We start from the raw sequence: 57,053 nt of genomic DNA, 5'->3' as shown, positions 1-57,053 counted from the left end.
GAGCATCCGGCTGATGCGCGCGCGCAGGTGTTCGAGCACGACCGGGTTGCGCTTCTGCGGCATGATCGAGCTGATCTGGATGAAACTGTCGTCGATGCGTATAGCGGCGCTTTCCTGCGTTGCCCGGAACAGCATGTCGTGGGTGAACCGCGACAGATTGACGCCGAGGCTCGTCAGCGCCGCCGCCACGTCGGTCAGGTTATCCGACGCGGCGATGCTGTCCCACGTGCTCGCCATCACCGAGTCGAAGCCGAGCAGACGGGCGCTCAACTCGCGGTCAACCGGAAAGCCGGTGCCGGTCAGCGCTGCCGCGCCGAGCGGACTCTGGTTGTTGGTGCGGTACGCGTGCTGCAAGCGCGCGGTGTCGCGCTCCATGGCTGCGGATACCCCGGCGATGTAATGGGCCATCGTCGTCGGCTGGGCGGGCTGCGTGTGCGTATAGCCGGGCATTAGCGTGTGCAGATGCGCTCCGGCGAAGTCGAGCAAGGCTTGGCGAAGCGCGTGCAGGTGACGGATCGCCGCGAGGGTCAGCGGGCGCAAGGCCAACCGCGTGAGCGCATATCCGAGGTCGTTGCGGCTGCGCGCCAACTGGAGGTTGCCGCCATGCTCGGCCCCGGCAATCTCGATCAGCCGCCGTTCCATCGCAAAGAACAGGTCCTCGACGCCGGACTGATAAACCAGTGCGGACAGCCCCGCTGCCTCGACCTGCGCCAGCGCGGCGAGCAGCGCGCGCGCGTTGTCGCGGGTGATGATGCCGCACTGCGCCAGCATGACCGCGTGCGCCCGGTTGGCCTTGAGCATCGGCTCGTAGTAGTACGTTTGCGCGTCTCGAAAGAACGGCTTCAGCACGTGTTCTTCATACAGCGGGTGCGGGAACTTGCCAGCGTGTTCTGCCACGATCAGCCCTTGATACCGGTCAGCGCGATGCCGTCGATAATGTAGCGTTGGAAGAAGATGACGATCAGCAGCAGCGGCACTACCGAGAGCGTCGCCCCAGTCATGATCAGATGCCAATCCGCCCCCGCTTCTGTCGAGAAGAATTGGATCCCGACCGGTAAGGTCATCATGTCCCGCGCCGACGTGATGATCAGGGGCCAGATGAACGCGTTCCAGTTGCCGAGGAAGTTGAAGATGCACAGCGCGCCAACCGCCGGCAAGGCGAGCGGTATCGCGATTCGCCAGAACAACCCGAACTCGCTCACCCCGTCCATGCGCGCCGCGTCCAGCAGTTCGTTGGGAACGCCCTGCATGAATTGGCGCATCAGAAATACGCCCGCCGCCGTGATTAAGCCCGGAAACGCTATGCCCCAGTACGTATCGACCCAACTTGAGCCGACGATCGGATGCACCGACATGATGTACCACGGGATAATCAGCATCTCCGTCGGCACCATCAACGAGCTGAGGAACAGGATGAAAATGATCCGCTTGCCGGGGAACTGATACTTGGCGAACACGTACCCGGCCAGCGAGTCGAAAAACGCGACGCTGACGGTGCTCATCACCGCGACCACGATCGAGTTCCAGTACCAGCGCGGCAGCGCCGTATCAAACAGCACGGTCTCGTAATTGGCGATCGTGGGCGCGACCGGGAAGAAGTTTGGACGCAGGATTTCGGTCGCGGGCTTGAACGAAGTCGCAATCATCCATGCGAACGGGACGATCATCGTCAGGCCGATCAGCGTCAGCATGAGGTACGAGAAAGTCTTATAGGGCCAAGCTGCAGCACGAGACATCGCGTTCAATCCGTAGCTCGGGTGGTCAGGCGCATCTGGACGATGGTCACCACCAAGATGATCGCAAACAAAAACACAGTCTGTGCCGCGGCGAAACCCATATCGAATCGCTGGAACGCTTCTCGATATATTCGCAGCACGACCGTCGTCGTTGAATTCAGCGGGCCGCCGTCACCCTGCGTCGTCATCGCCAACACCGGCGCAAACGTCCGCAAAAAGGAGATGGATTGCAGCACGATCAGGTAGACGATGCTCGGGTTGAGCAGCGGCAGGGTAATGCGCCGGAAGGACTGCCAGCGGTTCGCCCCGTCGACTGTCGCGGCCTCGTAGTAATCACGCGGAATCTGCTTGACGCCGGCCAAAAAGATGATGACCGCGAACCCCAACCCCTGCCAGATGATCATCGCCAGAATCGAGGGCAGCGCCTGCGTCGGGCTTTTCAGGAACGGCTGCTGGGGCAGTGAAAACAACGTCAGCAAGACGTTCAAGAACCCGAATTGTGGTTGATACAGCGCCCTGAACACCCACGCGATGGAAATGGTCGACGTGACAAACGGCAGAAAGAACAACAGCCGGTACAGCATGGTCAAGCGGCCGATTTCGTTCAGCATCAGCGCGACCAGCAGCGCAATCGAGAGCTGGATGGGCACCCCCAGCACCACGTACACGATCGTGTTGCTGAACGCGGCGCGCGTCACCGACCGGGGATTGTTCAGTTCGGTCGCCAGCCGTTCGTAGTTCTCCGTCCCGATGTACTCCTGCTCCTCCGCAAGCGGATTCCAGTCGTACAGGCTCATCTCGAAGGCGAACAGCGTCGGGTAAATACGGATGTATAGAAAGAAGATCAGCGGTATCGCTAGAAACAGATACGCCCAAAGAATCTTTTTCCTAGCAAGAGTCAGCTGAAACATGCTTCACCATCTGTTATATGCTGGCGATTGGGGAGCGATGCGAGGAAGACCATCGGGCTGCAGGAGAACCAGCCCACAGCCCGACGGTCTGGCTGCACGTTTATTGATCGGCCCAGAACTGATCGAGGATTTCCTGCTCGACCAGCGCAGCGTCGTTCAGCGCCTGACACGGGTCGACACCGGCAAGCCGGATGTTGTCGAAGGCATCGATCAGCACCTGGCGCTGGGCGGTCTCGTCGACGAAGAATGTCGCGTGCGAGTACGCAAGGCTGGCGGCAAACGGCCCAAGGATCGGATCTGCCAACAGCTCTTCATCGGCTGCCGCTTCCAACTGCGCGGGCAGCTCACCAGTGTATTCCACCCACGTCAACCCGGCTTCGGCCGTGGTGATGAACTTGAGGAAGCGCACCGCGGCGTCCATCCGGCGCTCATCGCCAGCCGCCCGGCGGGTGATGCCGTGCGTCCAGTACGACCCGAAGTTGTGCCGTTCACCATTGGGTCCAACCGGCAGTTCGGCCACGCCGTAGTTCAAGTCCGGATTGTTGTTTCTGATCGTCCCCAAACGGAAGGAACCGTCGATGTGGATGGCCGCCAGCCCGGTCACGAACGCGTTGGTCGCGTCTGTGAACAGGTCGTTGCTGCCGGTCTTGTACACCGTCTCGAAGTCCGACATGTACGTGAACGCTTCGCAGCCTTCCGGCGAATTCCACATTACCGACCGCAGGTCGTCGCTGTAGGGCACGCCGCCGTACTGGCGCAGCAGCACTTCGCGGAACCAGTGATGCCACTGGCCGGACAACTGCGGCGGGAAGCCTTCCTGCGCGATGTTCAGGATTTCGGTGCCGTTGCCGTCATAGATCGTCAGCGCCTGCGCCATCTCGACCAGCTCTTCGAGGGTCGTCGGCGGCTTTTCCGGGTCGAGGCCGGCGGCTTCGAACATGTCCTTATTCCAGAACAGCGCGAGGGTGCGAACCGCCGTCGGGATCGACCAGTACTGATCGAGGAACTTGGACTCGGCGACCATCGGCGAGAAGTAGCTCTCGATCCACTCTGCCGGGAAGTCTTCTTCAGGCAGCGGGACGAGATAGCCGGCATCGACAAACGCCGGGATCCAGCCATAGAACAGGGTCACCACGTCAGGGCCGACGCCGGCAGGCGCGGACGCCGCGATTTCGTCGCGGAAGTTGTCGTAGGCGATATCGCTGTTATGGATGACGCGCACATCCGGGTTGGCCGCCTCGAACTGCGCGATCAGGTCATCCATGGCCTCGATACGGCCGCCGAAGTTGTACTGCCAGTACTCGATTTCAATGACATCGTCCTGTAGGAACGCCTGCGAACTCATCAGCAGGACAAGGAGACAGGACAAGAGAAACACCGTGAATTTTGAACGTGACATCTCCAGACTCCTCACTACGAAAAAGAATCAGACAGACATTGACAGGCGGTCCTCGCAGACTGCCTGTTAAGCCCCAGCGTGAAGGTCGATCTTGAACAACCGCGCGGCATTCCCCCCGAAGATGAGCTGCTGCTGTTCGTGCGTCAGGTTCAGCTCCCGGCAGTCCCGGATCTGATCGTCAAGGTAGCGCACGGCGAACCCGCGCGGGAAGTAGCTGGAATCGCTGCCGAAGATGATGCGCTCTGCGCCGATCGTCTCCATGTACTTGCGGAACAGCTTCTTGGTCGTCCAGTCGCCGTCCACCCACGCGACCCACTGGTTCGACCCGGACGTGTCGATGCACACGTTGCGGCACGCCCAGCATAACTGCAGCGTTTCGCGGATCCACGCACAGCCGAAGTGCGGGACAACGAACGTCACATCGGGGAAGTCTTTGGCGACGTTGTGCAGCTTGAGCGGGTTGATGTTCTCGTGCCACGCGATGCCGCCACCGCCGCCCTGTATACCGAAGTGAACCAGTACCGGGATGTTGTACTCGGCGCAAACCTCCCAGACCGGATAGGCTGCCTCGTCCTCGATCGGCCGGTCCAGATTCGGGGCGAGCAGTTTGTAGCCCTTCATCCCTAGTTCGGTGATTGCCCGGCGCAGTTCGTCGGCCGCGTTCTCCGCGAACGGGTAATTGTGGGCAAAACCGATGAATTGGTCGGGGTTACGCTTGATGACCTGCCCGAGCGCATCGTTGCCGCCCCCCGTGACAAAACCGACTGCCCGCAGCCCGTAGCGATCGATCTCGGCCTGCCAGCGGTCGGCCTGTACGTCGTCATCGGGGAGGTCTCTTTCAGGCGGCTGGTAGCCCCACGCCGCACGCCAGTTGGCGCTGTAGGCGGCGGCCTGCTCTGCGATCAGTTTGGCGCGCCGTTCGCCGCGCCGCGCGATGTACTCGCTGCGCATGTCCGGCGCCATCCCCTCGAACCACGGTCTCCGTGTTGGAAAGTGGGTGTGAAAATCGATGACCTCAAGGCCGGAATACATAGGTCTATCCTTACTGTGAAAAACGATTAAGTTGAAAACCCTGCTGCCGATGTTCGGCCTGCATCGACTATAGTAGCGAAGGTTCGCCGTCGCCGCCATGAACCTAACCGAACCAAACACGGCGGAAGGCTGCCGTGCGAGGCTTATCAACCACATCAACCCTCTGCAGTGCGTATTGCCGCTGCGAGGTCATTCCAGAGATCGTCAGCATCCTCGATACCAACGCTGAGCCTTAACAGCGACGGAGGCAGATGTCCCTGTCCCGGAATCGCGGCTCGACGCTCCATAGTCGACTCAACCGCTCCGAGACTTGTCGCATGGTGGATGAGGCTAGTGCTTCGGCAGACCCTGTCGGCAAAGTCCGCCCCGCCACGTAGATCGAACGAAATGATCGTCCCGTAGCCCTTGAGCACACGTTTCGCAACAGCGTGGGTCGGGTGAGAGGGCAAGCCGGGATACCGAACACGAACCACTTGTGGGTGTGCCTCAAGGCGCTGAGCCAGCACCATCGCTGTTTGCTGTGCCCGATGCAAACGCAAGGCGAGCGTTCTGGCGCCCCGCACCGCAAGATACGACTCAAGAGTTCCGGGGGTTGCACCAGTCAGTTCTCGGGTCTTTTTGAGTGCGTGCCAAAGCGAATCATCTCTCGTGGTGGCGACGCCTGACAACAAGTCCGAATGACCACCGATGAACTTGGTTACAGATTGCAGCGACACCGAAGCGCCTAAGTTCAGCGGTTGCTGATTCAGGGGCGTTGCGAACGTGTTGTCCACAGCCATGATTGTTCCAGCCTTGCGTGGCGCCGCGCAAACTGCGGAAAGATCGGCGACCGTGAGCATCGGATTCGACGGCGACTCAAGCCAGACCAGATCCGCAGTTCCACACGCGCGAATCCAGCCATCTGTATCGTCCACGGCCACCCGCTGCACCGTCCAACGACCTCGTTCAGCGCCCGCTGCAGCAAGACCAGCAACGCCTTGGTAGCAGTCGTCCGGCAGAACGACAACGGCCCCCGCTGCAAGCTGATCGAAGATCGCAGCAATGGCGGCCATGCCTGAGGCGAACGCGATCGCTCTACCCCCTTCAAGACCGCCGACGATTTCTTCCAGAGCCTCCCATGTCGGTGTCCCATCATCTCGCGAGTACTCGCGCCCGCTGCCGATGATGAAACTAGATGCTGGAATCAGCGGTATGTTGAGTGGTTCGCCGGCCCCGAGAGAGCGACCTGCCGAGACAATCCACGAATCGGGCTTGATCCTAGGCGGAGTCTTATCCATTGCTTCTCCTGACTTTGGGTGCAATGTTGAGCGCGTGTCATCCCAAACATTCAGGTAGACTCTATCAGGTTCGCCTTCGCCTATCCAACCGATTCTATGGCCACCGCATAGCCAGCGTCGTTTGCGCGTTATGGAAAACCCATATACTGTGCTGCAATCGACAGTGCTGCTGACGGTGCTCCGCGCCTGCCGCCGCCGCGATAATGCGTCCTGTGTCTATAGTCGCCTCTGAAGGCAAAAGAGATTTTATGCATAATCGCGCCCGTCTTCGCATCCTGACCGTGCTGATCCCGCTGTTCGTCTTCGTATCGATCCTGCTTGTCTCGCCATCATCCGTCCAAGCGCAGGCGTTTGTCAGTCCGCTGCCCAGTATCATCGTTCCCGAACATCCAGCGGGCATCATCCCAATGCAGCGGTCGGACTTCTCGCTCAGCGGGTTTCAGACCGCTCCGCTGACCTTCGAGGTGCGGATCATCGATGCTACCAACGCACTCGTACCCGATGACTACTACGGCCCGAATACCTACTTCATGGTCGATATCACACTCCGGAATCCACGCGGTGAGGTGGTGCCCGGCGCAATCGACTCCATTCCGACACAGAACGGGATTGCCCGCTTCGAGGGCATCGTACTGCAAGTAGAGCCCGACGTTTACGAGGCAACGATTACGGTGCGCATCGTGTTTGCTGTCGACGGGCTAGGCTCGACGTTTCTCACGTTGGGCAGCACGTTCGGCGGCCAGTACATGATCGGCGTCCAACCCACGCCGACGCCGACGGCGACTGCGACGATCAATCCGAACGCGGGCACACCGAATTGGTTCCTGACTTATCAGGCAGGTCTGAACAACATCGCGACAGGGCTTGCCACAACCCCACAGCCAACCCAGTTCTGCCCGCCTAGCGACCCGTTCAACTGCAATTTCCCAACGCAAACCGCGACGTCCACACCCAACGCAACCGCGACGTCCGCGGCTACGTTGACGCCGGTGCCTACAGCCTTAGCGATACCTTCGGCCACATCGACGCCGGATGTCTCACCACCGGATACCATCTTCACCATCACATTCGATGAACGCGGCGGTACTGTTCAGAACGAGGTTTCAGGCCCGAGTGGCGACACTACGGACATCATCGACTTCGGGTTCGTGATCGGCGCGATCACCCAATCGACAACTTATACCGTAACCCTGACGTGCCCGGTCAACAACCTTGCCGCGGCAACTGTTGTCGCGACGGGTGCAACCATCGCGTGCGGGCGCAGCGGCACTGTTGCGGTCGATCCGGTCAACAGCGTGTTTCGTGTTGTCGTAACATCGCTCGCGGTGCGTGATCAAGTCCGGACACCATACGTGATGACCATCGCCCCGTCTCGTTAAGCAGCGCAAGAACAACCGGGGGCGCGAGGTAACGCCCCCGGTTTGCACCCTTATGGAATCACCGTCAGCAGCGCGTCGATGTCGGTGACCGTGAACGACGTGAAGATCGAATCCAGCAGCGCGAGGTCGGGCGTGAAGGCGCTCGCAGGCTGCGCCGCGAGATTGGCTTCCAACTGGCGCAGGTAGCGCGGATACAGCTCATCCGCCCTGCTGCCGTTGGTCGGGATTGTGCCGGCGGGCGGATTTGCCCAAAAGTCCTGCGCGGTGACGAAGAAGTTGCGGTCGGTCGTGAACCCGCGGTACAGATACTCGAACGAGTCGTCCTGATCGAACAGCACCCAGTCCTGCGCGAAATACGTCAGGAAGCGCATCCCGATGCCGTCTGCACCGGTCAGGTACGCGCCCGCCCCGCCAAACAGCGCCGCCGCGCCCGCAAGCGGAAGTTGGGGCATGCGGTTGCGCGCCGCATAATCCAGCAGATTCGGCTGTTCAGTCAGCAGCGTCTCCAGCTCAGAATAGCGGTACAGCTCATACACCGCGTCGATGATTTCATACGGGTAGATTTCGATGCTGCCGCGCACCCGGTCGATGTCCGGTTGGTAAAACTCGAACACCAGCGAGCTGGGCTGCGCGCTCATCACGTCGCCAAACAACCCGATCTCGGGTGTCATCGTGATGCGTTCAATGCCCAGCCCCGCCGGCACGGTAAACGCGACGCCGCCGGCCTCGACACGAATCGTCCCGTCCTCGGCGCGCTCACCCACCTCGACGGGCTCAGGCGCAAACGCCATCAGGAATGGCTCCCCGCCGTCCAGCGAACGCTCGACCGTCCAGCCGCGCAGGGTCATCGTCTGGATTTCGATCCACAAGTAACCGTCTGCACACGTCGCGCTCTGGTACATCACGCGGAACGGATCGCTCGGGCTGATCTTGCCGACTAGCGCGCCAGAGGTCGTGGGTTCGGCGCGCACGTTGTTCGAGTCGCCGGGCGTGACGACTCCGGCCGCACCCCACCCAACGAACATCGATGGCGGGCAGACCTCCGGGGTTGCGGCTTATGCCGATGTTCCGCCCACAATGCTCAGGATTACCATCAGTACGAGTACACAGCGGACCAACAACCTCATAACTCACACCCTCTCAGTTGCAAGGGCCGTCACAACGGCCAACCCGCAGGATTCTATGACGATCCAGATTTGGGCGCGAATCAATCAGGGCGGACCGCTGTCGATCCGCCCTGATTCGAGTGCTATTGTGTGCAGGTCTACCGCGCTAGTCGCCGCCGGCAGAGGCCGGGGCCGCCGCCTCGATTGGGTGTGGTTGAGGAGCGTCGAGCCGCGTACGCCGCGCGCCGGTCAGGTCGAACCGGATCGCCAGCGCGCCGCCGAACCGCAGCGCCGCACCCAGCACCAGCACCAGCCCGATGTCCACGCCGCCGTTGACCAGCACGCTCCCGGTCAGCGGACCGATGAACGAACCGATCGCCACGACCTGTTGATACACCGCCGACGCCTTCGGCATCGCGTAGGTCGGTACCTTTTCCATCAGCATCCGCAGCAAGCTCAGCGACGTGCCTGTCCAGCCCAGCCCCGTCAGAAAGCCGGCGATCAGCGCGAGCGGCAGGCTCCCGCCGAACACGATGATGATCGGAGCCAACGCCGTCAGGCCGAGCGTTATCGAGGCCGTACGGCGCGCACCGAACTTGTGCACCAACCGGTCGCCCATCATGCCCATCAGCGCACCGCCGGCCAGTTCGACAAGGCCGAAGAAGGCGATGAACGTCTCGTCGCCGCCCAGACGGTTGACGAGGAACAGCGGTACCATCGCGTTGATGCTGAGGAATGTCAGGAACGCGATCAGCATCGTGATGATCACGCTGCGGAAACCCGGCAGGTCGATCACACGCAGTGCTTTACCATTGGCCGCAGGCACCGCCGCGGGCGTCACATAGATCGGCCGCGTGTGCATCACGTACCATTGGCTGACGATACTCAGCAGGAATGCCGTGCCGAACATGACCTGATAGTTGATCGGGAACGGCAGCTTGCTGAGCAATGCGCCAAATGCCACCGCGCCGATGGCCACGCCGACGTTGAACCACGTCATGCGGCGGCTATTCAGGCGATCCCAGCGGTCGTCGCCAATCGACTCGCGCATGAAGGTCAGGAAGATCGCGCCGGCGATTCCTTGCGCGACCGCAGGCAGCGTGACGGCGACCAGCAAGTACGGCACTTGCCATTCGGCCGGGAAAAACGGCGTGAACAACGGCAGCAGGAAGATCAGGCGGAACCCCATGCCCGGCAGCGCCATTGCGTTCACGCTCGACGGGTACCGATTTCGCCACCACTGCGCCAACATGGTCGACAGGCCGAGCACCAGCCCGGGCAGCGCGACCATCAACCCCTGCGCCAACGGCGATGCTTCAAGGCGAATGGCGTACATCGACAGGAAGCGCGAGGTAGCGGCAACGGCCAACCCGAACCAGAAGATCTCGACCGTGAGGTGATGAGCGTTCTGTTCGACGAGAGAACGGGGGTGTGCAGAAGTGCGACGCAGCACGATAAGTTCCTTGCCCACAGGCAAAACACACGCCAGCATGACGCGCTGGCGCTCGATCTGCGCATACAATACACCCGTTTTCCCCCGCCACAATAGACCACTTTTGAGTGGACTCATCACGCCAAGCTGACGCCTGCCCGCCGCTGCGTTACACTGCTGTTATACGCTCCCCTGACGACGCCGGAGTACGCCTGATTCATGACGCTCGCCACCGTAGGCCTCGGCTCGAACCTCGACCCGGAACGCCGCCTCGCATTCGCGATCGAGCGCCTGCGCGCGCTGGGCACGCTGGTCGCCGTGTCTTCGACGATTCAAACCGCGCCGGTCGGCTATCTCGATCAGCCGGATTATCTCAACGCCGTCGCCCGTCTCGAAATCGACATGACGCCGGAGGACTTCAAGCAGTCGCTGTACGCCATAGAGCGCGAGGCGGGACGCGATCGGGTCCATCAGCTTACGCCGTACGGCCCGGTCGAACTCGACCTCGATCTCCTGCTGTGGGGCGATTCGGTGCTGACGTTCGGCAGCAAGCCGTGGCGCGTTCCGGCGCGCGGCATCCTCGAACACGCCTTCGTCGCGGTCCCACTGGCCGAGATCGCGCCCGACGAGCGCCACCCCGAAACCGGCGAGACCTACGCGCAAATCGCCGCACGCCTCGCGGCGTGCTAGATATCAGTGATCAGTGGTCAGTAGTCAGAGTGATCGTCGGTAGTACCGGTTGTGGGCATTCTGCACCTAACCACTGAATACTGACACCTGACTCCTGACCACTATCTGAGGACATCTCCCGTGCCGGCGTCGATCACCCGCTTGACGTCGGCGACCGACAGGCGGGCAATGTCACCGGGCTGACTGCGCTTGAGCGCAGCGCACGCATTACCCCAGCGCAGCGCCTCGGGAAGCGGCGCATTGTTGAGAAATGCGGTGAGAAAGCCGGCATCGAAGGCGTCGCCACTGCCGATACGCGAGACGGTGTGCGCGGGATAGGCAGGCTGCCGCCACATCGTGCCGTCGCGGTCGCGCGCCATCGCGCCGTCCGCGCCCAGCGTCATCACCCACACCGTTTGCGGGTAATACGCGCCGAGCGTGTCGAGCACGCGTTCCAGCGGCACCGAGTCCGACAAGTTGTAGATCAGGCGGGCGTCGCGCAGTGGGATGAAGGCGATATCGGCCACGCGCAGGAACGGTTCGATCCCGGTCTGGGCGTCGGCCGCGCTCCACAGCCGCGACCGGTAGTTGACGTCAAAACTCAGCCGCCAGTTCGATTCCTCGGCCTGCTTGAGCGCGTGAAGGGCGGTACCGTTGGCTGCATAGCTGAGCGCCGCCGTGATTCCAGTGAGGTGCAGCACGCGCGCTTGCTCGAACCCGAACAGCGCCTCGGGCAGGTCGGACGGGCGCATCTTGCTCGCCGCGCTGCCGGCGCGGTCGTATACGACGCGTGTCTGGCGCGGCGGGGCAGCGTCCTCGTAGTAGTACGTGCCGACCCGGTCGCGCGGCGTCCATGTGATGTGGCTCGTATCCACACCGAACCCGTTCAGGGTATCGGCGATCAGCTTGCCGAGCGGGTTGTCGGTCAGCCGCGTCAGGTAGGCAACGCTCAAGCCTAAGCCGGCCAGTCCGGCAGCCGTGTTGGCTTCGCTGCCGCCCACCTCGACCTCGAAGATATCGGCTTTGTCCAACGGCTTGTAACGCGGCGGGGTCAACCGCAGCAGGGGCTCACCCAACGTCACAACGTCATAGTGCATGGGCGTATCCTCGCAGAACGGCACGCCTACAGTGTAACGCACTGCCGCGATGGTCACACAGCCGGTCGCGGCGGCCCTTGCGGGAGCGACTGCGCACGCCGATAATGCGCGCCATGCACGCCGACACGATCCGCACCCTCAACCAAATCAATGCCGAATTCTACGCGACAGTCGCCGCCGATTTCGACGAAACGCGCGGCACGCCGTGGCCCGGCTGGAAGTCGCTGCTGCCCTACTGCGCTGCCGTCAAGAGCGTGCTGGATGCCGGCTGTGGCAACGGGCGCTTCGGGCTGTTCCTCGCCGAGTCACTCGACCGGCCGATCCGCTACCACGGCGTCGACTTCAGCGAGTCGCTGCTCGATGTCGCGCGGTCGGCACTGGAAGCCGAACCACGCTTGACCGTTCGCCTCACCGCGCGCGACATGATCGAACACGGCATGGTCCCCGGCCTGTACGATCTAGTCGGCGCGTTCGGCTTGATGCACCACATCCCCGGTCGCGAATACCGGCGTATGTTCATCCGCCAGTTGGCGGGGCTGGTCGCGCCCGGCGGCGTCTTGACCGTCGCGTTCTGGCGCTTCCTTGACAGCGACCGCCTGCGCAAGCGCGTTCAACCGTGGCCGCAAGAGCTGGCGGCACAGGTCGAACAGAACGACTATCTGCTCGATTGGCGGCGTGGCACGCAAGCCGTGCGTTACTGCCACTATCATACCGACGCCGAGATCGACCATCTGGTGACAGCCAGCGACTTGCGCGAGTGCACGCGGTACCGCGCCGACGGTCAAGACGGCAGCCTAAACACCTATGTGGTGCTGACGCGCGACTAAGCTGATTGCGCCGTCACGAGGCCCGGCAGGATTGGCCTGACGCGTGTTCCCACCTAAAGCACGCTGATTCAGGCCATCCACAGGCTGCCGGTTGCGCGCCACGACGTGATGCGTTTGCGCTGTGTCTGCGCACGACCGGGCTTATCATCGACACGGCGATTGGCCGGCTGACGGTACACGCCGGTTATAATCCGGTCAGCGATGGGCAACGCGCACGCAGCTTATGACGCGTTCCCCGCGCACCGTTGAGCGTATGGAATAGCCGGTCTTATGGGAATTGCAGCCGATATCGTCATTGTCGTCATCGTCGCGATGCTGGGCGCGCTGATCGCGCAGCGCCTGAAGCAGCCCCTCATCCTCGGCTACATTCTCGGTGGTCTGCTGGTCAGTCCGTACACCGGCATCTTCACGATCAGCAGCGTCCATGACATCGAATTGTTGGCCGAGCTAGGGGTGGGCCTGCTGCTGTTCGCGCTCGGGCTGGAGTTCTCGCTGCGGGATTTGCAGCCCGTCCGCCGAGTTGCCCTGATCGGCACGCCGATTCAGATGCTGCTGACGATCGCGTTCGGCACGCTGATCGGCCGGGGTATCGGCTTGGATTGGATCGAGTCGATCTGGTTGGGCGGGTTGATCTCGGTCTCCAGCACGATGGTGATTCTCAAAACGCTGATGGCGCGCGGACTTCTCGGCACGCTGTCGAGCCGTGTGATGATCGGCATCCTGATCGTGCAGGATCTGGCGATCATCCCGCTGATATTTATCCTGCCGGAACTCAGCGATCTGTCGGCGGGGCTGCCGGCGCTGTTGGGCGCTATCTTCAAGGCTGCCGTGTTCATGCTGGGTATGGTTGTTGTCGGAACGCGAGCCATGCCGCTGCTGATGCGTATGATCGCGCAGTGGAACTCGCGCGAGCTGTTCCTGTTAGCTGTCACGACGCTCGGGTTGGGCATCGGCTACGTGTCGTATGTGTTTGGCCTGTCGTTCGCGTTCGGCGCCTTCGTCGCAGGCATCGTACTGAGCGAATCGGACTACAGCCAGCAGGCGCTGGGGGATATCACGCCGCTGCGTGATCTGTTCGGCCTTGTGTTCTTCGTATCCGTCGGTATGCTGCTCGACCCTGCCTACCTGTTCGATAACTTGTCGACCGTGCTTCTGCTCGTCGGCCTCGTTACGGTGGGCAAGATGCTGATCTTCAGCTTGCTCGTCCGCGTATTCGGGTATGGCAAAATCATCCCGATTGCCGTTGGACTGACGATGTTTCAGATCGGAGAGTTCTCCTTCGTTCTGGCACGCGTCGGGCTAACCACGCAGTCGATCTCTCAGGATCTGTACTCGCTGGTCTTGACGGCCACGATCATCACGATGGTGCTTACGCCTCTGCTGCCCCGCCTCGCGGAGCCGATTTACCGCATCTGGCGCCGCCGGTTCCATTCGGAAGCGCTCGTGACGGTCAATCTGCCAAGCGGCGGTCTACATGATCACATCGTCATCGCCGGTGGCGGGCGAACCGGATACTACGTCGCAAAAGTTCTGCAGCGTATGCAGCTTCCGTTTGTCGTCATCGAATTGGATCAGCGCCGCGTGGACCAGTGCAAGCTGGATGGCATGCCGGTGATCTACGGCGATGCCAGTCAGGAAACCGTGCTGCATACGGCCAGCGTCCATAGCGCCAAGCTGCTGCTGATCACACTCCCCGCGCTGGTGACCACGACATCTGTTGTCGTTCGCGTCCGCCAAATCCAGCCCCAACTCGACATTGTGGCACGGGTCGAAAATGTCGAACTGCTGCACGTCCTCCATAGGCACGGTGTGTTTGAGGTCGTTCAGCCGGAATTTGAGGCTGGTCTCGAAATCGTCCGGCAGGCGCTCCTGCACTTTGATGTCCCTAACGAGCGAATCAGCCACTTCACGGATGAAATCCGGCACGAGCTGTACGCGCCGCTGCGCGACAGCACCTGACCTTGAGTCCGACCTGCTCCGCTGCGCTGTTCGGTCGAACTGCCGGACACCTTCAGTTCGCACAACAGGTTCTATGGTAAAATGCACAATAATCCGACCGAGGTGAGTGCGAACCGGAAAGCCTGCCGAAATGAGCGAATCCCGTCGTCCATTCAAACGATTCACGCCTGAAGACGACCGTATCTGGTCGATGCTTTGGGACCATCAAATCGCCAACTGCCACCGCTACGCCTGCCGTTTGTGGCTCGAAGGCTTGGAGACGCTCGGGTTGCAGCGCGAGCGCATCCCCGATTTCGACGCGCTCAGCCATCGCCTGCAAGACCTCGTGGGCTGGGAACTGGTCAGCACCGATGTGGTGTACAGCGACGGCCAGTCGTGGTTCGAACACCTCGCCCGCCGGCAGTTTCTCGTCACCGAGTACATCCGCAGCGAAGAAGAGCTGCTCTATACCCCGCTGCCGGACATCTGGCACGATACCTTCGGCCACCTGCCGCTGATGGCCGACAGGCAGTATGCCGACTACATCGAGCAGTTTGCGCATATCGCCCTGCGCTACACGCCCGAGCAGCGCAAATCGCTCGGCTCGTTGTGGTGGTACACGATTGAGTTCGGCTTCCTGATCGAAGACGGCGCGATGAAAGCCCTCGGTGCCGGCCTGATGTCCTCGCCCGGCGAGCTTGAGCACGCCCTCAGCGACGCCGTCGAAAAGGTACCGTTCAGCATCGAGGCGTTTGAAGGCGTCAGCCCCAGCCCGCACCAGATGCACAAGACGTTGTTCATCCTCGACTCGATCGAACAACTCGAGACGTCCGCGCCGCTGTGGGTCGAGTATCACGACACCCTGCCAGCTCAACACCGTTAAGGGACTTGGGGCGCTGCCCCAACCCCCGCCAGAAGGCTTTCGCCCTCTGGACTCCCATACCCGCGAAAACGGCACGCATGCGTGCCGTTTTCGCCGTATAAGGGGTCAAGGGGTGCAAACCCCTTGTGAAGGTGCGGAGGCGAAGCCTCTGCACGTCTTGCCGGCGTTAAAGCGCGACCGGTGGCGGGGACCAGTTCCAGGCATAGACGATCGTCACGACGTTGAAGACCAGCCCGACGACGATCAGGAAGCGGTCATAAAGGCCCGGGTAGCCCATCACGCTGACGACGTTGAGCAGGAACAGCCCTGCCGCGGCGATGATCGTCAGCCAGCGGATAACGTCGTAGGGTACGACCAGCGACAGTACGAGCATAAAAATCGGGATCAGCATCAGCAGCGCGGCCCCCATCCACATCGCCTGCGTCGCCTTCCCGCCAGACATCTCGCCGGCCTTGAAATCGCCGGCGAAAATGCGCAGCACGTCACCGAGCAGATACGTCAACATCAGCGCGATCCACATCGCCGATAAGATGATGCGTTCTTGTTCCATGGTCCGTTCTCCTAGTCATGCGCAATCGTGATGACAAGCTTGCCGCGTGCGCGGCCGGTCGCGTAGTGTGCAAGTGCGGCTTGTGCCTCGGCCAGTGGGTAGCACTGCTCGATCACCGGTCTGACGGCGCCCGAAGCGATCATCGCGCCAAGCTCCGCCAGATCCTTGTTTGGCTTGAGAATAAGGGATTGCAGCGTCTTTCCCGAGCGGGATAGCAGCGGCCCAAGCAGCATCGCCGTGAAGATCTGGCGCAGCGTGCCGCCGGTCGACACGTAGCGACCACCCGGCGCCAAAGCGCGCCGAAAATCGAAGATCGAACGGTAGCCCACGGTCGCCACAATCAGGTCGTACGTCTGACCACTCTTTGCGAAGTCGTCGCGCGTGTAGTCGATCACGTCATCGGCCCCGATCGAGCGTACCAGCGCCGCGTTGCGCGCGCTGCATACGGCGGTCACGTGAGCGCCGAGATGCTTGGCGATCTGCACCGCAAACGTGCCGATACCGCCCGACGCCCCGACGATCAGGACGCGCTGGCCGGCTTCGATATGTCCCACGTCCCGCAATCCTTGCAGCGCGACCAGCCCCGCCTCAGGCGCGGATGCAGCATCCTCGAACGAGACCCCGGCAGGGATCAACGCAAGCGCCGTCTCCGGCACGGCGACGAACTCCGCAAGCGTGCCGTACCCGGCATCGGCCGTGTCGCCGAAGACCGCATCGCCCGGCTTGAAGCGCGTGACGTTCGCGCCAACGGCCTCGACACGCCCGGCCACGTCGTTGCCGGGAATGTGATACTTCGGCTTTGTCACGCCACCCGTCATTGCGCGCACGATGAACGGCTTTCCGGTGACCAGCGCGACGGTGTTGTAGTTCACCGACGTGGCGTGGACTTTGACAAGCACTTGATCGGCGTTGGGCGTAGGCGTTTCGACCTCGCGCACACGCACCGCATCGGGTGCGCTGAAGCGCTCCACGTAAATCGCTTTCATGACATTTCTCCTTAGACTGACGAATCTGATGTCGGTGAGATGGCGGGCGCTGCCTCAACGGCAGCGGCTGCTTAAGGCGTCCGTGGACTTCGCCACAGCGCGACGAGCTTGCTGCCACGGGAGATCAGCGTGCCGACGGCGCCGACGATGACGAAGAGTTCGGGCAGGGCGTTGAGCACGGGCGTCGTCGCGATGCCCGGTTCGCCGCGACCAACCGGTCGAACAGCGGTGTGGTGAGCACGAAGTACAAGCATATCGAGCCGAACACTTCCAGCGCTGTTTCGAGCGCCCATAGGCGATAGTCCCACCGATTGCGCCGCAGTACGACGAGGTGCAGCGCGATCATCGCGATGCCGTTCAGGAGCAGCAGCACGCCCCATACCGTCGGAAACGGGATGACATCGCCTGGATCGCTCAGGTTGAACTGAAGCGTCAGGCCCCCGACCGCGAGGAAGTAGACCAGCATCAGTGTGACGATGACACCGAGCGCGATCCCGAACGCGAATTCGAATCGGGAGACCGCGGCGGGGTCGTCGATGCGTGGCAGCGCCACCGGATCGAAAGGCGCGGGCGGCAGTCGCGGCGCATGCGCCGCGCGCTCGATCATGGCGAAGACCTGCACGACCGCCGCGCTCAGGAACACCCCGGCCTGCACGGCGGAGAGCCCCGCGTCGAGGAGCGCGCGAGGCACGTCAACGGGTGCTGCCGCGGTCAGTGCGCCGAAGATCGACAGGAAGAACACGACCGGCGGCAAGACGACCCATCCATACTGCAGCACCGTGATCATAGTCGGGTAGAATGCCGGCCCCACCAAATAGCGATCCTCGGCGTAGCGCGCGGCGAGCACGCGCGGATCGCCCAGCTCGCGCAGCACCGCGGCAACCTCGTCGTCTGACGGCATCCCGCAGTAGCGGTCTTCGAGCTGGTCGCGGATCTGCGAGCGAAGTTCGGCCTCGATGTCCGCGCGCTGCTTTGGAGACAGGTAACGCCCGACCTGATGAACGTAACGGTCGACCAGATCAGTCATTGTGAGTTTCTCCCAAGATTCGGCGCATCACGGCGGCTGTCGCAAACCATTCGGCGGTGAGCGTTTCCAGAACGGCCCGCCCCGACTCGCTGATGCGGTAGTACTTGCGGGGTCGCGCCTCGCTGGTATCCCAGTCGCTTGCGAGCAAGCCCTGCTGTTCAAGCCGACGCAGCAAGGGGTACAGTGTCCCTTCCTCGATATCCAGCCCGCGCTCGGCGAGGCGCTGGATCAAGCTGTAGCCGTAACTGGCCGTCTCAAGCTGGGCGAGCACCGCGAGCACGAGCACCCCGCGTCGCAGCTCAAGCCTGAGCTTGTCGATCTGATCGTCCATTTCCGGCATACACTGTGCGTCCTACAATACTGTGCATCACACAGCATAAGGATACTGTGCGATACACAGCATGTCAAGGAGGTAGTTTTCAGGAGAGATAGGTTTCAGGAGTCAGGAATCAGATTTCGGATGACGCGTGCGGGTCCGGCACTACGCTGGCATGCATGTACGTGAGGAGCGGGCGTGACGCGGATTTCACCCGATCCAGGCCAAGTCAACGTCGCAGTTTGGTAGGGACGACATACATGGCGTCCGCCCATACCCGCCCACTTCAACCCGCGCTTCAGTCTCTGACCACTGACAACTGACGACTGAGAACTTCTTTACAGCGCCTGCTGGGAGATGATGTACGTGGCCGTGGCCGGGTTCGTCGCCAAGGGGACGTTGTGCGCATTGCAGATGCGCAGCAGCGATTGGATGTCGGGGTCGTGGGGATGCTTGCCGAGCGGGTCGATGAAGAAGAACACCGCGGCGATCTTACCCTCGGCGACCTTGGCCGCGATCTGCGCGTCGCCGCCAACCGGGCCGGACAGCATGCGCTCGACCTCGAGGTTGGCCGAGTCGCTCAGCAGCTTGCCGGTGGTACTAGTCGCGACGAGATGATATCGCCTGAGGATGTCGTGATGTTTGAGCGCGAAGGCGATCATATCTGCCTTCTTGCCGTCGTGGGCGATCAACGCGAGAGTCTTGGGGGCATCGGTCATGGATAAAGGTTCCGTCAGCGCGGCACGCCCCCGATTGTACCGCGCTGCCCCATGGGCTCAAGCACGAGGCTAGATCGTGGCCGTTTCGCGCTCCGGCTTGTCGTCGCCGTCGAACTCGTCCAACAGGATTCTTCCGCGCCGGGCGATGAAGTCCGCAACGAACTTGATGTGTGCACGCAGCGGCCATGGCCGGCCGACAGCACGTGTTTGGCGGTGCAGCAGCGCATTCCTCAAATCGTCCGCGGTCCGCCCCTTGAAATGCGTGATTGCGGTTCCTACTGCGCTCAGCGAATGGGCGTCGCTGCCGCCGGTCATGCCGAGGCCGAGCAGGCGGGCAACGCACGCGGCGACTGCATTGCTGCCGGGAAGTATGACGCTGCCGTTGAAGGTCTCCAGCCCATCCAGCCCCGCGTGCAGCAAGTACGCGGGATCGCGCCGGTAGACGCGTGCCGCGCGCCGTGTGTCGCCCATCTGCGTGAAGAACGGGTGCGCCAGAATCGCGACACCGTTCTGCTCGTGGATCGCCGCGGCGGTCTCCGCCATCGACAGACCGGAAGGCACGGGCTCGGTCACCCACAGCGCCAGCATGTGCCCCTCGGCCGTGCTAACCTCGACGCCCGGCACGATGTCGAACGGGTAGCGGTCGCGCCGGTCGAACGCCCATACGCTGGCGTCGAGCCGGTCATGGTCGGTAATGGCGATCACGTCGAGAGTGCCTGCCTTGGCGACATGATCGAGCAGCTCGCGCACGTTCATCGAGCCATCTGACGCAGATGTGTGGATGTGCAGATCGGCACGACCCATCGGTTGATTCGTCAAGAGACACCCTCGGTTTGTGTCAACGGACTGAAGCCTAGCGGACTGTGATAAACGGATGGTTAAGCGTAGATGCCAATCGTGCGAAAGTTCGACAGGCAGTTACCCGGCTAGAGAGCAGAAGAGCTTAACGGCACAGCGCCGAAGTGGCAAGCGGAACCTGACACAGGTTGCCGACTTTTGAGCTGATTTGTGCGCGGTACAATAGCCGTCACGGTTTAACCACGACGCGGAGGAAACCCCATGGAATACGTCCGGCTAGGCAAAACCGGTATGAAGGTCTCACGCATCTGCCTCGGTATGATGACCTACGGCGACCCGAACTGGCGCAAGTGGATCCTCGGCATCGACGAGGCCCGGCCGATCGTCACACGCGCTGCCGAGGCCGGCGTCAACTTCTACGACACGGCCGATATGTACTCGGTCGGCGTCAGCGAGGAGGTCACCGGCACGTTGATGCGCGAGCTGTTCCCCAACCGCGACGAGGTCGTGGTCGCCACGAAGGTGTACAACGCGATGGGCCCCGGCCCGAACCAACGCGGCCTCTCGCGCAAGCACATCATGGACAGCATCGACGCCAGCCTGCGCCGCCTGCGTATGGACTACGTCGATCTCTACCAGATTCACCGCTGGGACTACGACACGCCGATCGAAGAGACGCTCGACGCGCTCAACGATGTCGTGCGAGCAGGCAAAGCGCGTTATATCGGCGCGAGCAGCATGTACGCGTGGCAGTTCATGCAGGCGATGGCGATCAGCGAGCGAAACGGCTGGGCCAAGTTCGTGTCGATGCAGAACCACTACAACCTCATCTACCGCGAGGAAGAGCGCGAGATGATCCCGCTTTGCATCGATCAGGGGATCGGCGTCATCCCGTGGAGTCCGTTGGCGCGCGGGTTCCTCGCCGGTAACCGCACGCGTGACAAGGGCGGCGCGACGACCCGCTCGACTACCGACGATTACGCGCACAATATGTACTTCGAAGACGCCGACTTCGGCGTGCTGGACGCGGTGCTGGCGGTGGCGGACCGGTACGGCGTGAAACCGGCGCAGATCGCGCTGGCGTGGATGCTGCACAAGCCCGGCATCCACAGCCCGATCATCGGCGCCAGCAAAATCCATCAACTTGACGAGCTGATCGCGGCGCTAGACGTCAAGCTGACCGCCGAGGACATCGCTGAACTCGAGGCGCCATACGTGCCGCATCCGGTACTGGGGCACGGCTGATCGCGTGCCGCTTCCCAGCATCATCCTGATCGGTCCGAGCAAGGCCGGCAAGACCACCCTCGCTCAGGCGCTGGCCGAGGCCATGGGCTGGCCTTGGCTCGATCTCGACAAGCTGCGTTGGGGTTACTACGCCGAGATCGGCTACGATCCGGGACTCGCCGACGCGCACCGCCAGCATGGCGGTATTGTCGAACTGGCCCAGTACTGGCGGCCGTTCGACGTGTACGGCGTCGAGCGCGTGCTGCAAGATTACCCGACCGACCACGTGATCGCGTTCGGCGCAGGGCACTCGTACTATAACGATCCGGCGCTTTTCGAGCGCGCCAAGATCGCGCTTTTGCCGTTTCCGCACGTGATTCTGCTGCTGCCGTCGCCGGATGTTGAGGTATCCGCCGCGGAACTCGAACGCCGCCTGCGCGAGTCCGAGCCGGACATGGCAGAAACGTCGATCCGCGGGATCATGGCAATGAACCGTACGTTCCTCACGCACCCATCCAACGCACTGCTGGCGACACGGACGGTCTACACGCTCGACAAGTCGATCGACGAAATGGTGCAGGAACTGCTGTACGGGCGCGAATAGCGCTATTCCCCTCGCCCCTTTAGCCTATGGCATAAGGGGCGAGGGGGATTGCATGTGGGGTGACGCCTGCGACGAAGTAGCGGGCGGAGCGTCCGCTATTTCGTCAGCGTGAATACGTACTCCGTCAACCCGAGCCCGACAACGACACGCGGATCTCCATCCTCGCCGAGCGCGAGGCGCACGCGGTCGCCGGTGAGCGGCGGGTCGGCCATGAAGTACACTTCGGGGTCGTCCTGCTCGGTCGAACGCCACAGCGCGGTGACGAACTCGCCTGCATCGAACGTCACCCCATTGTCGTCGGTTACGGTTAGCGTGATCTCACCCAGCACCGGGTTGGCATACGTACCCGCAAACTGCCCGACTACCTCCGCGTCGAACGTCCGGATCACCGTGTCTTCCGCTTTGGCGACGTTGTCCGCGGTGGTCGTCACGATAAAGTCGAGTGTTCCTGCGGCGTCCGGTTCCGGATCGGCCAATGCAAGGCTGTAGAAGTTGGAGGCTATCAGGCCGGGCGCGCTCGATCCCTGCTGGTTGACCAGCACGACGATACCGATGCCCTTGTCGGGCATGTACGTCATCGATGCGGAATAGCCAAGCGTGTTGCCATCGTGGAAGTACACCGGCACTTCCTTGTACTCGCCCAGTATCCAGCCAAGCCCGTAGGACGTGTTCGAGTCGATCGACACCTGTGGCGTTTGCACCCGCGCCAGCCCTTCTTCGCTGACGACTCGGGTGCCGTCGGCAGTAACGCCGCCGTTCATCAGCATGACGAGATACGACGCCATGTCGTTGGCAGTCGACCATGCCGCGCCGGCAGGCGCAACCGAGAGCAAGAATGATTCGGTCTCGATCGAGAGCGGTTCATACTCCAACGCGCCGCGCCCGTAAGGCAGGGAGTAGCGCTCGCCTGCGGCGATGGCGTCAAAGTCGAAGGTCGTTTCGGTCATGCCGACCGGCCCGAAGATGCCGTCCTGCACCAGCGCGATGTACGCGTCGAGCAGATCGTCGGCGTCCGGGTCGAGCGCGCGGGCGGTCTCGTATCCGGCAGCGGCGACGAGCTGGTTGCTGTACTGGAATGCCTCGCCGAAGCCCGTGAAGAACTCGAACGTCTCAAGCTGTGCGAGGATCTCGTCGGCGGGCACGGCCGGGTTATAAATCAGCTCGTAGTCGCGCCGGGGCACGCCCGTGCAGGCACACACCAGATTGGACATCGTGAGCTGGGCGGAAATTTCCGGATCGGCAACGGCGAACGCCGGGTCGATCTCGATCACCGGCGTCTCCCACGTGAACGCACCTTGGTCGATGGCCTGCGCCATCAGCAGCGTGGTCATCGTCTTGGTGATCGACCCGATCATGAAGTGCGTGTCTGCGGTCACCGGATCGCCGTCGACCTGCGTCCCGAAACCGGCTGTATGGACGATTTCGCCGTCGCGCACGACAGCATACGCGACAGAGTCGACGTTCAGTCGATCGTGTGCGTCTGCGACGAACGCGTCCACCTCCTCGAAGAAGTCTGTGTCGAATGGGACGACCTCGGCGGCGCTCAGGTCATCAGCGCCAAAGCCCGCGGGAAGGAAACCCGTCGAGAAGATCTGTAGCTGGGCGACTCGCCGCTGAAGGGTCGGTAGGTCGGTGTCGATCAGGATGACATAGGCGGTGCCATTGAACGACTGAACCGCAGCTTGAACAATCTTGCCGTCGGCGCCTGTTCCATTGGCGTAGGTGATGACGCCGGCGCTGTCGTAGCCTTGCAGCAGCACTTCGTCGGTGATGCGCTGAACGTTGTTCGGCTCGTAGGTCAGGTCGAATTCCGAATCGACTAGTGCCCACGCCTCCGGTGCGATGTCCTCGACGTCGCCGTCAGGAAACGTCAGCACAAACAGGTCCATGCCGTCGCCGCTTGAGAACTGAACATAGCCCTCACCTTCGGTCGTCGTCCACCCGCCGGGCACCGGGACAGTCCAGCCGCCATCCGGCGCGGTGTACGTCGTCTCGCCTTGCGCCAAAACGCCTGGGGCCATCAGCACGGCGGCTACAAGCGTGAGCACAAACGCCAGCGGAAGACGTGCGATCGACGGCGCATTGCGAGTTCGCTTCATTAGGGAGTTCTCCTTTGGGTCGCTCCAACAAAAGTACGTGCGGCAGCCGAGGCGGTTGTGATGCTTACCACTCCGCAAAGCTGTACAGCACGTCGAGCTCGGTCGAGTAGATGATGACGCTCGAATAGCGGCCGAGGTCGGCCTCGCGCGGGACGTCGTAAGCCTGATTGCCGACGTCATAGCGCAGCGGGTCGAGCAGCAGTTCGTTCAGGCTGAGGCGAAAGTCGCCCGGTTCGTCGTCATTGAGCAGCTCTTCAAGCATCGCCCCGTCAAGGTCGGACAGGAACAACCGCAGCCCCGGGCCGGGAATGACCGAGAAGTCCTGAAGCCACAGGTACCGGCTTCCATCCGGAAGTTCGTACAGCGTGATCGTCCCCTGCGCGCTGCGGTTGGGCGTGATCGTCTCGAACTCGCCGTCGCGGATCGCCACCTGACCGCTGCGTTCCGGGTTGGCCTGCTCGTCCTCCGGCACCACGCGCGGCGGCTGAAGCGCGAATGCAGCCATGTTGGCGGCGATCCGCACGTCCTCGTCGCGCAGCTCCAGATAGTTATCGCGGCGGTCGGCGGGCAGTGCCTCGAATTCGTCCTGGAGCGACTCGGGGATCTCGGGAAACAGCACGATCTCCGACGGATCGAGAGTGAGCGGGAACCACACTGGGAACGCAAACGCGCCGATGACGATGACGGCACCGAGCAGGATGATGAGAACGCGAACACGAGCACTCATGAAAGTGGGAAGTGATGAGTAGTGAGTGATGAGTGATGAGGAAGTGCACCCCTCACCCCCGGCCCCTCTCCCTCAAGGGGAGAGGGGAGAAAGGCATTGGACGGCGCGGGTGTGGTTGAGAAACCGTGCGTAGGGACACGGCACCGCCGTGTCCGTGGGGCCCTCACCCCTAACCCCTCTCCCTGGGGGAGAGGGAAATAGGCATCACGCACGTACGATTGTAGAGGCGACCCGGCGGGTCGCCCGTGGTGCGGCGTCCCCCTCACCCGTGACCCCTCTCCGGACCTGCGGTGCTCCCGTTGGTCGTCAAGGGGAGAGGGGTGAAGGGCAATCGACAACGCCCGTGATTCTGTCATCGCGAATTCATGCGTAGGGACACGGCACCGCCGTGTCCGCCGCGCATGGACACCGTGCGACACGGCACCCCACTCACGACTCATCACCCGGCACTCAACGCTCCGCCTTACAGGCCGAGCGCCTGTTTCACCAATCCGCCGATCTCGGTCGGGTTCTGCGCGACGAACGCGCCGGCGGCGGTCAGGGCTTCCATCTTGGCCTTGGCCGTCCCCTTGTTGCCGGTGACGATCGCGCCGGCGTGGCCCATCTTCTTACCCGGAGGCGCGGTGACGCCCGCAATGTAGCTCACGACCGGCTTGCTCACGTTGTGCTTGATGAACTCGGCCGCCTCCTCTTCCGCCGTGCCGCCAATTTCGCCGATCATCACGATCGCGCTGGTTTCGGGGTCGTTTTCGAAGGCCTGCAGCACGTCGATGAAGCTGGTGCCGGGGACGGGGTCGCCCCCGATGCCGACGCAGGTCGACTGTCCGATGTCGCTGACAGTCAGCTCATACAACGCCTGATACGCCAGCGTGCCTGACCGGCTTACGACACCGACCGGGCCGGGCTTGCTCACCGAGGTTGGCGTAAAGCCGATGTTCGCCTTGCCCGGCGAAAGAATGCCGGCGCAGTTGGGGCCGAGCATGCGCGTGTTCGGATGGTTCGCCTTGAGCCAGTTGTATATCCACGCCTGATCCTGCGCCGGGATGTGTTCGGTAACGCACACGATGAACTTGATACCGGCGTCGGCGGCCTCCATGATGGCACCCTTGCACAGTGCCGGCGGCACGATGATAAAGGATGTATCCGCGCCGGTCGCGGCCATCGCATCCGCGACAGTGGCGAAAATGGGGATCCCATCAATGTCGGTGCCAGCCTTCTTCGGGTTGGTGCCGGCGACAATCTTCGTGCCGTAGTCGCGGTTCATCAGGCCGTAGAACTGCCCTTGCTTGCCGGTCAGCCCCTGCACGACGACCTTGTTCTTCTCTGTCAGCCAAATTGCCATGTGTCGTTGTCTCCGTGAGCTACTGGGCGGCGGTCGCGACGGCCTGCTTGGCCGCGGTAAGCATGTCAGGCAGCATGCGGAGCGTGTCGCTCTCGTGCTGTTCGAGGATGGCGCGGCCTTCCGGCGCGTTGGTGCCGTCGAGGCGGATGATGATCGGCGCGGTGTGTTCGATCATGTCGAGCGCCTGCACGATTCCGCGCGCGACCTCGTCACAGCGGGTGATGCCGCCGAAGATGTTGATCAGGATCGACTTGACGTTGGGGTCGGTGTTGATGACCGTGAGCGCGTTGGCGACGACTTCCGCATTCGCGCCGCCGCCAATGTCGAGGAAGTTGGCCGGCGCGCCGCCGACCTGATTGACGATGTCGACCGTGCTCATGGCGAGGCCGGCGCCGTTGGCGATGATCCCAACCGTGCCGGACAGGCCCACGTACTGCAAGTCCTTCTCTTTGGCGAGGCGCTCGCGCTCGTCCATGACCTCGAGGCCCTTGAACGCCTCCCACTCGGGATGACGGTCTTCGGCGGCGTTGTCGAGACTCACCTTCGCATCCAGCGCGCGCACGACACCGTCGGTGGTCAGGATCAGCGGGTTGATCTCTGCCAGATCGCAGTCGCCGTCCTTGAAGCAGCGGTACAGCTTGAGCAGAATCTCGACCGTGCCTTCGGTCGCGGCCGGGTTGAGCTTGGCGCGGGCGACCCAATCGCGCACGGCCTCCTCGGTGATGCCCTTGTACGGGTTGACGTACAGCAGCGCGATCGCGTCCGGGTCCTTCGCCGCTACCGCCTCGATATCGACGCCGCCCTGTGCCGAGAGCATGCCCATGTGCTGCTTGCGCGACCGGTCGAGCGTGAACGACGCGTAGTATTCTTCGGCGATGTCGGACGCCTTCTCGATCCACAGCCGGCGCACGACGTGGCCCTTGATGTCCATGCCGAGGATGTTGCCGGCGTGCAGGCGGACCTCGTCGGGGCTGTCGGCCAGCTTGATACCGCCGGCCTTGCCCCGCCCGCCGACCTGTACTTGCGCCTTAACCACCACCGGATAGCCGATCTTTTCGGCGGCGGCTACCGCCTCGTCGACCGTATCTGCGACCTCGCCGGCCGATGTCGGAATGCCAAACTGCCTGAAGTACAGCTTGCCTTGATACTCGAATAAATCCACGGGTCTCTCCCTGCACGGTAAGTGATGCGTGTCGAGTGTTGAGTGATGCGCTGTGTGTCACGCGGATGCATGGCACCAGATTCTGCGTCGTGGCGCACACTCGAAGCTCAGCGAACGAATAGTGTGACTGGAGACGAGTATATATCGCAGGCGGGAATGCGGGTAGACGCGGTTAGCTAGGGGAATGGGAAACGGGATAACGGGGAAAGGCGAGGTATTGGCGCTACTCGACCGCAGTGTCCGGCGTATCGGTGGGCGGCACAGCGGCTTGTGTCGCGTCCTTCTCGTCTTCGGCGCGCCACGTAATGATCAGCAGCGCGATCACGCCGGCGACGATGGCGTGGTCGGCGATGTTCGAGACGTTCGAGATGACGCCCGGAATACGGTAGTTGATGAAGTCGATCACGTAGTCGAAGCGCACACGGTCGATCACGTTGCCGAGCGCACCGCCGATGATGAACGCCATCGCAAGGCGCTTGCCCCACGCCGCGCGGTCCATGCGTGCATGGGCGATCAGCATGACGATCGACACGCTTACGGCGATGACCGAAAACACCCAGCCTGCGCTCGGCAGCATGCCGAAAGCCGCGCCGGTGTTCTGACTGAAGGTGAGGCGGAAGAAGTCGGCCAGTGGCTCGATCACGACGACCGTCTGGCCGGGCGCGATGCGCGCGATGATCAGCGCCTTCGCGATCTGGTCGACCGCGATGATGGCGGCAATCAGCCCGAGGAAGACGGTCCAATGGCGCAGTGCGGGACGATTCGGCACAGCAATCTCCGTGTCAAAATGCGACCGCCCCTGCGATTGGGCCGGGGCGGTCACACGATGGAGGTGGCGGGTTCTGCCCCCCGCGTCCAACAGATTCGAGCAAGTGCTTCTACAAGCGTAGTCCCCTGTTAAGTCTTGCTATCCGTAACCCCAGTGGACCCGGTGCGCGGACAGCCAGCCGATGAGTCTTGGTTCGCCTTTATCGGCGTCAGACGAACGCACGCCTATCATTTATGACGCCCGCAAACCAAACCGGATGGCGACGATCTGGACGGACGGCTGACCATCTTGGGTCAGCGACTTACGTTATGGCCGCTTAGGCGGCGTAGGCGTAAGCCGGAGTGTTGTTGTTCGCACTTACGTGCTTGCCCGTTGTTTACGCGGCCTCGGGCGCCGCGGCTTGCCACACAGACTCAACCTCCGCTGTCGAAGCTATTTCACCCCCGGGAGTTGGTCTTGCAGTCAAGATGATAGCACCGAACGGTCCCCGCGTAAAGCGCCGGAGATTGGGGGACTGGCGGGGTAAGAGGAGGGATGAGTACGGAGTGATGCGTGCTGAGGAAAGGGAAAAGCGGACACAGAGCATACCGAGTACGGAGAGATCACAGCGGGCTTGTTGATAGTCGGTGGTGTCGGTAGGGGCGACTCATGAGTCGCCCCTACGCAACGGAGGTGTATGGTCAATGTGGCGCGACAAACCCGTAATCGGTCTACAATGGCACCAGACACGACCGGCCCAGGGATCGGTCGGGAGGGAGACATCATAATGACATCGCCTGTTGCCAGCCGCATCGCCAGCCTTGCCGGCGCGATGCAGCCATTTATGAAGTTCATGTTCGAGTCGCCATACCAGAAGCTGGCAGAGAAGCCCGGCATCTCGGACTTTGCAGTCGGCAATCCACATGACATGCCGCTCGAGGAGTACACTGCCGCGCTGCAATCGCACCTCGCGCCGAAGAACAAGGACTGGTTCGCCTACAAAACCAGCGAACCGGAGGCGCAGTACGTCGTCGCGGAGTCGCTGCGGCAGTGGAAGGGTCTGACCGTCCGGCCCGAGAACGTGTCAATGACGACCGGCGCGTTCGCCGCATTGCAGGTCGCGCTGCTGTCGGTGGTCGACCCCGGCGACGAGGTAATAATGATCATCCCGCCGTGGTTCTTCTACGAGATGCAGATCAATGTGGCGGGCGGGACGGCGGTGCGCGTCAACATCGACCCGCACACGTTCGACCTCGACCTCGACGCAATCGCCGCGGCCATCACGCCCAAGACGCGCGCGATCATCGTGAACTCGCCCAACAACCCGACTGGCAAGATGTACCCGGAGTCGACCCTGCGCGAACTCGCCACGATCCTGTCCGCTGCCAGCGCCAGACACGGCCGGACGATCTACCTGATCTCCGACGAGTCGTACAGCCGGATCGTCTACGATGGGCGGACGTTCGTCAGCCCGGCAGCGGTGTATCCGAACACGCTGTTGATCTACACCTACGGCAAGACACTGCTCACGCCCGGCCAGCGCATCGGCTACATCGCGCTGCCGGAGGCGATGGAGCAGCGGTACGCGGTCGGTCAAGCGGTGCTGATCTCGCAGGTCGCTACCGGCTATACGTTTCCGAACGCGCTGCTCCAACACGCACTAGGCGACCTCGAAAAGCTGTCAATCGACATGGAGCGGCTTCAGCACAAGCGCGATTGGATGGTGCGCGAGCTGACCGCGATGGGCTATACCCTGCACGCGCCGGAAGGCACGTTCTATCTGCTGCCGCGCTCGCCGATCCCGGACGACTGGCGCTTCGTGAGCGTGCTGGCCGAGCATGACATCCTCGCGCTGCCGGGTACGGTGGTGGAGATGCCGGGGTACTTCCGGCTGTCGCTGACGGCCAACGAGGGCATGATCGAGCGCGCGCTGCCGAACTTCGCCAAGGCGCTTGAAGCGGTTTAGCGGCGGCACGAGACAGAGGAACCGCAGAGGCTCAGAGGACACATAGACGGTGGTGTGGTACGTAGGGGCTCATGAGTCGCCCCTACGGATTACCCGCCATCTCCCGCGGCGGGTGTTGCGGTAGCAGTTGGCATCGTACACGGCCATGACGAGATGCTGCACGACGACTGCGGGACAACGTCAACGATCTGTTGGACGTCCTGATCCCAAACCTCGTAGACGACATCGTTCAGCGTGACGTTCGAACCGCTCAGAATGAGATTCGGATTCGGTGCCCAATACGGTTCATAGAGCATTGAGTCCAGGTTGCTTTCAAGAATACGAAGTATCACACCGCTCGACGCGTTATGGAGAGCGACAACGGCGTGCGGTGCGGCCGTCGATACGCTGACGAACGTCGTCCCGTCCGGACTCCATACAACGGTCGCCGGCCCTCCTTCAGGGATTTCATGACTCCAGATCTCGGTCTGTGATGTGACGTCAAACATCCTCAATGTAGTCGCCAACTCATCGACTTCCGAGAGGATAAGTCTGCTTTGTCCAGTCGGGTCCCACGCTATGTCTATGAACGACATATAATCGGACCCGTAGTCGAATACAAGCTGTCCACTTGCAACGTCAACTACTTCGAGCCGGCTTTCCTTCGGATATTCGTACTCGGCCGAGTTGATAACAGCTAGACGGACTCCGACAGCATCTATTTGGGCCTCCCGCAATCTTCCACCAGCCATCGAATACTGGCCAATGACCTCGTAACCCAACTCTGTGACTTTCACAACGTGAGCACTGCCATATATCGGAATGTAGACAAACACATTGGCATCCGCTGAACTCCACGAGAATGACCTGATGGGGTTTTCATGATCCAGATGAACCCTAACCACACCGCCGCGATCTTCAATCGTGAGCGACCCGTCAGTTCGCCACGCGGCCAGCAGCGTACCCGCAGGATTCCAGCTTCCTCCAATGACATTGCCGACGATAGCGGCAGGCGTGACTGGCGGCGCGGTGGAGGGGGTAGGCGTCTGCGGGGCTTGCGAATACGTGAACGTCGTCAACCCGCTGATGGCCAACAGCACCGCCAACAGTAGTGGCCCGGCAGCGCGAACAATCCTCGTCATCGTGGATACCTGCCCGTGAGGTCTGGTCCGATGAGATCTTACAACCGGCCCGTGTGAGGAGGGTGGAGGATGAGCGGGCGGTTCATCTGTAGCGTAACGCCGTATTCCGATCGTCGACCATTGCCGTCGGTATGGCGTGGGGATGACGGTTGTCATGACTCGCCGCTGCGCGCCCGTACCCACCGCCAACCCGTGAGATTGCGCTCGCCTTTTGTCTACTTTCCACAAAAAACGTCCCGTGACTTTGGCGCTCCGCCCTGATGAACCCCGTTCCGCCCTGTCATACACTTGTATACGTAGGCAGGAGAACGTGCATTGTACGCCCTTCAACCACAACCCCGCAGCACGCCCGACCGTTTGGTCACCACGCACCTCGAGATGAAGTCGCCGGAGCAGCTCCGCGCCGGCTTCGCTGAGACTCCGGGCGTGGAAGTGCGCGTGCTGACGTCGGTGGATGTGGATTTCTACCGCGCGCTGTACCGCTCGGTGGGCGAGCAGTGGAATTGGCGCGATCGCCTGATTATGAGCGACGAAGAACTCGCGGTGGCGCTCGACAAGGCGGAAGTCAACGTCCTGTACGTCGACGGCGAGATCGCTGGGTACGTCGAATTGGCCGATCAGCACGACGGCAGCACCGAGGTCGCGTACTTTGGCCTGCGCGAGGCGTTCTTCGGCCGCGGGCTCGGCAAGCACCTGCTCAGCTACGGCGTGAAGAAGGCGTGGGAGAAGGGTGCCAACCGCGTGTGGGTGCACACCTGCAACCTCGACGGCCCGCAGGCGCTGAAGAACTACATGGCGCGTGGCTTCGAGGTCGTCCATGTCGACGAAGAGCCGATGCCCGACCGTTATAAGTAATGCACAAGACTCGCTGAACAACCTGCCCAAATGCGGCATCGCGCAGCACGGATCCCCGTGCTGTTTTGATTCTCGTCCGGGGCGCTGCCCCGTACCCCGGCAGGGGGATCATCCCCCTGCACCCCGCAACTTGCGATTTCGAACGGCGGACCGTTCGAAATCGCAGATGAGCGGGCAGCAAGCGCATTCCCCTGAGACGCAGACGCAAATCCCGACACGGCGCTCAAACACAGCAAGGTATCGCATTTCTGTGCTGCCTTGGCCGCGATTGCATCGCGCTCGCGTGATGCAATCGCAGATAAGGGAGTCCAGAGGGGGCGTAAGCCCTTTGGAGAATCCCTTCTCTTCCCTACCTACGTGCAGACAGCAGCAGTTCGCCGATGCGGGGGGCGTCGCCGGCACTCATAAGGATCACGACGTCGCCGGGGCGGGTCTGTTCGATAAGCAGATCGGCGGTGTCGTCGATCGAGCCGCTGTGGCGCGTGTTCGGATGGTGTGCGCCGATCGCGGCGGCAGCGGATTGTCCGTCGACACCGGAGACGGCGGCCTCGCGCGCGGCGTAGATGTCGGTTACGAGGACTTCGTCGGCGTCGGAGAAGGCACGCGCATAGTCGTCCAGCAGCGCGGCGGTGCGGCTGAAGGTATGTGGCTGCCAGACGGCCCAGACACGTCGCCCCGGATAGCGCATGCGCGCCGCTTCGAGCGTCACGCGGATGGCCGTGGGGTGATGCGCGTAGTCGTCAATCACGGTCAAGCCGCCGGCCTCGCCGCGCACTTCGAAGCGCCGGCCAGTGCTCTGGAACGACTCGAGCGCGCGTGAGGCGATCTGCGGCGATATGTCCGCACCGTAATGCGCGGCCAGCAGCGCGGCGGTGGCGTTGGCGGCGTTATGTTTGCCCCATTGGGCGAGGCGAAGGTGTGCGCTCCAACCCGCCTGCGACGTGATATCAAAGGCCATCATGGCGTCGGCACCGATGGTTGGCTCGGAGATGCGGACGTGGTTGTCCGCGTTGAGGCCGTAGGTGAACGTGCGTCCGGTGTGATGCGCCGCGAGTGCCAGCGTGCGTGGATCGTCGCCGTTGACGACGAGAATGCCGTTCGGCGCGATCTTGCCGATGAAGGTCGCGAATGAGGCCGTCATGTCCGCCTCGGTGGGGAAGAAGTCGGGGTGATCCCATTCGGCGGAGGTGATGACGGCGACGGCCGGCGAAAGCCCGTGGTACATGTGGTCGTATTCGTCGGCCTCGATCACGAAGTGCTGCCCTGCCCCCACGGCGGCGTTGGTGCCGGTGTTGGCCATCACCGAGCCGACAATGTAACCGGGCTCCAGCCCTGCCTCGCGCAGGATATGCGTGGTCATGGCGGTGGAGGTCGTCTTGCCGTGGGTGCCGGCGATGGCAAGCACGTCCAGTCCATCGAGCAGGGCGGGCAGGAAGTCGCGGCGCTTGTAGACCGGAATGCCGGCCCTGAGCGCCGCCTCGACCTCGGGGTTGTCACGTGCGGCGGAGGTGATGAGCAGCGCGTCGGCACCAGCGATGTTGGCCGCGTCGTGGCCGATGGTGACCTTCACACCGTCACGGGCGAGGGCATCGGCCAGCGGGCCGGGCGACCGGTCGCTGCCGGTCAGCGTGTAGCCGCGTTCGAGCAGCACGCGCGCAATCGCGGACATGCCCGTGCCGCCGATGCCGACGATATGCAGGCGCAGATCGGGTGTGAGGTTCATGGTGTGTGACTTAGGCGGAGGTGGCTGCCAGCACCAGTGCGGCGAGCGCGGCGATCAGCAGGAAGGTCGGCGCGCCGCCCCCTAGCCCGCCGGTCAACAGTACGACCGGGTTCATCCCGAGCGCAAGCGCGGTAGGCGAACTGGCCGACGGCGCGATGATGAACGGCGACAGCGGATACTCGTTGATATCCATGAGGAACCACGCCGTCCCGGCGATCAGCCAGCCGTTGATGCCGCCGAACAGCAAGCCCAACCAGCTTGCGGCAGAGTTGAGCTTGAATACGACGCGCCGTCCGCGTTGATAATAGGCCGCGGTGCGGAAGCCGTAGCCAAGGTAGACGATCAAGCCAAAGATGACGATCTGCACGATAAACGTGAGTTCGCGGCCCGCGCCGGTGAGAAACGGAATGCTGCGCAGCAGCACGTCGGCTTGAATCAGCAAGTACGCGCCGAACAAGGCGGCAACCAGCACCGGCGTCTCGCGCCGCCACCCACGCAGATACCCCGCGATGGCGGTCATCAGCGCGGTCAGCCACATCAGCGAAGACAGTTCAATCACACTACACCTCGTCCGGCAGACCGCGCGGCCCGCCGCGGCTCAGATCAGGATCAATACGATCAGGAACGCGACGATCACCATGCCCGACAACAGCGGATCAAGCCCGCCCGGGCCGCCAGCCAACACATACAGCGGAAGCCACTGCACGAGATTTGCGGCATCCGAGCCCGCCACCGGTGGCCGTATGAACGGGCTGAGCGGGTAATCGTTGATCACCATAAGATACCACAACGTCCCCCACACGAGGTACCCGTTGAGGATGCCCATGAGCAGGCCGAGGATGCGTGTCTGCAGTTCGTCGCGGCCCTCCGGCGGACCGGTCTGCTGGGCCTGCTTGACGTCGCGCCCGATCAACGCGCGGGTTTGGTAGCCGAAAAACACGATCACGCAGAACACGATCGCCTGTACGATGAAACGCGTCGTGGGCGGCGTATTGGCCAGTAGAGTCAGCCGCAGCAGGCCGTCGAAGCTGTGCAGCGTGAACAGCGCCAGCACGATGCCGGCCAGCGAGATAACCTCTTTGTTGAAGCCGCGCTGAAACCCGATCACGGCGAAAATCGCGATCAGGATAAACAGCAGGACGTGAAGCTGCATCATGCGGCACCGCCTGCCGCACGGCACGCATCGGCCAGCCCGGGGGTCATCGCGGCGCACCCGCCTTCAGCAGAAGCTCGGCGATGGCCCCCGCCGCGTCGTCTTGACGCAAGGCGAGCGCCGCCGCACGCATGTTGGCCAGCTTGCCGGGAGCGTCGAGCAGAGCGCGCACAGCCGTCGCCAAGTCGCCCAGCGATTCGTCCGGCAGAATTTGCGCCGCGCCGCGCTGCGCGAGGTAGTCGGCGTTGACCTTCTGATAGCGCCACGCATGCGGGTACGGTACCAGCAGCGCAGGCAGCCCGAAATACGGGAGTTCGCCCAGCGTGCTTGCCCCGCTGCGGCATACGCACAGATCGGCCGCGGCCATCGCCAGCCCCATGTCGTCGTGAAGATACGCGTAAGGATGATACCCCGGCGTGCCGCGCGCCGCCTCTGCGCGTTCGGCGTCCAGTTCGCCCGTGACATGGATGATCTGCATGTCGCCTTTGGCCAGCAGGTCCGGCAGCGCGTCGATCAGCCCGATGTTGATGCTACGCGCGCCGCGGCTTCCACCAAATACGAGCAGAGTCTTCTTTGACGGATCGAGGCCGAAATGCTCGATAGCTTGGCGACGCTGCGCCGCCGCCACCGACTGTCGCAGCGGGTAGCCGGTCACGACCATCTTGGATGCGGGCACGTACTGCGCGGATGCCTCGTTCGTTACGGCGATGTGCTTGGCGAACGGCCGCAGCACCTTGATCGACAGCGCCGGTTCGATGTCCGGCAAATAGATGACGATCGGAATACGGCGCAGCCACGCGGCAATCGCTACCGGCAGCCCGACCCATCCGCCGGTCATCAGCACGACAGCGGGCTTACGCTTGCCGAGCACGCGCCACGACTGAACGATCCCAACCAGCGTCTTGAAGATGCTCGTGACGACCTTCAGCGGATTGACGCCGTGGAGCGGCCCGGCCTGTACTTCGTCAATCGAGTCCAGCGGGACGTTCGATTTGTCCAACAGCGGGCGCTCGAATCCGCCGACCGTGCCGACAAACGCGATCGTCGAGTCGGTCGTGATATGCAGCAGGCGCTCAGCGACCGCCAGTGCTGGATAGACGTGTCCGCCCGTTCCCCCGGCTGCGATCAGCAGACGCACGTTGCCCCCTTCGTTCCGCGGCAAATTCGCGCACGTTGTTCGCACGCTGCACACTCAATATCAACCCGACGCCGACCAACACCGTCACCATCGACGACCCGCCGAAGCTGATAAACGGCAGCGCGATCCCCGTCGGCGGCACGAGCGCGAGCATCACCGCGATGTTGAGCAGCGCCTTGGAGATGATCCACAGTGTGATGCCTGCCGCCAGCAGCGCGCCGAACGGGTCGGTCGATCGTCGCGCAATGGTCAGGCCACGCGCGACAAAGATCGCATAGAGGAGAACGACGAACGCCGCGCCGAGGATGCCAAACTCCTCCCCGATAATGGCGAAGATCGAGTCGGTATGCGGGGCGGGGAGCGCGTTGTTGAACTTCTGTTGGCTGAGGCCGAGCCCCACGCCTGTCCAGCCGCCGTTGGCAAAGGCTACGTACGCCTGAAACACCTGATAGTCGGCGCGGGTAATGTCGCCGATCGATTCGAAGAAGACGGTCACGCGGCCTTCGGCGTAGCTAAGCCCACCACCAAAGACAACCCCGAGACCAATGATGCCGGCGATGCCGGCGATCACCCCGATCTGGATCAGGTCGGCGCCGGCGAGGAAGAACATTAAGCCGCTGACGCCGATGATAATGACGGCGGTCGAAATGTCGGGCTGCAAAATGACGAGACCGCTGATAATGCCCAGCAGCACGGCGAACGGCAGTAGGCCGTAAGTCAGGCTTCGCACGCGGGTGTTCTTACTGCTTAGCCACGCCGCCATGTAAATGATCATCGCCAGCTCGGCCAGCTCGCCCGGTTGCAAGCTGCCGCCGATCAGTGAACGGCGCGCGTTGAAGACGTCGTCACCGAACAGCAGCACGGCGATCAACGCGGCGACCGTGCCAAGCAGAATCACGACCGACAGCCGGCGTATGCGCCGATAGTCGAAGACCAGCACGAAGCTAAGCCCGATCAGCCCGATTCCGATGTTCCGTGCTTGTTCGAGCGCCTTCTGCGCCGGGTTGCCCCACTCGCTGTACGACCAGTCGAAGGTCGTGCTGTATACCATCATCAGGCCGATCGCCAACAGCAAGCCGGAAATCGCCATCAACGGTTTGTCGAGCGTCTGCAAAAAGGTCTGCGTGCGCTCGTTCTGGCGCGACATCGTGCGCGGGCGCGCGTCGAACGCCGGCGCAGCGGCCGTGCTGCGCGGCTTGCGCACCGGGGTCGGCGTCGAGGTTGTGCCTGTTTCATCGATGAACTGCGGGTGAGTCTGTTCAGCCATGTGCGCGTGTGATCCCGACCGGCGCGGACGCGCCCTCTCTGTGGGATTATACCGGATTATGCGGGTGCGGTCAGTGAACAAACCTGTAAACCCGGTGAGCCGCTATTGAGACATCGGCCGCGGCGGGCTAGAATCACCGATGGTTTGGATTACATTAAGCGAGATGCACATGGCCTTCTTGGACAAGAACGAACGGCAGAAACTCGCCGAAGAGCTGAAAGACATCGGGTTTCGCCCGGCCAAGGGCAAGCTGCGCCGGATGGATCCGCAGAGTCGCCTCGCCTTCTACCGCAACGTGCAGACGGTTGGCCGCTGGGTGACGCGCTTCGACCTGAAAGGTCTTGGCACGCGCGTGACCTTGGTCGAGAAGCTGGCCGAAAACGAGCACAAGAGCGGCAAGATGACCGCCGACTACGAGCTGGTCGAGGTTATTGTCGAGCCGACGCCGGAAAACAAGACCTAGCTGATTTGATATTCTGTCCGGGGAGAATCTCGATGACGATTGCGCTTCCGGCGGCCGTGTGCCGACAGGTGTGTTCCTAATGCCTGATCCTATTCGCGTTTTACACTTTGCCGACTTGCACATCGGCGTCGAATCATACGGCCGCACCGACCCGGATACCGGCCTGTCGACGCGCGTCATCGACTTTCTGCGCCGGCTTGACGAGGTGGCCGAAGCGGCCCGCCAGCGTGACGCCGACCTGATCATCTTCGCCGGCGATGCCTTCCAGACGCGCACGCCCAACCCGACCTATCAGCGCGAGTTCGCCCATCGCATCCTTGATCTGAGCGCGATCGCGCCGGTTGTGCTGCTGGTCGGCAATCACGATTTGCCGCCCGCCGTGATGAAGGCATCGAGCATCGAGATCTACGACACCCTGAACGTGCCGAACGTGTGGGTCGCCGGCGACTACGACAGCCGCATCGTAGAGACCAAGCGCGGGCCGGTCTTCGTGGCCGCCGCACCCTACCCTATCCGCGCCCGCTTGATGGAAGACGAGCGCACGCAGGGCAAGACGATTCGCGAGGTGGACGAGCAGCTTCAGCTCACGCTGGCGCGTGTACTGGACGACCTCGCCGAGCAGGCCGACGCCCATCCCGGCCCGCGCATTCTGACCGGCCATTTCACGGTCAGCGGCGCCGCGCTGGGCAGCGAGCAGAACATCATGCTCGGGCGTGACATCGCCGTGCAGATCGCCGACATCGCCGACGACCGCTGGGACTACGTCGCGCTGGGACACATCCACCGGCACCAGAACATGACGCGCGACCGCGCCGACGTGCCGCCGGTGGTCTACGCCGGCAGCCTCGAACGTATCGACTTTGGCGAGGAACGCGACGTCAAAGGCTACTGCTGGGCGGAGATCTCACGCGGGAAGACCGTGTGGGAGTTTGTGCCGGTGGCCGCGCGGCGCTTCGTCACGCTTGCCGCCGACCTGCGCCGCAGCGAACAGCCCACACAGGACGCCATCGCGCTGGTCGAGGCGGCCACCGTCCGCGATGCCGTGGTGCGCATGATCGTGCAGCTCACGCCAGAGACGCAGGCGTCGTTCAACGAACCGCTCGTGCGCGACTCGCTGCGGCGGGCCGGCGCGTTCTATCAGGCGATCCGCAAAGAGGTCGAAAGCCCGGAGCGTGCGCGCTTGGGCGGCAGTCCCGAAGGCTTATCGCCCGCGGAACTGCTCGACCGCTACCTGATCAGCCGGGATGTCGAGGCCGAGCGGCGCGAAGACCTACTGAAGGCCGCGGAAACCATCTTCCGAGGCGAATAGCGCCCGATAGCGCGGCGACAGCGCATCGGTAAACCGCACGACATCCCAGTTGTCGGCGAAGAATTTGCCGCCCGTCTTATTGACAAGCTGCAGCTTGAGCTTGACGACGCTCTCGTTGAGCAGCACAGTGGCGCTCTGCACGTTCGTCCAGTCGAAAGTGCCCGTTAGCGTCGTGCTCGGCGTGATCTTGACGGCCGCGCCGCCGTCGAGCTTCAGTTTGGCGATCACCTTCGCGTCGACGACGTTCTTGCCCTTGAGGTTGATCGAGAAGAAGATCTCGTCGTCGTAGATGAAGTACGGATCATCGACGGTCTGCTTGACCTTCGTCACCGTTACCCCGTCGTACTTGAGCATGACCGTGCATTCGTCATAGGGCGTGAAGGTTTTGTCGAAGGTGTTGCACTTGAGTTTGGCCTTGCCTTCGACCGTCCAATCGTCGGGCAGCTTCGGGTCGACCGTGTGCGATTCGAAATCCTGATTGACCGTCAATAGGCCGGGTGGACGCAGCAGGTCAAGTGCCGGGTCGACCTTGATTAGTTTGCGGGTCAACGTGCCGCTGGGCCGGGTGTCGACCACGTTCAGACCCTCGGCTTGCAGCGCCGCGACCAATTCGGGGATCGTGGCGGTGGGCAGCGCATCGCGCATGACGGCCAGCGCGCCGGTGACGTGCGGTGCCGCCATCGACGTGCCGCTTTCGATACGTGTCCCGCCGCCGAGGCCAGCCGACGTCACACTGAAACCCGGCGCCATCAAATCGACCTGTGGGCCCATGTTCGAGAAGCTCGCGATCAAGTCCGCGTCGGTGGTCGCGCCGACGGTGATGGCCGCGCTGATGCATCCGGGACGCGACACGCCGTCGACATAGCCGTCGTTGCCAGACGAGATCACGACTGGGATGTTCATGTTCACAAGCGCCTGAATGGCGTCGACGCGGGCCTGCTGCGTCTGATCCGCACCCACGTCGCATGCAGCCGTAAACTTGCCGGCGCCGAGGCTCATGTTGACCGCCGCTATCTTGTGCGCCAGCGAAAGCGTACCCGCGACGTGCTGCAATGCGCCGACCTGATCGGACACGTACGTGAAGACGTCAAGCGGGATCGGGTTGCCGAGGCCGTCGACACCCTGCGAGAACACTTGAATGGCGATGATATCCGCGCCCGGAGCAGCGCCGGTATAGGTCGCGTCGCTGCTGGCGGCGATGCCGGCGACGTGCGTGCCGTGGAAGCAGTCGCTGCCGCAGCGCGAGTAGTCCGCCGCGCCGGGGCCGAACTGCGTCTCCTGCGTATTGGGGCAGATCGAGCGCGACGCCGGAATATTCGGTGGGATAGCCGGCTCATCGCTGGAATAGCACGCCTCGTCCACCACGCGCGACCCGCCCATGCCGTCGCTGAAGAACGGGTGGTCGGCGTCGATACCGTCGTCGAGGATCACGACTGCCCAGCCCTTGCCGGTCAAGCCGGCATAGCCGCTGCCGGTGCCACGCGCATGCGCACCGTCGATCTCGATGCGCGGCAAGCTGCTGTCGAGGTGACGGTATTCGCGTGCGTCAAGGCTGATTCCCAACACGCCCGGGGTCGCCGCCAAGCCTTCGAGGGCGGCGCGATCAGCGCGCAGGGCCATGTATGGGATCGTCCACTCGGCGGAGTTTGCCAGCAGATGCGCCACGCCGCGCGTGTTCGCAAGCAGCGCGAGCCGCGTTAGCTTGACCTGATCGGCGCTGGGCGTGTCGCTGCGGCCTTCGTTCGGCACGGCGAAGCGCACGATCACGCGTGCGCCGCCCGGTTCGCTCGCGGCGGCGAGCACGGCCGGGTCGAGCGGGCCGATCGGCGGCGGCAGTGGCTGTGCCGAGGCTGCGCTCAAAATGACGGTCACGAGAAGGAAGGCGAGCAGACGTTTCATCGCGGGATAGACTCCGGAAAGCATGACATATCGCGGGACTCTAAGTGTACGCCATTATCGCAGCCCCGTGAACGAACGCTGAGGCTCCGCTTTCCGCACGCCGCCCATAGGCGCATGCGGGTACCCGTTGTTACAATGACGAGCTTACTGTCGGCTGGCGAACTTCTACGTATCGTGACGACGACACAACCACGCCGCCGGGTCTTGGTGACCGGGGGCGGCAGCTTTCTTGGAGATTACATCGCGGCGGCGCTGGTGGCCGAAGGCGCCGACGTGACGCTGCTCGTACGCCCCGGCGCCGAGGACCATCTCGGCGGCTTGGCGGAGCGCGTGCGCTGGTCGACGGCGGACGTGTGGGACCCCGCCAGCTTGCGCGGACGAGCGCGTTCGCACCAGTGCGTCGTGCACACGGTCGGCAGCTTGACGGCCGATCCGGCGCAGGGGTTGACTCATCAGCGGCTGAACTTTCTTTCGGCGCGCAACGTCATCAATATGTGCAGCAGCGACGGGGTGCCAACCTGTATTCTGTTGAGCACCACGCGCGCACCGTGGCTCAACCGCGGCTACGTGCAGGCCAAGCGCGAAGCGGAGGAGTATGTCGGGCGGGTGGGCGTCAGCGCGCTGATCGTCCGCGCGCCGTTGATCTACCGTCGGGGCGCACCGCGATCGCTGTTCTGGCGGCTGGTGAGCGGGCTGCGGCACGTTCCGATTCTGGGTTGGCTGCTCGGGCTGAACCGTGTCGCACCGATGCCGGTTGACGTGTTAGCACGCGCCGTCGCCCGCGCCGCGCTCAACCCGCGTCAGGTCACCAAGTCGATCCTGTACGCGCCCGACCTGCGCCGGATGAACACGCGCGACGAACGGCGGGGGCGCGGCCCGGGGATTTCGGTCGAGAACGTCCCGCCGCCCATCGACGCGCTGGACGACGTGCCAATCGGGTTCTCGCCGCGACAGTCCTAACAGAAACGGGGCCGCCCAGTTGGGCGGCCCCGCGTTAGTTTGTCATCTATGTCGCGCGGGTGGGCTATCCTTCGGTCGGTGACAGCACGCCGTACGCGCCGTCGCGCCGCTTGTACACGACATTGACCTGCCCACTCCCCACGTCGCGATAGAGGAAGAACGTGTGGCCGAGCAGTTCCATCTGGTCGATCGCTTCATGTTCGTCCATCGTAACGACCGGGACTTGCTTGCGTTTGACGACCTCGATCGGCTCGAATTCGGCGGCGGGTTCGTCGGTCACGGGCAGCATCTCGGCGGTCTCAAGTTCGGCCAGCGTCATGCTGAAGCGTTCGCTGCGGGTGCGCATCGCCTCGCGCTTGCCCTTGAAGCGCGCGATGCGGGTGTACATCTTGTCGAGCGCTTCGGTAATCGACGCTTCGATGCCGTCGTGATTGAAGCCGCGGGCACGTTCTTCGGTGCGCAGGATCGCGCCGCGCTCATGCGTCAGCGTGACCTGCGCGATCACCTCATCCTCGCCACGTTTATTCTCCTGTCTAGTGAGTTCCAGCCGAATCTCGCGGATGTTCGGCAGGTACTTCTTGAGCCCCTCCAGTTTGCGTGTGGCGAATTCTTCCGTATCTGATTGCAGTCGGAAATTCTGGCCGCGAACCGAGAGCTTCATGACGTAACTCCTTCTATTTTTGATCACCCGCTGACGACAGCCCACCTGTCGTCAGAGAAACACACAGGGGCGCTCGGTGTGTCCCCGCGCGCCCCTGTGGAGTTCTACACGTTGTACGCTCCCTAATACCCCGACAGGAACACGTTCTTCACCTGAATGATGGCCGGCCCGAGCAGCACGATCCAAATCGACGGGAAGATCAAAAGCACCATCGGGATCATCATCTTGATCGGCGCCTGATGCGCTTTCTCCTGCGCACGCTGGCGGCGCTTCACACGCATCTGGTCGGACTGGACGCGCAGGATCTTGCCCATGCTCACACCAAGCTGGTCGGCCTGAATGATCGCTGCCGTGAAGGCGTTCACATCCGGGACGTCCATGCGCTCGGCCATGTCGCGCAACGCATCACGGCGCTGCTTGCCAAGCTGGATTTCCTTCAGCACACGCCCAAACGCCAGCGACAGGTCGTTGTCCCACTTCTCGTACACCTTACCCAGCGCCTGATCGAAGCCGAGGCCCGCCTCGACGCAGATGACCAGCAGGTCGAGCGCATCGGGCAGCGCGCGTACGATCAGGTTCTGACGCTTCTTGATGCGGCTCTTCACCGACGACATCGGCAGCATGTAGCCCAGCAGGCCGAGGCCAGCCGAGTACAGGAATGCGTTCAGCGGCGCAGGGTTGCTGATGCGCAGCACGACGAACAAGATGATGCCGGCCACGAACAGCGCGATCATGAAGACAATGCGCGACGCGAAGAAGGTCGCGGGTTCGGTGGTCATGCCGGCCTGATCGAGCAGTTTGCGCGCGGTGTCAAGTTGCGATTGCGGCGTGAACCGCGTAAGTATCGCCGCAAACGTGCGCACGACCGGCACGATCACGCGGTCGCGGAACGACAGCGAAAGCTCGATCTTCTCCAGCGAGTCGGGGACGTCGTCGATGCCGAACTGCGCGAGGCGCTCCTGCAGCGGGTCGCGCCCGCGGCTGTCGCGCAGGGCGACATACCCGAACGCGGCGACGACCAGCGCGAAGGCGATAAAGCCGACTCCTATGAGGACACTGGGTTCCATGAATCCTGCTCCTTATGCCACAAGAGCGGCCTAAATGTCGATGTCGACGATCTTCTGGATGGCGGCCGAACCGATACCGATCAACGCCAGACCGATACCGATCATCGGCCACCCGCAGGCGCGGTCCTCAAACATCTGGTTCATGTATGCCGGGTTCATGGCGCGCAGCAGGAAGCCGAGGCCGATCGGCAGGAAGCTGATCAGGTAGCCGGTGTAGCGCCCCTGCGCCGTCATAACGCGAATTTCGCCCTTGAGCTTGATGCGCTCGCGGACGGTGTTCTGAATGACGTCGAGGATTTCGGACAGGTTACCGCCGACTTCGCGCTGAATGTTTACGGCCGTCACCACAAGGTCGAGATCTTCCGACTCGACGCGTTCGAGCATGTGATTGAACGCTTCCTGCAGCGGGATGCCGAGCTGCATTTCCTGCACGACGCGCTTGAACTCGGTCTTGGTCGGCTCCGGCGAGTCACGGCCGATGGCGTCCATCGCCTGTGGCACGCTGTAACCGGAACGGAGCGCGTTGACCCACAAGCCGAGCGTATCCGCAAGCTGGTTCTCGAACGTGATCAGGCGCTTGCTGATGCGCCGCCCGACAAGGATCCGCGGGAAGAAAAACCCGAGACCGGCGGCGAGAATCGACGGGATGATGTCGCCCCGGAAAATGATAAAGTACGCGGCCGCAAAGAAGCCGGCCATCGACAGAAACTGCGCTACGAAGAATTCGCCGATCGTAAGGCGAAGGTCGGCACGTGCCAGTTGAAGACGCCACTTCTTGCCGAACTTGCTGCCTTCGAGGTTTTTATCGAGACGGCGTGTCAGTTGGCGTCGATCGCGCCGGCCAGCCTCATCGTCTTCTAGCTCATCGGTGGCGATGATCGGCTCGTAGGTATTCTGGGCGGCCAGCGTGCCTAAGCGCTGATCGACCAGTGCTTGGCTGCGGCGGGTTGCGAAGACGCCGACGACCAGCACCAACATCGCAACGACAATCGACCCGACGAGGATCAGAATCTCTGGACTCATACGCTAATGCTCCCACCTCGTCCTGCTTGTCTGCATTGTATCGCGGTTCACGCGTATTGACTATAAACGTACGACAATGATTCTCGTGCTGCAGGCGTTGACCGACAGCCCGTGTGTGTGTCAGTCGGAGAGCAGGTCGATCAGATCGGGGTCGGTGGCCTCGCGCACGACGACCTGCGGCGTCTCATGCCATGCGGCGCAGGCGCGCAGAGTCTGCCGCAGTGCCTCCACCAGCACGTCATCTACGACCGTGTCAGGCTCGAGGTGCAGCGACTTGACCTCGAAGATGCCTTCCTTGCGGTGGGCCTTGGGGTCAAGCCGGCCGACCAGCCTGTTATCGTGGAGGATCGGCAGGGAGAAATAGCCGTACTGACGCTTGTCCGCAGGAAAATAGAATTCGATGACGTAGTCGAAGTTGAACAGGTCGCGCATCCGCCCGTAATCGGACGTCACCGGATCGAACGGCGAGAGCAGTGTCGTCTTGGAGCGCGGGATATCCCCCGCCGCCGCGGCTTGGGTGCGCGCGAGGTTGTTCGGGTGCACGTAGCACGGCGTTTTCCAGCCCTCGACCTTCACGGGAATCACGCGGCCGTCACGCTCCAGCCGCTTGAGCGCTTCCTTCACATCCGCGCGCTTGAAGCGGTAGAAGCTGCCGACCCAGTCCAGTGTGGCAACGCCAAGCGCTTCGATGGCGTTCAGCGCGAGCTGATCGTGGGCCTGTTCGCGGGTGAGCTTGGGCAGCGAGTCCGCTTCCGGATAGACATCCTCGCGCAGGCCGTAGATACGCTGGAACTTCTCACGCTTGCGGACCATCAGCACGCCGGCGTTGAACAGCGCCTCGAGCGCCTTCTTCTCGTCTTTGTGGTTCCACCAGTCGTTCTTTTCGCCGTCGGTGCGCTCGAAATCGGCAGAGCGCGCGGTCCCGGCTTCGCGAATCCGGCTCAAGACCCGCTCGACGACTTCCGGGTTCTTCTTGATCCACGCCTCGGGACTGAGAAACTCGACCCAGCGGCTTCCGACGCGGTACAGCGGGTAGTCCTCGATCGGGATGAAGCTCATCGCCCGCGCCCAGAACTCGAACAGCGCACCTTCTTCGAGCAGTTCGTCGAGCCAGTTGGGGTCGTACGCGCCAAGCCTGCTCCACAGCACGAAGTACGGCGCGCGAGCGACCACGTTGATGCTGTCGATCTGCAGCGCGTGCAGGTGGCGGATGACAGCCAGCACGTCATCTTTGGTAGCCGGCGGCTGAGGCGTATCCACCAGTCCCTGTGCCGCGATCATCAAGCCGCGCACTGCTTCGAGAGATAGAGGCTCCATCTTTCGGTCCCGCGCTCCATGGCGAACGATGACGGGCGAGTATATCGAACCGAACGTTTGTTCGCAATCCGCCGCCTGTGATGGCTAACGCGTAACTATGTGCGTTATCCTCATACGTAGAGCAGTTTGGAAACTCTGGGAGAGAGGGTCTCATGCTTAATCCACAGCGCACATTGGATGAACTCAAAGACCTGCGCAATCTGACCGGCGACGAGAACGGGGCGCAGCGCGTCGCGTTTACCGAGACGTGGGCAAAGGCCCGGGCGTGGCTGCGAGCGAAGCTCGAGCAGCTTCCAGTCGAGGTCGAGACCGATGAGGCCGGCAACCTATGGGCGACCTTGCGCGGCGAATCCGACAAGGAGATGCTGATCGGCGGCCATATCGACAGCGTGCCGAATGGCGGTTGGTTGGATGGATGCCTCAATACGCTGGCCGGGCTGGAAGTGATTCGCAACATCGTCGCGACAGGCGTCAAGCCGCCGGTCACGGTGCGTCTGGTCGATTGGGCCGACGAGGAAGGCGCGCGCTTCGGGCGCAGCCTGTTCGGGTCAAGCGCGGCATCCGGCACGATGGTGCCCGACGAATTGCGTGCGCTCAAGGACAAAGACGGCGTCCTGCTCACTGACGCCATCGCCAAGTACGGCATCCGCCTCGACAACATCCTCGACGCACACAAGCAGCTCAAGAATGCCAAGGCTTACCTCGAGCTGCACATCGAACAAGGTCCGGTGCTGCTCGACCGCGACGAGGCGCTGGGCGTCGTCGTGGGGACGTTTGGCGTCGAACGGCACAGTTTCCGCTTTACCGGTCAGGCGGCCCACTCCGGCTCAACGCCGATGCACAAGCGCCGTGATGCGTTGGCAGCAGCGTCGAAACTCGCGCTGGTGATCCGCGAAATCGCCAACCGGCATGGCGGGGTGTGCACGTGCGGCCGGGTCGATACGCGACCGGGCATCGTGACGTCGGTCGTCGCCGAGTGCGACATCACGCTCGACCAACGGCACATGGACGCCGACGGGCTGGCGGCGATGTGGCGTGAAGCGCGCGAAGCTGCCCAGCGGTTCGCCGAGGAAGAAAAGTGCGAGGTGACGTGGAGCAAGCTTTGGCAGATCCACCCGATCCCGTTCCACCCGCAGCTGCTCGACTTCTGCGAAGAGGCCGTGCGCGAAGTGACCGGCACCGCCCATCGCCTGCCAAGCGGCCCGCTGCATGACGCCGCCGAGGTCGCCCGCGCCGGCGTGCCGACCGTGATGATGTTTACGCAGAGCCTGCACGGCATATCGCACAACAAGATTGAAGACACCAAGGAGGAGCACATCCTCATGAGCGTTCAGGCGCTCGACAAGCTGGCCCACAAAACGATGGCATGGGTCGCCGCACAGTAAGGCAAGGGTTGGGGTTCGGGGCGGCGTTCGCGCTTGCGGGCCGCCCCGGTGATCGTGCAGAGGAGGCCGCGATCGCGTATGTGCTGCCCGCATTGTGAGAACGCTGACGATATCTTCGATCCCGGGACGGCCAGCGCCGATCTGGACGACTACCGGCGGTCCGGCCCTGCGCCGATGACCGCGCGCCTGCTCGATATCCTGAAAGCCGCCGGTGTCACCGGACTCAGCCTGTTGGACATCGGCGGGGGCGTCGGTGTGATTCAACACGAACTGGTCGCCGCAGGCGTAACGAACGTCACCGGCGTGGACGCCTCACGTGCGTACCTCAGCGCCGCGCGCAACGAGGCCACACGGCGCGGTTACGCCGATCATGCGACGTACCTGTTTGGCGACTTTGTCTCGCTGGCCGATCAGGTGGCTGACGTGGACATCGTGACACTCGATCGCGTGATCTGCTGCTACCCTGACGTGACCGCGCTCGTCAACGCGGCGGCGTCCAAGGCGCGCCGCTATCTCGGTGTCATCTATCCGCGCGACATCTTGCTCGCCAAAATCGCGATCCCGTTCCTGAATTTGTGGTGGCGGCTGAGAGGCCGGACGTTTCGCAATTTCGTGCATCCCAGCGCGACCGTCGACACCATCGCTGAATCATACGGCCTGCGCAAGATTGCGCAGCACGACGGCGTGATGTGGCAGTTGTCGGTCTTCTCGCGGGGGTAACCCGTCAAACACAGGGCTTGTCCCTACTCGCGCGGCATGAGCGGCTTCTTTCTCGACACATACCGCCCGGCTTCGCTGCGAAACGCCACGGCGAACCGATTCCATCCATTGATGAGGACGATCGCCAGCGTGAGATCGGCCAACTCCTGATCCGTGAAGTGCGGACGCACGGCTTCATATACGGCATCGGGAACATGATCTTCAGCGACCAACGTAAGCGCTTCGGTCCATGCCAGCGCAGCACGTTCGCGCTCCGTGTAGAAAGGCGCCTCACGCCACGCGCTGAGCGCGTAGAGCCGATGTTCGGATTCACCTAACGCACGCGCGTCCTTCGCGTGCATGTCCAAGCAATATGCACAGCCGTTGATTTGCGAGGCGCGGACCTTGACCAGTTCGATCAGAAGCGGATCGAGGCCGCAGGCATCGACGTGCCGCTGCAAGGCATACATCGCCTTGATCGCCCCGGGACTTGCTGCGCCATAGTCCAATCGTGATGCCACCGTGAGCCTCCTTTCCTGCGCCGACCGTCGTCATCGCGATGTCGCGCAAAATCACCAGTCACCGGCATACTGGATGTCGTAGCCAGACAGTGCGACGGCCACATAGCCGTACTTGAGTTCGACCAACTGGCGCATGTGCAGCAGGTCATGCGCGACCCACGACGCCAGCACGTCGCCTGCGCGAAAGCCGAACCACTTCGTGAACGGAACGGCGGTCGCCCAATCGGCGTCGGCTTGCGTGCGAAGCCATTCCAAAGACTTGCACCGCTCGTCCGCAAACTGCGCCACGAGTTCGCCCAGATTGCGCTGGTTGTAGCCGCGCTCGAGGATCCACATGCCCGGGTCGTGGGGGATTTTTGGCTGGCCCTGAAACGTCGCCACGATGAACGGGTGGAAGTCTTCGCGCTCCTCGTCGACGAGATGCCCCATTACTTCGAGGATCGACCACTGATCGACGTCCGGCTTCCAGCGGGCGTGATCGGCGGGAATGCAGGCGCACAGTGCCTCGATCGTCTGCCCGTTGATCGTCAACTGCTCGACACAATACGCGAAATCCATCGCTCAAGCTCCTTCACAAACGCTTTGCAAGTGGTTTGCACCCCTTGACCCCATACCTGCGAATGAGGCGCGCATGCGCGCCTCATTCGCGGATTTCGGAGTCCAGAGGGCGTAAGCCTTCTGGCAGGGCTTGGGGCAGCGCCCCAAATTCCTCTCCGGTGACGACAAAGGGCGACCCGCAAGCCGCCCTTCCTGAGAAGTTATGTATGGAAACGCAGAAGCGGTCCTAACGGCGCTGGCCCGTGCCGAAGATCTGCGGGGGCAGCACGATGCCGGCATCTTCCAGTCGATCCATGAACTTCGGGCGTAGGCCGGTCGCGCGAATGCGGCCGATGATCTTGCCCGCCTCGAAGCCGATCTGTTCGAACTCGAACAGGTCGGACATCGTGATCATGTCGCCTTCCATACCCTGTACTTCGGAGATTTGGGTGATCTTGCGGCTGCCGTCACGCATGCGGCTTTGCTGCACGATCATGTCGACTGCGCCGGCGATCTGTTCACGGATGGCGCGCACGGGCAGGTCCATACCGGCCATCAGGCACATCACCTCGAGACGGCTGATGCTGTCGCGCGGGCTGTTGGCATGCAGCGTGGTGAGCGATCCGTCGTGGCCGGTGTTCATGGCCTGAAGCATGTCGAGGGCTTCGCCGGAACGGCACTCTCCGACGACAATGCGGTCGGGGCGCATACGCAAGCAGTTGACGACCAGATCCTGAATGGTGATTTCACCCTTGCCTTCAATGTTGGCCGGGCGGCTTTCCAACGTGACGACGTGCTCCTGCTGGAGCTGAAGCTCGGCCGCGTTCTCGACCGTGATGATGCGCTCGTGGCCGGGGATGAAACCTGAGAGCACGTTCAACAGAGTCGTCTTGCCTGAGCCCGTACCGCCGCTCACGATAACGTTCAGGGCGGCGATGACGCTGCCGCGCAGGAATTCCGCGATCTCAGGCGTCATCGAGCCGAAGCGAATCAAGTCCTGATAGGTCAGCGGCTGTTTGGAAAACTTACGAATGGTGATCGTCGGGCCGTTCAGCGCCAGGGGACGGATAACGACGTTTACGCGCGAGCCGTCCGGAAGACGCGCGTCGACGTACGGCGAGCTTTCATCGACACGGCGGCCAAGCGGCGCCACGATACGGTCGATCACACGCAGGACGTGATCGTCGTCGTCAAAGGCCACCGGCGCACGTGCGACGTTGCCTTTGCGCTCCACGAACACGTTCTTGGGACCGTTGACCATCACTTCCGTGATCGTGTCGTCGGCGAGCAGCGGCTGGATGGGGCCGAAGCCGAGGATGTCCGCGACAATCGCCTCGAACAGGCGCTGGCGTTCGCTGCGGCTGAGCACCATACTCTCTTCGGCGAGGATGGCGTTAAACAGTTCCTCGATGTGAGAGCGAATCTCGTTGGGGCGCTGCTTGTCGAGCTGATCCATTTCGGCCAGCAGCTTGTTCTGCACGCGAACCTTGAGGTCGGCCTGCGTGCCTTCCGCTTTGGCGCGGTTGGGATCGCCGGGGCGCTGTTGGGGTACTACCGGACGGCGCTGAACTTCACCGCCGCCTTGCCCGCCTTGCCCGCCCTGCCCGGGCTGTTCAGGGGTGCCGCCGCCACCTTTAGTGTTGATGCGCTCAAGTAACGACATTGTGCTTAAACCTCACCACTCTGCGGATGGACTCCGCGTTTTCGAAACTGAACCTGCCTATCGGTTCGCGTCTAGGTTCGGCGGAACAGGCCGCCGCTCTTCTTCTCGTCCTTGAGGTCGGCCAGCACTGGCGCGCCCTCGCCGCTCAACGTATCTTCCAGAACTTTGGCCATGTCGTACAACTGCTTGACCGGCGGCTTGCTGCGATCACGCTCGGCCAGTGTTACCGGTACGCCCTTGAGAATTGCGGCCATGATCATACGTTCGTCGACGACCGGGATTTCGACGCCGACCGGCCGCTTCAGAAACTGCTCGATCCGGTCGCGTGCCAACGTCGCACCGCGGCGGTCGCGCTCGGAGTAGACTTTATTAAGTACCAGCATGGTGCGCAGCGGGTCGTATTCGAGCTTGTCGAACAAGTCGAGAACGAACTTGGTGTTCTTGATCGACGGCAGCGACGGCGTGGTGACCAGCACGATCTTGTGCGCGACATCCATCAGCGCCAGATTCACGTCATTCAGCGCGTGCGACGTATCGACCACGATGTAGTCGTAGTTGTTGCGCACCTTAGAGACGATCTGAGCAACCACGTTGGGGCGTTTGTACAGCTCCTCGGCCATTTCAGGCCGCTGTGGCGCGATCAGCACCTTGAGGCCGCTCGGATGAGTCGCCACGACGTTGTCGAAGTGCTCGGGGTCGAGGTCGTCGGCGTCCTGCGCCATCTCCACCGTCGAGATTTGCGACTGAATGGCGAGGAACGTGGCGACGTCCCCGAACTGCAAGTCGGCGTCGACCAACAGCACGCGCACGCCTTTCTTCATCAGGCTGGTGGCGAGGCCGGTGGCGATGGTGGTAATGCCGACGCCGCCCTGCGGGCTGTACACCACGATGATGTGACCGGCGCGTTCGCCGATGCCCGTTTCGAGCGCTGCCGCCACACGCGCCGCATCGGCCGGCGTCATAGCCGACGACATCTCGTACTGCTTGCGGATCGGCTCGTGGTTCTTATAGACCGTGCGGATCGTGTTGGTCAGGTCGTCGATGTTGACCGGCTTGGCAAGGAAGTCACGCGCGCCGGCCAGCATCGCGCGGCGCATGTAGTCGGCGTCGTCTTGGACCGACATCATAATCACGGCGGACTGCGGCACGCTCTTGTTGATCATGGACGTGGCTTGCAGGCCGTCCATGTCCGGCATGTTGATGTCCATGATGATGATGTTCGGCTTGAGCAGCTGCGCCTGATCCAGCCCTTCACGGCCGTTGCTGGCAACCCCAACCACCTTCATGTCGCTCTCGAACGCAAGCAGCTTCTTGATGTTTTCGCGGGTCTCGGGGATGTCATCCACGAGCAGAATCGTGATCTGCTGCAGTTTTGATTCTCCCGAGCCCTTGGCATTGGAACTCATAGGCTTGGTGTTCTCCTGCTGCGTACGGAAGTGTGGGTTCTGCGCCTAATTGTATCCGAAATCGGATCGTGTTGAGTTTAGACACATTGGCGAGTTGCGACAATCATACCGCAAAAAAGAAACCGCCGAGTTGAATTCGCAAACTCAACCCGGCGGCAGATATCTGAGACGCGCTGTGCGTTACGGCGTCGTGGGTGCGGTGGTGACCGTGTCGCGTAGGCTGATGGTGTTCGACGCGACGAGCTGGCGGATCGAACGGATGGCCGGTTCGATCGAGTATGGCAGCTTACGCGGCAGCACGATACGGTACTGATCCATAATGTAGTCGAGGTCGACCTGCCGCACGCTGGCGATACCGGTTTCATTGGCCGGGCGCAGCGCGAAGGTGATGGGGATCTTCGCCTCGACGTAGTACGCCAGAACGACGGCTTCCTGCGGCGACACGGCAATCGCGACGATGTCCGGGCGCGGCGGGAGCGGGGTCGGGGTCGCGTTCGTGCCGCCGATCGGGGCCGGCGCAGCGGTGGGGGCCGCCGCAGGCGCTTCGGCGCTGCTGGCGCGGAACAAACGGCCATTGCGCGGGAAGTCGCCAACGTTCACGACCAACGCGTCCTGAATGGTCATCTGCGTGACGAGGCGCGGGCGCGGGTCTTCGCTGGGGGCGATAATCACCGGAAGCTGCGAGATGCCGACGTTGCCAAGCGGCACGGGCAGCGAGTCCGTACGGCCGTCGACCGGGGCCAGCACTTGATAGCGCACGCCGCCGTTCTCGACCGCCTCAACCGAGATGATGCGGATGTCGTTTGGCAGGGCAGACTGGAATTCCTCGTCGATGTCGAGGAACAGCAGCGACGTGATGATGTCTACACGATCGCCGGGCTGCAGCGCATAAGCGGCGCTGGTCAGGCGGTCCATCGGCAGCGCGACCATACGCGAGCCGGCAGGAATAACGGCCGCAGCGTCGGAACCGGTAGCGCCGAGGTCGGCGAGGTTGTCGGTCAGGTCGCTGGTCTTGACCGGCGACTCACGTTCGATGTCGTAGCGGGAAATGGCGCCGATGACCAATTCGATATCGGTGATCGCGCTCAACGGGGCATACGGCTCGGGCCATGTGCGGTAACCGACAACGTCGGCGGTGATGAGTTGACCGCGGTTGATCTTCTGCACCGCGACCACGATGTCAATGGTCGGCAGAGGGGTGGGCATCGGCGTAATTGTCGCTTGCGGCGTGCTGCCGGGCTGCTGCGCGACGACTGTCGGCGTGCCCGGACCAACCGTGACCTGCGGCGTTGTCGGTTGGTTCTGGCGGCTGATCACGAACGCAGCGATTGCGCCTGCTGCGACAATCAAGAGCGCCAGAACGAAAATGATGCGTCTGCTCATCCATGCCTCCCCATACGTGGGCGCGTAGCGACTACACTATAGCGCGCCCGTCCCCCAAGACCAAAAAAACGTGTTGCAAAAGAACTAACCTGCAGGCAGCTCCAGACGCACCTGCGTGCCTTCCTCGCTGCTTTGGACCAAAACGGTGCCGCGCACCAGCTCGAACTTGTCGCGCATGGTGATGAGATCGCGCATGCGCGCGGTCATCTTGCTTTCGTCGCCGGCTTCCATGACCAACGTGTCGAAGCCGCGACCATCGTCCTCGACCAGCACCTTGATCGGGTCGCCGGTGATGTCCATGCGCACCTTCACGTTCGATGCGCTGGCGTAGTCGCGGGCGTGGACGATGAGTTCCTGAATTCCGCGGAAGATCAGGATCTGGCGGTAATCTTCCAAGCGCCGTTCTTCGCCCACGACATCAAACTCGATCTCGAGGTCGCTGCGGTCCTTGAAGCGCGATGTATAGCGCTTGAGCGTCGGCAGCAGGCCGAGGTCGTCCAGCATCATCGGGCGCAGGTCGAAAATAAAGTCGCGCACTTTGCTCAGGGTCGACTTGGCCGAATCCTTGAGGTTGCCGAGCTCGTCGGCCGCACGTTCGGGATCGCGGTCGAACTCACGGCTGCAAATGTCCGCCTGCAAGATAAAGTTCGTCAGCGACTGGGCTGGGCCGTCGTGCATCTGACGGGCAAGGCGCTGACGTTCCTGCTCCTGCGCTTCGACGATGCGCTTGATGCTGACGACCGCCGCTTTCGCGCCGCTGTCGCTGTCGAGGTCTTCCGCGGAAATGTCAACCCCACTGATGCGCCCTGCGATGGTCTGCAGCAGTGTGAGCTGACCGTTCATCAACTCCAACCCAGCCTGAAACCGCTCAAGCTGGCCGCGCATGGTCGCCAGCCGCTGGCGGGCTTCCATGGCGGAATCGTAGCGGTCGCGGATGTCTTCACGGGGGGTCGTGTCGATGTTTTGACGCATGGCCACCAGACCAGCCGCAATGTCGGTATTGCGCTGCTCTTCGCGGTCGACCATCGTCTGCTGTGTAGCGATCTGCGACTTGATCTCGTTGATTCGCCGCTTCAGGTTCCCCAGCTCATCGTTGACCATCTGAATGAGCTGCTGTTTGGCGTCGGTAGTCACATTGGACGGATTGTCAAACATTCAGGAATCCTGTAGGCAAACGTTACCGGCTCACCCAACCATTACGGAGGGCCGTAAGGGCTGCTTGTGTCCGATCGTTGACATTGAGCTTGGTCATGATCGATGTCATGTGGTTCTTGACGGTCTGTTGGCTAATGCTGAGATGCGCGGCGATTTCCTTGTTGCTCATCCCCATGGTGAGGCAGGTGAGGATTTCCAACTCGCGCGGGCTGAGCGGGACGTAATGGCCGGTGGACGTCTCGCGCGAACCGCGACTCGCTTGCTGAACCTGCGAATTCAGCCACGTGTCGAACTGCTCGGGGGACAAGATCTGGTGGTCGATCACGTAATTGCCGCGGCTGACGGCCTCGATGACGTTGATCAACTCCACGGGGCCAATGTCTTTGGAGCAGTAGCCGTGCGCGCCAGATCGCATCGCGTACAGAGTCTGATTCTCGTCGTGGTGCGCTGTCAGCAAGATAATCCTTGAAGGGATGCGCTCCTGCTTGAGCTGGCGCGTCAACTGAACACCGTTGATGTCCGGTAGGTTGACGTCCATCAAGACGACGTCGGGCCGGTAGTGGCGGACGCCCTGCATACCGGCAAGGCCAGTCACAGCGCGGCCGACAACTTCCATGTTGCCCGCCATCTCCAGCGCGCGCACAAGCCCATGCTGGAATATCTCATGATCTTCGATGATTTGAACGGTGATCGACTTGGCTCGCAGTTCCATTGCGATCACCTCCTTTTCTGTTCGCTTACCGACGAGACAACGAACGCACCTGACCCTAGTACGGGCAAGGTTCCCCGTTAGAAAGCAGTATAAACCTAAGTTGAGAGTTCATGCAATAAGGGACGGCACAGCGCGAAAACTGGTGTCAGATCGTTCCGAAATTGGTGATTCAAGTGGTTGACAAAACGGTCTTTTTCGGGGAGAATAAGAACATGCGTTCTAAGCGCCAAACCGTCCATGGGAGGGCAATTTATGAACCTGATCGTGCAGCGAACCATTAAGTTTGGTCTCGAATGGCAAGTCGTCCTGCCCGATCAACCCGACCGGAGCCGTTTCTCACACAGCGAGTACGAGCTGCCTGACGACCCATTTGGCGACGAATGCCCTACGCAGGAGGCTGTCATCTTGCCGGATTTGAAGCCGCGCAAGGTGGTTGTGCGGCGGTAGCCCCCTACCGTCTGCCTCATCCATACGAAAAGCCCCGTGCTGCTGCGCCCAGCACGGGGCTTTTCGTTTATTCGATTGACTTGGAGCGATCAGTCAGGTTTACCAGCCCGGCGGGGGCGGCACCGGCAGCGCGCCGGGCAGCAGCGTCCGCGGCCCAACCGCGTCCAGCATGAGGCTCACCTCTTCGATGTACACCTTGCCTTTGGCGCTCGCGTGCTTGATCTGCACTTGCAGCTTCTCCACCGGACCGTCCGGGAAGATATTCAGCGGCGCGACCGGCGCGTATGCACCATTCTGAGTCACAGTACGCACGAACTTCTCTGTGGCCAGTCCGCTTGCGTCGGTGTAAACCACCTTGACCGTGAACGTCGCGGTCGGGTTGGGTTTGGGGGCATAGAACTGAGCGTTGAACTGCAGCGAGTCGCCCACCGAGATCGCATAGTGTGCGGCGTTGAATTTCTGCTTGATCTGCGCGTTTTCACCCACGCCGCCCTTGAAGCGGAACGCGTACGACCCGCCGATACCGTCGCCAGCGCGGATCGAGTCGTTGGTGAGGTTCTTGCCGATCCACGGCGTCAGGTTCCCGGTGTCAAAATCGCCGTTGACCACAAACTCCGTCGCGCCGCGATTGACGCTGAACAGGATCGGCGCGTTCGACGCTTCGACATCGCCACCCGGTGTGCTGGCTTCGACTGTCCACGCGAATTGGCCCCCGTCAAGCAGCGCCTGCTGTGGCCCGGTCGGCGTGTAAGAACAGGTCGCGCCGCATGACCCCGACAATATCGAGCTGGTGAACACCGGCCCGAGCGGGGTGTCCTTGACGTTCGTGCTGACCTTGAACACCGAGATGTCGTAGGCGGTAGCGCCCGTCAACGGCTCCCACACGAACGTGAGTGATGCCACGTTCAGATCACGGATCAGCGTGCTGCCATCCGGCGAAATGAGATCGAAGCTATCCTGCGCGCCTGCCAGCGGAGCGAATGCCGCCGTCAGAATCACGGCTATGAGCATGAGGGTAAGGCGCTTCATGGGTGTGCTCCCTAGATTGTTCCGACAAGGATCGCCGCGCACGTGACGCCATGCGATCCAATGGTAGACTCTATTGTACGGATTGCGGCAGATTTTCCGAGGCCGACCGGCGTTGCGTCAGGATGGCGGCGGTTTGCGGTCGGTCGGGGCTGTGCTAGTATCGCCCGTCATGACTCACATGCGCCCGCTCGTCGTGATTATATTGT

Annotated in this window: 55 protein-coding genes and 1 other RNA gene (2 of these 56 only partly in view); 16 read left to right on the top strand and 40 right to left on the bottom strand. The window is 62.4% G+C overall.

Annotated elements, in window-relative coordinates:
- The 6 genes from argH to IPM16_14930 all read right to left on the bottom strand — a co-directional run.
- Positions 1 to 897 carry the 5' portion of an argininosuccinate lyase gene (gene argH / locus IPM16_14955; protein ID MBK9124402.1) on the bottom strand. 588 nt of this gene lie to the left of the window's left edge, so the window shows 897 of its 1,485 coding nt (coding positions 1-897); it begins with the start codon at positions 895 to 897; the stop codon falls past the left edge of the window.
- A gap of 2 nt (positions 898 to 899) precedes the next feature.
- Positions 900 to 1,736, bottom strand: coding sequence for a carbohydrate ABC transporter permease (locus IPM16_14950; GenBank protein ID MBK9124401.1), 837 nt, complete (start codon positions 1,734 to 1,736; stop codon positions 900 to 902).
- A 5-nt stretch (positions 1,737 to 1,741) separates the two neighbouring features.
- Entirely contained in the window at positions 1,742 to 2,647 is a 906-nt protein-coding gene (locus IPM16_14945; protein MBK9124400.1) for a sugar ABC transporter permease, read from the bottom strand.
- Between the two features lie 100 nt (positions 2,648 to 2,747).
- Positions 2,748 to 4,046: an extracellular solute-binding protein gene (locus IPM16_14940; protein ID MBK9124399.1), complete on the bottom strand. Its 1,299-nt coding sequence runs from the start codon at positions 4,044 to 4,046 to the stop codon at positions 2,748 to 2,750.
- A 66-nt stretch (positions 4,047 to 4,112) separates the two neighbouring features.
- The gene (locus tag IPM16_14935) at positions 4,113 to 5,078 is read right to left on the bottom strand and encodes an amidohydrolase (protein MBK9124398.1); all 966 of its coding nucleotides are present in this window, start codon (positions 5,076 to 5,078) and stop codon (positions 4,113 to 4,115) included.
- A 155-nt stretch (positions 5,079 to 5,233) separates the two neighbouring features.
- Positions 5,234 to 6,355 carry a PLP-dependent transferase gene (locus tag IPM16_14930; protein ID MBK9124397.1) on the bottom strand — a complete coding sequence of 374 codons (1,122 nt, stop codon included), beginning with the start codon at positions 6,353 to 6,355 and terminating at the stop codon, positions 5,234 to 5,236.
- A 248-nt stretch (positions 6,356 to 6,603) separates the two neighbouring features.
- On the opposite strand from IPM16_14930, the gene IPM16_14925 reads away from it, so the two are divergent.
- A complete protein-coding gene (locus tag IPM16_14925; GenBank protein MBK9124396.1) occupies positions 6,604 to 7,734 on the top strand; it encodes a hypothetical protein in 1,131 nt (376 codons plus the stop codon).
- A gap of 50 nt (positions 7,735 to 7,784) precedes the next feature.
- Here IPM16_14925 and IPM16_14920 read toward each other — a convergent pair whose 3' ends face one another.
- Together IPM16_14920 and IPM16_14915 are read right to left on the bottom strand one after the other, a co-directional pair.
- On the bottom strand, positions 7,785 to 8,759 hold the full coding sequence (locus IPM16_14920) for a hypothetical protein (GenBank protein ID MBK9124395.1): 975 nt from the start codon (positions 8,757 to 8,759) through the stop codon (positions 7,785 to 7,787).
- Between the two features lie 247 nt (positions 8,760 to 9,006).
- Positions 9,007 to 10,293 (bottom strand): MFS transporter, encoded by a 1,287-nt coding sequence (locus IPM16_14915; protein ID MBK9124394.1) that lies wholly within the window; start codon positions 10,291 to 10,293, stop codon positions 9,007 to 9,009.
- 198 nt (positions 10,294 to 10,491) lie between these two features.
- Here IPM16_14915 and folK point away from each other — a divergent pair, with 198 nt between their 5' ends.
- The gene (gene folK / locus IPM16_14910; protein MBK9124393.1) at positions 10,492 to 10,962 is read left to right on the top strand and encodes a 2-amino-4-hydroxy-6-hydroxymethyldihydropteridine diphosphokinase; all 471 of its coding nucleotides are present in this window, start codon (positions 10,492 to 10,494) and stop codon (positions 10,960 to 10,962) included.
- A 101-nt stretch (positions 10,963 to 11,063) separates the two neighbouring features.
- Here folK and IPM16_14905 read toward each other — a convergent pair whose 3' ends face one another.
- Positions 11,064 to 12,038: a sugar kinase gene (locus IPM16_14905; protein ID MBK9124392.1), complete on the bottom strand. Its 975-nt coding sequence runs from the start codon at positions 12,036 to 12,038 to the stop codon at positions 11,064 to 11,066.
- Positions 12,039 to 12,142: 104 nt separating this feature from the next.
- Here IPM16_14905 and IPM16_14900 point away from each other — a divergent pair, with 104 nt between their 5' ends.
- The 3 genes from IPM16_14900 to IPM16_14890 all read left to right on the top strand — a co-directional run bounded on the left by IPM16_14900 (position 12,143) and on the right by IPM16_14890 (position 15,686).
- Entirely contained in the window at positions 12,143 to 12,865 is a 723-nt protein-coding gene (locus tag IPM16_14900; GenBank protein MBK9124391.1) for a class I SAM-dependent methyltransferase, read from the top strand.
- Positions 12,866 to 13,135: 270 nt separating this feature from the next.
- Positions 13,136 to 14,824, top strand: coding sequence for a cation:proton antiporter (locus tag IPM16_14895; protein MBK9124390.1), 1,689 nt, complete (start codon positions 13,136 to 13,138; stop codon positions 14,822 to 14,824).
- Between the two features lie 130 nt (positions 14,825 to 14,954).
- Entirely contained in the window at positions 14,955 to 15,686 is a 732-nt protein-coding gene (locus IPM16_14890; GenBank protein MBK9124389.1) for an amino acid hydroxylase, read from the top strand.
- A gap of 166 nt (positions 15,687 to 15,852) precedes the next feature.
- Here IPM16_14890 and IPM16_14885 read toward each other — a convergent pair whose 3' ends face one another.
- The 6 genes from IPM16_14885 to IPM16_14860 form a co-directional block, all read right to left on the bottom strand.
- Positions 15,853 to 16,236 carry a hypothetical protein gene (locus IPM16_14885; protein ID MBK9124388.1) on the bottom strand — a complete coding sequence of 128 codons (384 nt, stop codon included), beginning with the start codon at positions 16,234 to 16,236 and terminating at the stop codon, positions 15,853 to 15,855.
- Positions 16,237 to 16,247: 11 nt separating this feature from the next.
- The gene (locus tag IPM16_14880; GenBank protein MBK9124387.1) at positions 16,248 to 17,222 is read right to left on the bottom strand and encodes an NAD(P)-dependent alcohol dehydrogenase; all 975 of its coding nucleotides are present in this window, start codon (positions 17,220 to 17,222) and stop codon (positions 16,248 to 16,250) included.
- A gap of 124 nt (positions 17,223 to 17,346) precedes the next feature.
- Positions 17,347 to 18,249 (bottom strand): hypothetical protein, encoded by a 903-nt coding sequence (locus tag IPM16_14875; protein ID MBK9124386.1) that lies wholly within the window; start codon positions 18,247 to 18,249, stop codon positions 17,347 to 17,349.
- A complete protein-coding gene (locus IPM16_14870; protein MBK9124385.1) occupies positions 18,242 to 18,580 on the bottom strand; it encodes a helix-turn-helix transcriptional regulator in 339 nt (112 codons plus the stop codon). Before IPM16_14870 ends, IPM16_14875 begins: the two co-directional genes overlap by 8 nt.
- 323 nt (positions 18,581 to 18,903) lie before the next feature.
- Positions 18,904 to 19,284, bottom strand: coding sequence for a methylglyoxal synthase (locus IPM16_14865; GenBank protein ID MBK9124384.1), 381 nt, complete (start codon positions 19,282 to 19,284; stop codon positions 18,904 to 18,906).
- Positions 19,285 to 19,353: 69 nt separating this feature from the next.
- Positions 19,354 to 20,088, bottom strand: a complete 735-nt coding sequence (locus IPM16_14860; protein ID MBK9124383.1) for a PHP domain-containing protein — start codon at positions 20,086 to 20,088, stop codon at positions 19,354 to 19,356.
- 255 nt (positions 20,089 to 20,343) lie between these two features.
- Here IPM16_14860 and IPM16_14855 point away from each other — a divergent pair, with 255 nt between their 5' ends.
- Both IPM16_14855 and IPM16_14850 read left to right on the top strand, forming a co-directional pair.
- A complete protein-coding gene (locus IPM16_14855) occupies positions 20,344 to 21,327 on the top strand; it encodes an aldo/keto reductase (protein MBK9124382.1) in 984 nt (327 codons plus the stop codon).
- 4 nt (positions 21,328 to 21,331) lie between these two features.
- Positions 21,332 to 21,910 carry a shikimate kinase gene (locus IPM16_14850; GenBank protein MBK9124381.1) on the top strand — a complete coding sequence of 193 codons (579 nt, stop codon included), beginning with the start codon at positions 21,332 to 21,334 and terminating at the stop codon, positions 21,908 to 21,910.
- Between the two features lie 95 nt (positions 21,911 to 22,005).
- Here the strand turns inward: IPM16_14850 and IPM16_14845 are convergent, their stop codons facing one another.
- The 6 genes from IPM16_14845 to ssrA form a co-directional block, all read right to left on the bottom strand.
- On the bottom strand, positions 22,006 to 24,009 hold the full coding sequence (locus tag IPM16_14845) for a beta-lactamase family protein (GenBank protein ID MBK9124380.1): 2,004 nt from the start codon (positions 24,007 to 24,009) through the stop codon (positions 22,006 to 22,008).
- 64 nt (positions 24,010 to 24,073) lie between these two features.
- Entirely contained in the window at positions 24,074 to 24,736 is a 663-nt protein-coding gene (locus tag IPM16_14840; GenBank protein ID MBK9124379.1) for a hypothetical protein, read from the bottom strand.
- 463 nt (positions 24,737 to 25,199) lie between these two features.
- A complete protein-coding gene (gene sucD / locus IPM16_14835; protein ID MBK9124378.1) occupies positions 25,200 to 26,078 on the bottom strand; it encodes a succinate--CoA ligase subunit alpha in 879 nt (292 codons plus the stop codon).
- A gap of 19 nt (positions 26,079 to 26,097) precedes the next feature.
- A complete protein-coding gene (gene sucC / locus IPM16_14830) occupies positions 26,098 to 27,240 on the bottom strand; it encodes an ADP-forming succinate--CoA ligase subunit beta (protein MBK9124377.1) in 1,143 nt (380 codons plus the stop codon).
- A gap of 223 nt (positions 27,241 to 27,463) precedes the next feature.
- Positions 27,464 to 28,009: a signal peptidase II gene (gene lspA, locus IPM16_14825; protein ID MBK9124376.1), complete on the bottom strand. Its 546-nt coding sequence runs from the start codon at positions 28,007 to 28,009 to the stop codon at positions 27,464 to 27,466.
- A gap of 55 nt (positions 28,010 to 28,064) precedes the next feature.
- Positions 28,065 to 28,454: a transfer-messenger RNA gene (gene ssrA, locus IPM16_14820) on the bottom strand.
- A gap of 321 nt (positions 28,455 to 28,775) precedes the next feature.
- Between ssrA and IPM16_14815 the strand changes: the two genes are divergently transcribed.
- Entirely contained in the window at positions 28,776 to 29,954 is a 1,179-nt protein-coding gene (locus tag IPM16_14815) for an aminotransferase class I/II-fold pyridoxal phosphate-dependent enzyme (GenBank protein MBK9124375.1), read from the top strand.
- 89 nt (positions 29,955 to 30,043) lie between these two features.
- On the opposite strand, the gene IPM16_14810 is transcribed toward IPM16_14815, so the two are convergent.
- Positions 30,044 to 31,075 (bottom strand): WD40 repeat domain-containing protein, encoded by a 1,032-nt coding sequence (locus IPM16_14810; protein ID MBK9124374.1) that lies wholly within the window; start codon positions 31,073 to 31,075, stop codon positions 30,044 to 30,046.
- Between the two features lie 378 nt (positions 31,076 to 31,453).
- On the opposite strand from IPM16_14810, the gene IPM16_14805 reads away from it, so the two are divergent.
- On the top strand, positions 31,454 to 31,930 hold the full coding sequence (locus tag IPM16_14805) for a GNAT family N-acetyltransferase (GenBank protein MBK9124373.1): 477 nt from the start codon (positions 31,454 to 31,456) through the stop codon (positions 31,928 to 31,930).
- Positions 31,931 to 32,279: 349 nt separating this feature from the next.
- On the opposite strand, the gene murC is transcribed toward IPM16_14805, so the two are convergent.
- Genes murC through IPM16_14780 form a run of 5 tightly spaced genes read right to left on the bottom strand, consistent with a single transcriptional unit; the run spans position 32,280 to position 37,211 of the window.
- Positions 32,280 to 33,653, bottom strand: coding sequence for a UDP-N-acetylmuramate--L-alanine ligase (gene murC / locus IPM16_14800; GenBank protein MBK9124372.1), 1,374 nt, complete (start codon positions 33,651 to 33,653; stop codon positions 32,280 to 32,282).
- Positions 33,654 to 33,663: 10 nt separating this feature from the next.
- The gene (locus IPM16_14795) at positions 33,664 to 34,212 is read right to left on the bottom strand and encodes a hypothetical protein (protein MBK9124371.1); all 549 of its coding nucleotides are present in this window, start codon (positions 34,210 to 34,212) and stop codon (positions 33,664 to 33,666) included.
- A gap of 39 nt (positions 34,213 to 34,251) precedes the next feature.
- Positions 34,252 to 34,809, bottom strand: a complete 558-nt coding sequence (locus IPM16_14790; GenBank protein MBK9124370.1) for a CvpA family protein — start codon at positions 34,807 to 34,809, stop codon at positions 34,252 to 34,254.
- Between the two features lie 43 nt (positions 34,810 to 34,852).
- Complete coding sequence (locus IPM16_14785; GenBank protein MBK9124369.1) at positions 34,853 to 35,944, bottom strand: UDP-N-acetylglucosamine--N-acetylmuramyl-(pentapeptide) pyrophosphoryl-undecaprenol N-acetylglucosamine transferase; 1,092 nt, start codon at positions 35,942 to 35,944, stop codon at positions 34,853 to 34,855.
- Positions 35,880 to 37,211 carry a cell division protein FtsW gene (locus IPM16_14780; protein ID MBK9124368.1) on the bottom strand — a complete coding sequence of 444 codons (1,332 nt, stop codon included), beginning with the start codon at positions 37,209 to 37,211 and terminating at the stop codon, positions 35,880 to 35,882. Before IPM16_14780 ends, IPM16_14785 begins: the two co-directional genes overlap by 65 nt.
- A gap of 169 nt (positions 37,212 to 37,380) precedes the next feature.
- Here IPM16_14780 and IPM16_14775 point away from each other — a divergent pair, with 169 nt between their 5' ends.
- Positions 37,381 to 37,674 carry a hypothetical protein gene (locus tag IPM16_14775; GenBank protein ID MBK9124367.1) on the top strand — a complete coding sequence of 98 codons (294 nt, stop codon included), beginning with the start codon at positions 37,381 to 37,383 and terminating at the stop codon, positions 37,672 to 37,674.
- A 79-nt stretch (positions 37,675 to 37,753) separates the two neighbouring features.
- Entirely contained in the window at positions 37,754 to 38,983 is a 1,230-nt protein-coding gene (locus tag IPM16_14770; protein MBK9124366.1) for an exonuclease SbcCD subunit D, read from the top strand.
- Here the strand turns inward: IPM16_14770 and IPM16_14765 are convergent.
- Positions 38,945 to 40,882: a S8 family serine peptidase gene (locus IPM16_14765; GenBank protein MBK9124365.1), complete on the bottom strand. Its 1,938-nt coding sequence runs from the start codon at positions 40,880 to 40,882 to the stop codon at positions 38,945 to 38,947. The genes IPM16_14770 and IPM16_14765 overlap by 39 nt on opposite strands.
- A 135-nt stretch (positions 40,883 to 41,017) precedes the next feature.
- Here IPM16_14765 and IPM16_14760 point away from each other — a divergent pair, with 135 nt between their 5' ends.
- Complete coding sequence (locus tag IPM16_14760; GenBank protein ID MBK9124364.1) at positions 41,018 to 41,842, top strand: NAD(P)H-binding protein; 825 nt, start codon at positions 41,018 to 41,020, stop codon at positions 41,840 to 41,842.
- Positions 41,843 to 41,906: 64 nt separating this feature from the next.
- On the opposite strand, the gene IPM16_14755 is transcribed toward IPM16_14760, so the two are convergent.
- From IPM16_14755 to IPM16_14740, 4 genes are all read right to left on the bottom strand, one after another.
- A complete protein-coding gene (locus IPM16_14755) occupies positions 41,907 to 42,503 on the bottom strand; it encodes an HPF/RaiA family ribosome-associated protein (GenBank protein MBK9124363.1) in 597 nt (198 codons plus the stop codon).
- A 122-nt stretch (positions 42,504 to 42,625) separates the two neighbouring features.
- Positions 42,626 to 43,570, bottom strand: coding sequence for a type II secretion system F family protein (locus tag IPM16_14750; GenBank protein MBK9124362.1), 945 nt, complete (start codon positions 43,568 to 43,570; stop codon positions 42,626 to 42,628).
- Positions 43,571 to 43,600: 30 nt separating this feature from the next.
- Positions 43,601 to 44,593 (bottom strand): type II secretion system F family protein, encoded by a 993-nt coding sequence (locus tag IPM16_14745; protein ID MBK9124361.1) that lies wholly within the window; start codon positions 44,591 to 44,593, stop codon positions 43,601 to 43,603.
- A 120-nt stretch (positions 44,594 to 44,713) separates the two neighbouring features.
- A complete protein-coding gene (locus IPM16_14740) occupies positions 44,714 to 45,910 on the bottom strand; it encodes a YcaQ family DNA glycosylase (protein ID MBK9124360.1) in 1,197 nt (398 codons plus the stop codon).
- A 152-nt stretch (positions 45,911 to 46,062) separates the two neighbouring features.
- On the opposite strand from IPM16_14740, the gene IPM16_14735 reads away from it, so the two are divergent.
- The gene (locus IPM16_14735; protein MBK9124359.1) at positions 46,063 to 47,295 is read left to right on the top strand and encodes a Zn-dependent hydrolase; all 1,233 of its coding nucleotides are present in this window, start codon (positions 46,063 to 46,065) and stop codon (positions 47,293 to 47,295) included.
- Positions 47,296 to 47,373: 78 nt separating this feature from the next.
- Complete coding sequence (locus tag IPM16_14730; protein MBK9124358.1) at positions 47,374 to 48,015, top strand: methyltransferase domain-containing protein; 642 nt, start codon at positions 47,374 to 47,376, stop codon at positions 48,013 to 48,015.
- Positions 48,016 to 48,038: 23 nt separating this feature from the next.
- On the opposite strand, the gene IPM16_14725 is transcribed toward IPM16_14730, so the two are convergent.
- The 7 genes from IPM16_14725 to IPM16_14695 form a co-directional block, all read right to left on the bottom strand.
- Positions 48,039 to 48,515, bottom strand: a complete 477-nt coding sequence (locus IPM16_14725; protein ID MBK9124357.1) for a carboxymuconolactone decarboxylase family protein — start codon at positions 48,513 to 48,515, stop codon at positions 48,039 to 48,041.
- 51 nt (positions 48,516 to 48,566) lie between these two features.
- Positions 48,567 to 49,073 carry a DinB family protein gene (locus IPM16_14720; protein ID MBK9124356.1) on the bottom strand — a complete coding sequence of 169 codons (507 nt, stop codon included), beginning with the start codon at positions 49,071 to 49,073 and terminating at the stop codon, positions 48,567 to 48,569.
- Positions 49,074 to 49,299: 226 nt separating this feature from the next.
- On the bottom strand, positions 49,300 to 50,715 hold the full coding sequence (locus IPM16_14715; GenBank protein MBK9124355.1) for a CpaF family protein: 1,416 nt from the start codon (positions 50,713 to 50,715) through the stop codon (positions 49,300 to 49,302).
- 71 nt (positions 50,716 to 50,786) lie between these two features.
- Positions 50,787 to 52,121, bottom strand: a complete 1,335-nt coding sequence (locus IPM16_14710; GenBank protein ID MBK9124354.1) for a response regulator — start codon at positions 52,119 to 52,121, stop codon at positions 50,787 to 50,789.
- A 180-nt stretch (positions 52,122 to 52,301) separates the two neighbouring features.
- Positions 52,302 to 53,504 (bottom strand): Flp pilus assembly protein CpaB, encoded by a 1,203-nt coding sequence (gene cpaB / locus IPM16_14705; GenBank protein MBK9124353.1) that lies wholly within the window; start codon positions 53,502 to 53,504, stop codon positions 52,302 to 52,304.
- Between the two features lie 84 nt (positions 53,505 to 53,588).
- Positions 53,589 to 54,659 carry a hypothetical protein gene (locus IPM16_14700; protein MBK9124352.1) on the bottom strand — a complete coding sequence of 357 codons (1,071 nt, stop codon included), beginning with the start codon at positions 54,657 to 54,659 and terminating at the stop codon, positions 53,589 to 53,591.
- Positions 54,660 to 54,681: 22 nt separating this feature from the next.
- The gene (locus IPM16_14695; protein MBK9124351.1) at positions 54,682 to 55,371 is read right to left on the bottom strand and encodes a response regulator transcription factor; all 690 of its coding nucleotides are present in this window, start codon (positions 55,369 to 55,371) and stop codon (positions 54,682 to 54,684) included.
- 252 nt (positions 55,372 to 55,623) lie between these two features.
- Here IPM16_14695 and IPM16_14690 point away from each other — a divergent pair, with 252 nt between their 5' ends.
- Complete coding sequence (locus IPM16_14690) at positions 55,624 to 55,818, top strand: hypothetical protein (protein ID MBK9124350.1); 195 nt, start codon at positions 55,624 to 55,626, stop codon at positions 55,816 to 55,818.
- A 99-nt stretch (positions 55,819 to 55,917) separates the two neighbouring features.
- Here IPM16_14690 and IPM16_14685 read toward each other — a convergent pair whose 3' ends face one another.
- Positions 55,918 to 56,847, bottom strand: coding sequence for a hypothetical protein (locus IPM16_14685; GenBank protein ID MBK9124349.1), 930 nt, complete (start codon positions 56,845 to 56,847; stop codon positions 55,918 to 55,920).
- Positions 56,848 to 57,016: 169 nt separating this feature from the next.
- On the opposite strand from IPM16_14685, the gene IPM16_14680 reads away from it, so the two are divergent.
- Positions 57,017 to 57,053: the start of a hypothetical protein gene (locus tag IPM16_14680; GenBank protein MBK9124348.1), read on the top strand. The gene runs 875 nt beyond the window's last position; only the first 37 of its 912 coding nucleotides appear in the window; its start codon is at positions 57,017 to 57,019; its stop codon lies off the right edge, out of view.

Origin of the sequence: Candidatus Flexicrinis affinis, from assembly GCA_016716525.1 — a bacterium.
Lineage (GTDB): Bacteria > Chloroflexota > Anaerolineae > Aggregatilineales > Phototrophicaceae > Flexicrinis > Flexicrinis affinis.
This window is presented reverse-complemented; position numbering and strand designations above follow the sequence as displayed.

Bases quoted from the DNA above. Each gene is read 5' to 3' on its own strand.
- IPM16_14950 (MBK9124401.1), bottom strand. From the start codon at position 1,736: ATGTCTCGTGCTGCAGCTTGGCCCTATAAGACTTTCTCGTACCTCATG.
- IPM16_14945 (MBK9124400.1), bottom strand. From the start codon at position 2,647: ATGTTTCAGCTGACTCTTGCTAGGAAAAAGATTCTTTGGGCGTATCTG.
- IPM16_14940 (MBK9124399.1), bottom strand. From the start codon at position 4,046: ATGTCACGTTCAAAATTCACGGTGTTTCTCTTGTCCTGTCTCCTTGTC.
- IPM16_14935 (MBK9124398.1), bottom strand. From the start codon at position 5,078: ATGTATTCCGGCCTTGAGGTCATCGATTTTCACACCCACTTTCCAACA.
- IPM16_14930 (MBK9124397.1), bottom strand. From the start codon at position 6,355: ATGGATAAGACTCCGCCTAGGATCAAGCCCGATTCGTGGATTGTCTCG.
- IPM16_14925 (MBK9124396.1), top strand. From the start codon at position 6,604: ATGCATAATCGCGCCCGTCTTCGCATCCTGACCGTGCTGATCCCGCTG.
- IPM16_14920 (MBK9124395.1), bottom strand. From the start codon at position 8,759: ATGTTCGTTGGGTGGGGTGCGGCCGGAGTCGTCACGCCCGGCGACTCG.
- folK (MBK9124393.1), top strand. From the start codon at position 10,492: ATGACGCTCGCCACCGTAGGCCTCGGCTCGAACCTCGACCCGGAACGC.
- IPM16_14905 (MBK9124392.1), bottom strand. From the start codon at position 12,038: ATGCACTATGACGTTGTGACGTTGGGTGAGCCCCTGCTGCGGTTGACC.
- IPM16_14900 (MBK9124391.1), top strand. From the start codon at position 12,143: ATGCGCGCCATGCACGCCGACACGATCCGCACCCTCAACCAAATCAAT.
- IPM16_14895 (MBK9124390.1), top strand. From the start codon at position 13,136: ATGGGAATTGCAGCCGATATCGTCATTGTCGTCATCGTCGCGATGCTG.
- IPM16_14890 (MBK9124389.1), top strand. From the start codon at position 14,955: ATGAGCGAATCCCGTCGTCCATTCAAACGATTCACGCCTGAAGACGAC.
- IPM16_14885 (MBK9124388.1), bottom strand. From the start codon at position 16,236: ATGGAACAAGAACGCATCATCTTATCGGCGATGTGGATCGCGCTGATG.
- IPM16_14880 (MBK9124387.1), bottom strand. From the start codon at position 17,222: ATGAAAGCGATTTACGTGGAGCGCTTCAGCGCACCCGATGCGGTGCGT.
- IPM16_14875 (MBK9124386.1), bottom strand. From the start codon at position 18,249: ATGACTGATCTGGTCGACCGTTACGTTCATCAGGTCGGGCGTTACCTG.
- IPM16_14870 (MBK9124385.1), bottom strand. From the start codon at position 18,580: ATGGACGATCAGATCGACAAGCTCAGGCTTGAGCTGCGACGCGGGGTG.
- IPM16_14865 (MBK9124384.1), bottom strand. From the start codon at position 19,284: ATGACCGATGCCCCCAAGACTCTCGCGTTGATCGCCCACGACGGCAAG.
- IPM16_14860 (MBK9124383.1), bottom strand. From the start codon at position 20,088: ATGGGTCGTGCCGATCTGCACATCCACACATCTGCGTCAGATGGCTCG.
- IPM16_14855 (MBK9124382.1), top strand. From the start codon at position 20,344: ATGGAATACGTCCGGCTAGGCAAAACCGGTATGAAGGTCTCACGCATC.
- IPM16_14845 (MBK9124380.1), bottom strand. From the start codon at position 24,009: ATGAAGCGAACTCGCAATGCGCCGTCGATCGCACGTCTTCCGCTGGCG.
- IPM16_14840 (MBK9124379.1), bottom strand. From the start codon at position 24,736: ATGAGTGCTCGTGTTCGCGTTCTCATCATCCTGCTCGGTGCCGTCATC.
- sucD (MBK9124378.1), bottom strand. From the start codon at position 26,078: ATGGCAATTTGGCTGACAGAGAAGAACAAGGTCGTCGTGCAGGGGCTG.
- IPM16_14815 (MBK9124375.1), top strand. From the start codon at position 28,776: ATGACATCGCCTGTTGCCAGCCGCATCGCCAGCCTTGCCGGCGCGATG.
- IPM16_14810 (MBK9124374.1), bottom strand. From the start codon at position 31,075: ATGACGAGGATTGTTCGCGCTGCCGGGCCACTACTGTTGGCGGTGCTG.
- IPM16_14805 (MBK9124373.1), top strand. From the start codon at position 31,454: ATGAAGTCGCCGGAGCAGCTCCGCGCCGGCTTCGCTGAGACTCCGGGC.
- murC (MBK9124372.1), bottom strand. From the start codon at position 33,653: ATGAACCTCACACCCGATCTGCGCCTGCATATCGTCGGCATCGGCGGC.
- IPM16_14790 (MBK9124370.1), bottom strand. From the start codon at position 34,809: ATGATGCAGCTTCACGTCCTGCTGTTTATCCTGATCGCGATTTTCGCC.
- IPM16_14780 (MBK9124368.1), bottom strand. From the start codon at position 37,211: ATGGCTGAACAGACTCACCCGCAGTTCATCGATGAAACAGGCACAACC.
- IPM16_14775 (MBK9124367.1), top strand. From the start codon at position 37,381: ATGGCCTTCTTGGACAAGAACGAACGGCAGAAACTCGCCGAAGAGCTG.
- IPM16_14770 (MBK9124366.1), top strand. From the start codon at position 37,754: ATGCCTGATCCTATTCGCGTTTTACACTTTGCCGACTTGCACATCGGC.
- IPM16_14765 (MBK9124365.1), bottom strand. From the start codon at position 40,882: ATGAAACGTCTGCTCGCCTTCCTTCTCGTGACCGTCATTTTGAGCGCA.
- IPM16_14760 (MBK9124364.1), top strand. From the start codon at position 41,018: ATGACGAGCTTACTGTCGGCTGGCGAACTTCTACGTATCGTGACGACG.
- IPM16_14755 (MBK9124363.1), bottom strand. From the start codon at position 42,503: ATGAAGCTCTCGGTTCGCGGCCAGAATTTCCGACTGCAATCAGATACG.
- IPM16_14750 (MBK9124362.1), bottom strand. From the start codon at position 43,570: ATGGAACCCAGTGTCCTCATAGGAGTCGGCTTTATCGCCTTCGCGCTG.
- IPM16_14745 (MBK9124361.1), bottom strand. From the start codon at position 44,593: ATGAGTCCAGAGATTCTGATCCTCGTCGGGTCGATTGTCGTTGCGATG.
- IPM16_14740 (MBK9124360.1), bottom strand. From the start codon at position 45,910: ATGGAGCCTCTATCTCTCGAAGCAGTGCGCGGCTTGATGATCGCGGCA.
- IPM16_14735 (MBK9124359.1), top strand. From the start codon at position 46,063: ATGCTTAATCCACAGCGCACATTGGATGAACTCAAAGACCTGCGCAAT.
- IPM16_14730 (MBK9124358.1), top strand. From the start codon at position 47,374: ATGTGCTGCCCGCATTGTGAGAACGCTGACGATATCTTCGATCCCGGG.
- IPM16_14720 (MBK9124356.1), bottom strand. From the start codon at position 49,073: ATGGATTTCGCGTATTGTGTCGAGCAGTTGACGATCAACGGGCAGACG.
- IPM16_14715 (MBK9124355.1), bottom strand. From the start codon at position 50,715: ATGTCGTTACTTGAGCGCATCAACACTAAAGGTGGCGGCGGCACCCCT.
- IPM16_14710 (MBK9124354.1), bottom strand. From the start codon at position 52,121: ATGAGTTCCAATGCCAAGGGCTCGGGAGAATCAAAACTGCAGCAGATC.
- cpaB (MBK9124353.1), bottom strand. From the start codon at position 53,504: ATGAGCAGACGCATCATTTTCGTTCTGGCGCTCTTGATTGTCGCAGCA.
- IPM16_14700 (MBK9124352.1), bottom strand. From the start codon at position 54,659: ATGTTTGACAATCCGTCCAATGTGACTACCGACGCCAAACAGCAGCTC.
- IPM16_14695 (MBK9124351.1), bottom strand. From the start codon at position 55,371: ATGGAACTGCGAGCCAAGTCGATCACCGTTCAAATCATCGAAGATCAT.
- IPM16_14690 (MBK9124350.1), top strand. From the start codon at position 55,624: ATGAACCTGATCGTGCAGCGAACCATTAAGTTTGGTCTCGAATGGCAA.
- IPM16_14685 (MBK9124349.1), bottom strand. From the start codon at position 56,847: ATGAAGCGCCTTACCCTCATGCTCATAGCCGTGATTCTGACGGCGGCA.